Annotated in this window: 59 protein-coding genes and 2 pseudogenes (2 of these 61 running past the window's edge); 40 read left to right on the plus strand and 21 right to left on the minus strand. The window is 62.3% G+C overall.

All coding sequences use genetic code 11. The annotated features are described in order from the left end of the window. The 3 genes from FHT70_RS09750 to cysK form a co-directional block, all read left to right on the plus strand. Positions 1-296, plus strand: the 3' portion of a protein-coding gene (locus FHT70_RS09750) for a DMT family transporter (protein ID WP_183700591.1). It extends 604 nt beyond the left edge of the window; only the last 296 of its 900 coding nucleotides appear in the window; the start codon falls outside the window, past its left edge; its stop codon occupies positions 294-296. Positions 297-410: 114 nt separating this feature from the next. Continuing rightward, positions 411-1,028 carry a LysE family translocator gene (locus tag FHT70_RS09755; RefSeq protein WP_085776678.1) on the plus strand — a complete coding sequence of 206 codons (618 nt, stop codon included), beginning with the start codon at positions 411-413 and terminating at the stop codon, positions 1,026-1,028. 137 nt (positions 1,029-1,165) lie between these two features. Further along, positions 1,166-2,128 (plus strand): cysteine synthase A, encoded by a 963-nt coding sequence (cysK, locus tag FHT70_RS09760; RefSeq protein WP_183700593.1) that lies wholly within the window; start codon positions 1,166-1,168, stop codon positions 2,126-2,128. A gap of 78 nt (positions 2,129-2,206) precedes the next feature. Here the strand turns inward: cysK and FHT70_RS09765 are convergent, their stop codons facing one another. The 6 genes from FHT70_RS09765 to rsmI form a co-directional block, all read right to left on the minus strand. Continuing rightward, entirely contained in the window at positions 2,207-2,707 is a 501-nt protein-coding gene (locus FHT70_RS09765; RefSeq protein ID WP_246721803.1) for a hypothetical protein, read from the minus strand. A gap of 390 nt (positions 2,708-3,097) precedes the next feature. Next, positions 3,098-4,630, minus strand: a complete 1,533-nt coding sequence (locus FHT70_RS09770) for a YifB family Mg chelatase-like AAA ATPase (protein WP_183700596.1) — start codon at positions 4,628-4,630, stop codon at positions 3,098-3,100. 152 nt (positions 4,631-4,782) lie between these two features. Further along, positions 4,783-5,730 carry a glutathione synthase gene (gene gshB, locus FHT70_RS09775; RefSeq protein WP_183700598.1) on the minus strand — a complete coding sequence of 316 codons (948 nt, stop codon included), beginning with the start codon at positions 5,728-5,730 and terminating at the stop codon, positions 4,783-4,785. An 87-nt stretch (positions 5,731-5,817) separates the two neighbouring features. Then, on the minus strand, positions 5,818-6,321 hold the full coding sequence (locus FHT70_RS09780) for a cupin domain-containing protein (protein WP_311043956.1): 504 nt from the start codon (positions 6,319-6,321) through the stop codon (positions 5,818-5,820). A 119-nt stretch (positions 6,322-6,440) separates the two neighbouring features. Next, entirely contained in the window at positions 6,441-6,809 is a 369-nt protein-coding gene (locus FHT70_RS09785; protein WP_097599490.1) for a YraN family protein, read from the minus strand. Continuing rightward, positions 6,799-7,716, minus strand: coding sequence for a 16S rRNA (cytidine(1402)-2'-O)-methyltransferase (rsmI, locus tag FHT70_RS09790; RefSeq protein ID WP_183700600.1), 918 nt, complete (start codon positions 7,714-7,716; stop codon positions 6,799-6,801). Before rsmI ends, FHT70_RS09785 begins: the two co-directional genes overlap by 11 nt. A 259-nt stretch (positions 7,717-7,975) precedes the next feature. Between rsmI and dnaN the strand changes: the two genes are divergently transcribed. The 7 genes from dnaN to FHT70_RS09825 all read left to right on the plus strand — a co-directional run bounded on the left by dnaN (position 7,976) and on the right by FHT70_RS09825 (position 13,445). Continuing rightward, positions 7,976-9,094, plus strand: a complete 1,119-nt coding sequence (gene dnaN / locus FHT70_RS09795; RefSeq protein ID WP_183700602.1) for a DNA polymerase III subunit beta — start codon at positions 7,976-7,978, stop codon at positions 9,092-9,094. A 56-nt stretch (positions 9,095-9,150) separates the two neighbouring features. Then, complete coding sequence (locus FHT70_RS09800; RefSeq protein WP_183700604.1) at positions 9,151-10,056, plus strand: DUF72 domain-containing protein; 906 nt, start codon at positions 9,151-9,153, stop codon at positions 10,054-10,056. A gap of 95 nt (positions 10,057-10,151) precedes the next feature. Next, on the plus strand, positions 10,152-10,751 hold the full coding sequence (gene pmtA / locus FHT70_RS09805; protein ID WP_183700606.1) for a phospholipid N-methyltransferase PmtA: 600 nt from the start codon (positions 10,152-10,154) through the stop codon (positions 10,749-10,751). A gap of 1 nt (position 10,752) precedes the next feature. After that, complete coding sequence (locus FHT70_RS09810) at positions 10,753-11,334, plus strand: histidine phosphatase family protein (protein ID WP_183700608.1); 582 nt, start codon at positions 10,753-10,755, stop codon at positions 11,332-11,334. Between the two features lie 6 nt (positions 11,335-11,340). Continuing rightward, the gene (gene pyrF / locus FHT70_RS09815) at positions 11,341-12,048 is read left to right on the plus strand and encodes an orotidine-5'-phosphate decarboxylase (protein WP_183700610.1); all 708 of its coding nucleotides are present in this window, start codon (positions 11,341-11,343) and stop codon (positions 12,046-12,048) included. Between the two features lie 25 nt (positions 12,049-12,073). Further along, a complete protein-coding gene (locus FHT70_RS09820; protein ID WP_183700612.1) occupies positions 12,074-12,361 on the plus strand; it encodes a DUF1330 domain-containing protein in 288 nt (95 codons plus the stop codon). Positions 12,362-12,464: 103 nt separating this feature from the next. Next, a complete protein-coding gene (locus tag FHT70_RS09825) occupies positions 12,465-13,445 on the plus strand; it encodes a complex I NDUFA9 subunit family protein (protein ID WP_183700614.1) in 981 nt (326 codons plus the stop codon). A gap of 699 nt (positions 13,446-14,144) precedes the next feature. Here FHT70_RS09825 and FHT70_RS09830 read toward each other — a convergent pair. Continuing rightward, positions 14,145-14,942: an undecaprenyl-diphosphate phosphatase gene (locus tag FHT70_RS09830; RefSeq protein WP_183700616.1), complete on the minus strand. Its 798-nt coding sequence runs from the start codon at positions 14,940-14,942 to the stop codon at positions 14,145-14,147. A gap of 229 nt (positions 14,943-15,171) precedes the next feature. Between FHT70_RS09830 and FHT70_RS09835 the strand changes: the two genes are divergently transcribed. The 9 genes from FHT70_RS09835 to FHT70_RS09875 all read left to right on the plus strand — a co-directional run bounded on the left by FHT70_RS09835 (position 15,172) and on the right by FHT70_RS09875 (position 25,371). Continuing rightward, on the plus strand, positions 15,172-15,864 hold the full coding sequence (locus FHT70_RS09835) for a glutathione S-transferase family protein (RefSeq protein ID WP_097599499.1): 693 nt from the start codon (positions 15,172-15,174) through the stop codon (positions 15,862-15,864). A gap of 12 nt (positions 15,865-15,876) precedes the next feature. After that, positions 15,877-17,034, plus strand: a complete 1,158-nt coding sequence (queG, locus tag FHT70_RS09840) for a tRNA epoxyqueuosine(34) reductase QueG (protein WP_097599500.1) — start codon at positions 15,877-15,879, stop codon at positions 17,032-17,034. Beyond that, positions 17,034-17,903 (plus strand): SDR family oxidoreductase, encoded by an 870-nt coding sequence (locus tag FHT70_RS09845; RefSeq protein ID WP_183700618.1) that lies wholly within the window; start codon positions 17,034-17,036, stop codon positions 17,901-17,903. The genes queG and FHT70_RS09845 overlap by 1 nt, the downstream gene beginning before the upstream one ends. A 409-nt stretch (positions 17,904-18,312) precedes the next feature. After that, positions 18,313-18,675 carry a septal ring lytic transglycosylase RlpA family protein gene (locus tag FHT70_RS09850; RefSeq protein WP_085776661.1) on the plus strand — a complete coding sequence of 121 codons (363 nt, stop codon included), beginning with the start codon at positions 18,313-18,315 and terminating at the stop codon, positions 18,673-18,675. Between the two features lie 144 nt (positions 18,676-18,819). Continuing rightward, a complete protein-coding gene (locus FHT70_RS09855) occupies positions 18,820-20,109 on the plus strand; it encodes an RsmB/NOP family class I SAM-dependent RNA methyltransferase (RefSeq protein WP_183700620.1) in 1,290 nt (429 codons plus the stop codon). 195 nt (positions 20,110-20,304) lie between these two features. Then, positions 20,305-21,582, plus strand: coding sequence for an imelysin family protein (locus tag FHT70_RS09860; RefSeq protein WP_183700622.1), 1,278 nt, complete (start codon positions 20,305-20,307; stop codon positions 21,580-21,582). A 48-nt stretch (positions 21,583-21,630) separates the two neighbouring features. Continuing rightward, a complete protein-coding gene (locus FHT70_RS09865; RefSeq protein WP_183700624.1) occupies positions 21,631-23,169 on the plus strand; it encodes a di-heme oxidoredictase family protein in 1,539 nt (512 codons plus the stop codon). Next, entirely contained in the window at positions 23,169-24,269 is a 1,101-nt protein-coding gene (locus FHT70_RS09870; protein ID WP_183700626.1) for an imelysin family protein, read from the plus strand. Before FHT70_RS09865 ends, FHT70_RS09870 begins: the two co-directional genes overlap by 1 nt. A gap of 4 nt (positions 24,270-24,273) precedes the next feature. Further along, complete coding sequence (locus FHT70_RS09875; protein ID WP_183700628.1) at positions 24,274-25,371, plus strand: DUF1513 domain-containing protein; 1,098 nt, start codon at positions 24,274-24,276, stop codon at positions 25,369-25,371. Here FHT70_RS09875 and FHT70_RS09880 read toward each other — a convergent pair. Continuing rightward, positions 25,353-26,429 carry a DUF2252 family protein gene (locus FHT70_RS09880; RefSeq protein ID WP_183700630.1) on the minus strand — a complete coding sequence of 359 codons (1,077 nt, stop codon included), beginning with the start codon at positions 26,427-26,429 and terminating at the stop codon, positions 25,353-25,355. The two genes, FHT70_RS09875 and FHT70_RS09880, sit on opposite strands and share 19 nt — an antisense overlap. 242 nt (positions 26,430-26,671) lie before the next feature. Between FHT70_RS09880 and FHT70_RS09885 the strand changes: the two genes are divergently transcribed. From FHT70_RS09885 to guaA, 3 genes are all read left to right on the plus strand, one after another. Further along, a complete protein-coding gene (locus FHT70_RS09885) occupies positions 26,672-27,121 on the plus strand; it encodes a PaaI family thioesterase (protein WP_085776653.1) in 450 nt (149 codons plus the stop codon). Then, the gene (locus FHT70_RS09890) at positions 27,118-27,756 is read left to right on the plus strand and encodes a 5'-methylthioadenosine/S-adenosylhomocysteine nucleosidase (RefSeq protein WP_097599507.1); all 639 of its coding nucleotides are present in this window, start codon (positions 27,118-27,120) and stop codon (positions 27,754-27,756) included. Before FHT70_RS09885 ends, FHT70_RS09890 begins: the two co-directional genes overlap by 4 nt. Before the next feature lie 115 nt (positions 27,757-27,871). Further along, positions 27,872-29,434 carry a glutamine-hydrolyzing GMP synthase gene (guaA, locus tag FHT70_RS09895; protein WP_085776651.1) on the plus strand — a complete coding sequence of 521 codons (1,563 nt, stop codon included), beginning with the start codon at positions 27,872-27,874 and terminating at the stop codon, positions 29,432-29,434. Between the two features lie 25 nt (positions 29,435-29,459). Here guaA and FHT70_RS30255 read toward each other — a convergent pair. Beyond that, positions 29,460-29,619: pseudogene (locus tag FHT70_RS30255) on the minus strand (AraC family transcriptional regulator); the annotation flags it as partial. 222 nt (positions 29,620-29,841) lie between these two features. On the opposite strand from FHT70_RS30255, the gene FHT70_RS09900 reads away from it, so the two are divergent. Further along, on the plus strand, positions 29,842-30,372 hold the full coding sequence (locus FHT70_RS09900) for a dihydrofolate reductase family protein (RefSeq protein WP_183700632.1): 531 nt from the start codon (positions 29,842-29,844) through the stop codon (positions 30,370-30,372). A 255-nt stretch (positions 30,373-30,627) separates the two neighbouring features. Here the strand turns inward: FHT70_RS09900 and FHT70_RS09905 are convergent, their stop codons facing one another. The 3 genes from FHT70_RS09905 to FHT70_RS09915 all read right to left on the minus strand — a co-directional run bounded on the left by FHT70_RS09905 (position 30,628) and on the right by FHT70_RS09915 (position 33,107). Then, positions 30,628-31,173: a YbhB/YbcL family Raf kinase inhibitor-like protein gene (locus FHT70_RS09905; protein ID WP_183700634.1), complete on the minus strand. Its 546-nt coding sequence runs from the start codon at positions 31,171-31,173 to the stop codon at positions 30,628-30,630. A gap of 39 nt (positions 31,174-31,212) precedes the next feature. Then, positions 31,213-32,067: a helix-turn-helix domain-containing protein gene (locus FHT70_RS09910; protein WP_183700636.1), complete on the minus strand. Its 855-nt coding sequence runs from the start codon at positions 32,065-32,067 to the stop codon at positions 31,213-31,215. Between the two features lie 143 nt (positions 32,068-32,210). Then, on the minus strand, positions 32,211-33,107 hold the full coding sequence (locus tag FHT70_RS09915) for a LysR family transcriptional regulator (RefSeq protein ID WP_183700638.1): 897 nt from the start codon (positions 33,105-33,107) through the stop codon (positions 32,211-32,213). A 126-nt stretch (positions 33,108-33,233) separates the two neighbouring features. On the opposite strand from FHT70_RS09915, the gene FHT70_RS09920 reads away from it, so the two are divergent. From FHT70_RS09920 to FHT70_RS09930, 3 genes are read left to right on the plus strand one after another with little or no spacing between them, the layout of a single operon-like run. After that, positions 33,234-33,608: an Atu4866 domain-containing protein gene (locus FHT70_RS09920; protein WP_183700640.1), complete on the plus strand. Its 375-nt coding sequence runs from the start codon at positions 33,234-33,236 to the stop codon at positions 33,606-33,608. 49 nt (positions 33,609-33,657) lie between these two features. After that, positions 33,658-34,500 carry an oxidoreductase gene (locus FHT70_RS09925; RefSeq protein WP_183700642.1) on the plus strand — a complete coding sequence of 281 codons (843 nt, stop codon included), beginning with the start codon at positions 33,658-33,660 and terminating at the stop codon, positions 34,498-34,500. 38 nt (positions 34,501-34,538) lie between these two features. After that, complete coding sequence (locus FHT70_RS09930) at positions 34,539-35,273, plus strand: SDR family oxidoreductase (RefSeq protein ID WP_097599515.1); 735 nt, start codon at positions 34,539-34,541, stop codon at positions 35,271-35,273. 16 nt (positions 35,274-35,289) lie between these two features. Here the strand turns inward: FHT70_RS09930 and FHT70_RS09935 are convergent, their stop codons facing one another. Next, entirely contained in the window at positions 35,290-35,853 is a 564-nt protein-coding gene (locus tag FHT70_RS09935) for a methylated-DNA--[protein]-cysteine S-methyltransferase (protein WP_183700643.1), read from the minus strand. Between the two features lie 287 nt (positions 35,854-36,140). Between FHT70_RS09935 and FHT70_RS09940 the strand changes: the two genes are divergently transcribed. The 3 genes from FHT70_RS09940 to ybaK all read left to right on the plus strand — a co-directional run bounded on the left by FHT70_RS09940 (position 36,141) and on the right by ybaK (position 38,121). Next, positions 36,141-37,202 carry a succinylglutamate desuccinylase/aspartoacylase family protein gene (locus FHT70_RS09940; protein ID WP_097599517.1) on the plus strand — a complete coding sequence of 354 codons (1,062 nt, stop codon included), beginning with the start codon at positions 36,141-36,143 and terminating at the stop codon, positions 37,200-37,202. Positions 37,203-37,293: 91 nt separating this feature from the next. Then, positions 37,294-37,644 (plus strand): ArsC family reductase, encoded by a 351-nt coding sequence (locus FHT70_RS09945; RefSeq protein WP_183700645.1) that lies wholly within the window; start codon positions 37,294-37,296, stop codon positions 37,642-37,644. Between the two features lie 3 nt (positions 37,645-37,647). Beyond that, the gene (gene ybaK, locus FHT70_RS09950; protein WP_097599519.1) at positions 37,648-38,121 is read left to right on the plus strand and encodes a Cys-tRNA(Pro) deacylase; all 474 of its coding nucleotides are present in this window, start codon (positions 37,648-37,650) and stop codon (positions 38,119-38,121) included. On the opposite strand, the gene FHT70_RS09955 is transcribed toward ybaK, so the two are convergent. Then, entirely contained in the window at positions 38,122-38,562 is a 441-nt protein-coding gene (locus tag FHT70_RS09955; RefSeq protein WP_176536295.1) for a helix-turn-helix domain-containing protein, read from the minus strand. 85 nt (positions 38,563-38,647) lie between these two features. On the opposite strand from FHT70_RS09955, the gene FHT70_RS09960 reads away from it, so the two are divergent. Further along, positions 38,648-39,331, plus strand: a complete 684-nt coding sequence (locus FHT70_RS09960) for a glutathione S-transferase family protein (RefSeq protein ID WP_097599520.1) — start codon at positions 38,648-38,650, stop codon at positions 39,329-39,331. 233 nt (positions 39,332-39,564) lie between these two features. Then, positions 39,565-40,818, plus strand: coding sequence for an aminopeptidase (locus FHT70_RS09965; protein WP_183700647.1), 1,254 nt, complete (start codon positions 39,565-39,567; stop codon positions 40,816-40,818). Here FHT70_RS09965 and FHT70_RS09970 read toward each other — a convergent pair. Then, positions 40,766-41,677, minus strand: coding sequence for an EamA family transporter (locus FHT70_RS09970; protein ID WP_183700649.1), 912 nt, complete (start codon positions 41,675-41,677; stop codon positions 40,766-40,768). The two genes, FHT70_RS09965 and FHT70_RS09970, sit on opposite strands and share 53 nt — an antisense overlap. A gap of 81 nt (positions 41,678-41,758) precedes the next feature. On the opposite strand from FHT70_RS09970, the gene FHT70_RS09975 reads away from it, so the two are divergent. Continuing rightward, on the plus strand, positions 41,759-42,256 hold the full coding sequence (locus tag FHT70_RS09975; protein WP_097599523.1) for a MarR family transcriptional regulator: 498 nt from the start codon (positions 41,759-41,761) through the stop codon (positions 42,254-42,256). On the opposite strand, the gene FHT70_RS09980 is transcribed toward FHT70_RS09975, so the two are convergent. Together FHT70_RS09980 and xseA are read right to left on the minus strand one after the other, a co-directional pair. Beyond that, positions 42,257-42,847, minus strand: a complete 591-nt coding sequence (locus tag FHT70_RS09980) for an NAD(P)H-dependent oxidoreductase (protein ID WP_097599524.1) — start codon at positions 42,845-42,847, stop codon at positions 42,257-42,259. It abuts the gene before it with no gap. A 2-nt stretch (positions 42,848-42,849) separates the two neighbouring features. Continuing rightward, positions 42,850-44,430, minus strand: a complete 1,581-nt coding sequence (gene xseA, locus FHT70_RS09985) for an exodeoxyribonuclease VII large subunit (protein ID WP_183700651.1) — start codon at positions 44,428-44,430, stop codon at positions 42,850-42,852. A gap of 339 nt (positions 44,431-44,769) precedes the next feature. Between xseA and FHT70_RS09990 the strand changes: the two genes are divergently transcribed. Next, a complete protein-coding gene (locus tag FHT70_RS09990; protein WP_020920162.1) occupies positions 44,770-45,012 on the plus strand; it encodes a hypothetical protein in 243 nt (80 codons plus the stop codon). A 28-nt stretch (positions 45,013-45,040) separates the two neighbouring features. Here FHT70_RS09990 and FHT70_RS09995 read toward each other — a convergent pair whose 3' ends face one another. After that, positions 45,041-46,888 (minus strand): hypothetical protein, encoded by a 1,848-nt coding sequence (locus tag FHT70_RS09995; protein ID WP_183700781.1) that lies wholly within the window; start codon positions 46,886-46,888, stop codon positions 45,041-45,043. A 162-nt stretch (positions 46,889-47,050) separates the two neighbouring features. Between FHT70_RS09995 and FHT70_RS10000 the strand changes: the two genes are divergently transcribed. Both FHT70_RS10000 and FHT70_RS10005 read left to right on the plus strand, forming a co-directional pair. Beyond that, positions 47,051-48,058 (plus strand): glycosyltransferase, encoded by a 1,008-nt coding sequence (locus tag FHT70_RS10000; RefSeq protein ID WP_183700653.1) that lies wholly within the window; start codon positions 47,051-47,053, stop codon positions 48,056-48,058. Further along, positions 48,055-48,432, plus strand: a complete 378-nt coding sequence (locus FHT70_RS10005; protein ID WP_097599529.1) for a GtrA family protein — start codon at positions 48,055-48,057, stop codon at positions 48,430-48,432. Before FHT70_RS10000 ends, FHT70_RS10005 begins: the two co-directional genes overlap by 4 nt. Positions 48,433-48,441: 9 nt before the next feature. Here the strand turns inward: FHT70_RS10005 and FHT70_RS10010 are convergent, their stop codons facing one another. Beyond that, entirely contained in the window at positions 48,442-49,428 is a 987-nt protein-coding gene (locus tag FHT70_RS10010; RefSeq protein WP_183700656.1) for a Gfo/Idh/MocA family oxidoreductase, read from the minus strand. Between the two features lie 236 nt (positions 49,429-49,664). Here FHT70_RS10010 and FHT70_RS10015 point away from each other — a divergent pair, with 236 nt between their 5' ends. Further along, positions 49,665-50,612, plus strand: coding sequence for an aldo/keto reductase (locus tag FHT70_RS10015; RefSeq protein ID WP_183700658.1), 948 nt, complete (start codon positions 49,665-49,667; stop codon positions 50,610-50,612). Between the two features lie 13 nt (positions 50,613-50,625). Then, positions 50,626-51,072 carry a GNAT family N-acetyltransferase gene (locus FHT70_RS10020; protein WP_183700660.1) on the plus strand — a complete coding sequence of 149 codons (447 nt, stop codon included), beginning with the start codon at positions 50,626-50,628 and terminating at the stop codon, positions 51,070-51,072. Here FHT70_RS10020 and FHT70_RS10025 read toward each other — a convergent pair. Next, positions 51,059-51,678 (minus strand): annotated as a pseudogene (locus FHT70_RS10025) (hypothetical protein). The gene FHT70_RS10020 and the pseudogene FHT70_RS10025 sit on opposite strands and share 14 nt — an antisense overlap. Positions 51,679-51,827: 149 nt before the next feature. Here FHT70_RS10025 and FHT70_RS10030 point away from each other — a divergent pair. Further along, positions 51,828-52,325 carry a ferritin-like domain-containing protein gene (locus FHT70_RS10030; RefSeq protein ID WP_183700663.1) on the plus strand — a complete coding sequence of 166 codons (498 nt, stop codon included), beginning with the start codon at positions 51,828-51,830 and terminating at the stop codon, positions 52,323-52,325. A 27-nt stretch (positions 52,326-52,352) separates the two neighbouring features. On the opposite strand, the gene FHT70_RS10035 is transcribed toward FHT70_RS10030, so the two are convergent. Continuing rightward, positions 52,353-53,261, minus strand: a complete 909-nt coding sequence (locus tag FHT70_RS10035; protein ID WP_183700665.1) for a LysR family transcriptional regulator — start codon at positions 53,259-53,261, stop codon at positions 52,353-52,355. A 129-nt stretch (positions 53,262-53,390) separates the two neighbouring features. Between FHT70_RS10035 and FHT70_RS10040 the strand changes: the two genes are divergently transcribed. Further along, entirely contained in the window at positions 53,391-54,386 is a 996-nt protein-coding gene (locus FHT70_RS10040; protein ID WP_183700667.1) for an aldo/keto reductase, read from the plus strand. A 91-nt stretch (positions 54,387-54,477) separates the two neighbouring features. Next, positions 54,478-54,722, plus strand: the 5' portion of a protein-coding gene (locus tag FHT70_RS10045; RefSeq protein WP_011423650.1) for a nuclear transport factor 2 family protein. Its footprint extends 115 nt past the window's final position; only the first 245 of its 360 coding nucleotides appear in the window; it begins with the start codon at positions 54,478-54,480; the stop codon falls past the right edge of the window.

A 54,722-nucleotide genomic window follows, 5' to 3' on the forward strand; every position in this document is an offset into this window, starting at 1 on the left:
TTTCGCAACTGCCCGGCGATGCCGGCGGCTGGGCGATCCTGGTGACGATCGGCGTCGTCCATACCGGGCTGATGTATGTGCTGCTCTACGGTGCGATCCAGCGGCTGCCGACGCATCTGACCGGGGCGCTCTCCTTCCTCTATCCGATCGCCGCGATCCTCGTCGACCGGCTGGCCTTCGGCCATGCGCTGCAGCCGATGCAGATCGCGGGCGCCGCAATCATCCTGCTGGCCGCCGCCGGCATGAATCTCGGCTGGAGCCCAAGATGGCTGCGGCCGAGGGCGCTTCAGGGCTGAGGTATCGGCAGGCACGCGGCGGCAGGCATTCCTTCTGGTGATGCATCCATCAGCGCCGGCGGATTGATGGCACGGCCTGCCTGACATAAAACACCGGAAAGAGGGAGCCGCCACATGAGCCTTGCCGCCTTGCTTGCCTATGCCGGAGCGTTGTTTATCGCCGCAGCCATTCCCGGACCCGGCATAACCGCCATCGTCGCCCGTGCGCTCGGCTCGAATTTCCGCGAGACCTTCTTCATGGGTCTCGGCCTGGTGCTCGGCGATATGACCTATCTCACCGCGGTCATTCTGGGCCTGGCTTTCGTGGCGCAGACTTTCACGGAAGTCTTCCTCATCATCAAGATCGCCGGCGCCCTTTATCTCGGCTACATCGCCTGGAAACTGTGGACGGCAGGGCTGCTGCCGCAGGATATCGCCGCAAAAAAATCCGGCAATGTCGGCCTGTCCTTCCTCTCGGGCCTGCTGGTGACGCTGGGCAACCCGAAGACGATGCTATTTTATGTCGCGCTGGCGCCGACGCTGATCGATATCGGCAATATCACCCTGCGCGACTATGCGCTTCTGCTCGCCGTCACCTTCGTGGTGCTGATCACCGTGCTGGTGCCCTATATGCTGCTTGCCGCTCGCGCCCGCACCATGCTGAAACAGCCGCGCGCCCTGCAGGCGTTGAACCGGGTTGCAGCCGGGATTCTCGCGGGCACGGCAGCCTTCATCGCCACGCGGGCTGCGTGAAATAAACATCCGTCAAGGAACGGTTTTTAAAGCTTATTTTCTCTCCGCCACCCCAGCCCGGGACGAACGGGCTCTGGTCTCATTCCGTCTTTGACCCTATTCTCCTCCTCGATTTCGAAGTCCAAAGGGAGAGCACCATGTCGCACAAACCCGGCCGCGGCCGCATTTATTCCTCGATCACCGAGACCATCGGCGACACGCCGCTGGTGCGCTTCGACAAACTGGCGCGGGAAAAGGGCGTGGCGGCAAACCTGATCGGCAAGCTCGAATTCTTCAATCCGATCGCTTCCGTCAAGGACCGCATCGGTGTGGCAATGATCGAAAGCCTGGAATCGCAGGGCAAGATCACATCCGGCAAGACGGTGCTGATCGAGCCGACCTCGGGCAACACAGGCATCGCACTCGCCTTTGCCGCCGCCGCCAAGGGGTATCGGCTGATCCTCACCATGCCGGAAACCATGTCGGTCGAACGGCGCAAGATGCTGGCGCTGCTCGGCGCCGAGCTGGTGCTGACCGAAGGTTCGAAGGGCATGAAGGGCGCCATCGCCAAGGCGGAGGAGCTGGCAGCGTCGCTTCCCGACGCCATCATTCCGCAGCAGTTCGAAAACCCGGCCAACCCCGAGATCCACCGCAAGACGACGGCCGAGGAAATCTGGAACGATACCGAGGGCAAGGTCGACATCGTCGTCTCGGGCATCGGCACCGGCGGCACGATCACCGGCGTCGGCCAGGTGCTGAAGAGCCACAAACCCGAGATCCAGATCATCGCCGTCGAACCCGCCGATTCGCCGGTGCTCTCAGGCGGCAATCCCGGCCCGCACAAGATCCAGGGCATCGGCGCCGGCTTCGCGCCGAAGATCCTCGATACCGGCATCTATGACGAGGTCGTCACCGTGACCAACGACGAGGCCTTCGAACAGGCCCGCCTCATTGCCCGGCTCGAAGGCGTGCCCGTCGGCATCTCCTCAGGCGCGGCTCTGACCGCCGCGATCAAGGTCGGCAGCCGGCCGGAGAATGCGGGGAAGAATATCGTCATCATCATTCCGTCTTTTGCGGAGCGGTATTTGTCGACGGCGCTGTTTGAGGGGTTGGGGAGCTAAAGTTGGTTGTGGCGGGCGTTTTCTCCCGCAATTTGTCTTGCAGAATATCGGGGCGCTTCGGCGTCCCTTTTTGTGCCGTTACCTGCATCCCAATTGAAGCGGGACGAGTGTTCTGTGGTGGTCCGTAACGATGGTCGATGTCCGGCCTGAGCTAGTTGAGTGCAGATGTTTGCCCACCTTCGCCATCACCTCCTTCAGCGTCGCGGTCAAACGATTCCACTCGGTGTGCTCGCTCGCCCGCTCCCGTGCATAGCGCGAGATGAGGTACTCACGCTTTGCTGTCATTGCCTCCAGATGCAGAGCAGTCCTTTTTCTCAGTTGAAGTTTAGCAACGAACATCGGCTCAGCGAGGTTGTGCATCCGTCCTCGTATTTCTTCTGGAGCAACGCCTTCATGGCGCAGGAAGGCGTTTAAATAGAGTTCAATAGCATGAATGGCGCACATTCGAGCTGGTGCGATCGATAGTGCAACCTGCTTCTGGCCCTCGCTGAATAGGAGGATCGAAGCGCGAGAGTAGGCATTCGCCAAGTCAAAAACTTCCCTGGGTTTGGCGTTTGAGCCTGGATATTCGTTCCCCATGAGCATCCCCGGCGGCAGGCCTCCCTATCCGTCACCTCCGATCGACTATATCGAACGGACCGACATCCCTTCGGAAATTTTTCAGCCGAAGCTAATATTGTAAAGAGGGACGAATTGAGGAGAGATTCCTACCCCTAATGGATAATCAATACAGAGGGACGCTTATATCGGCGCCTTAGCCAGTTTCGGTACCGCGTTCGGCAAACCAGCCCCGGCCAAGACCATCGCGCCGACCGCTGCCGGCAGCGCGCCGCTATAGCCGGACGGCCATATAATTCATAATCCGCAGCGCTCAGTGGCGATTTTGCTGCGTGGCAGCCATCAGCGCAACGCGATCGGCGAATTGGTGGGCAGTCTGACGACTCATACTCCGCGCGTCCGTCCTTCTTCTCACGCCGCCGCCGTTAATCTTTCCCCGGCGATCCGATAAGAGATCGCTTCGGCGAGATGCAAACGGCCCACTGTCGGTTTGTCGTCGAGATCGGCAAGCGTGCGGGCGACCTTGAGGACGCGGTGGTAGCCGCGGGCGGAGAATTTCATCTTGTCGGCGGCGTCGCGCAGGAGCTGCAGGCCGGCGGAATCGGGTTCGGCGAGTTTTTCGATCATCGCGGTGGAGCAGCGGGCGTTGGTGCCGATATCCCCAGCGCCGGCGCGCTCGAAGCGCTCCTGCTGGATTTCGCGGGCGCGGGCGACGCGGCGGGCGACGTCGGCGCTTGCTTCGGCCGCCATCGGCCGGATCAGATCGGCGGCGGAGACGGCCGGCACGTCGATGCGGATATCGATGCGGTCCATCAGCGGCCCGGAGATGCGCGCCTGGTAATCGCTCATGCAGCGCGGGCCGCGGGCGCAGGTGTGGCCCGGCTCGCCGGCCATGCCGCAGCGGCAGGGGTTCATCGCCGCGATCAGCTGGAATTTCGCCGGATAGGAGACGCGGTGATTGGCGCGGGCGATGACGCATTCGCCGCCTTCGAGCGGCTGGCGCAGCGCATCGAGCGCCTGCGGCGTGAACTCGGGAAACTCGTCGAGGAAGAGCACGCCGTGATGGGCAAGCGAGGCCTCGCCCGGCCGAGCACGCAATCCGCCGCCGACGAGCGCGGCCATGGTGGCGGAATGATGCGGGGTGCGGAAGGGCCGGCGGTCGGACAGCTTGCCGCCGGTCAGCTGGCCGGCGATCGAATGGACCATCGACACTTCAAGCAGTTCGGCGGGCGAAAGCGGCGGCAGGATCGAGGGCAGGCGCGACGCCAGCATCGATTTGCCGGAGCCTGGAGGCCCGACCATCAGGAGATTGTGGCCGCCGGCAGCCGCCACCTCGAGCGCGCGTTTGGCGCTTTCCTGGCCCTTGATCTCGGCAAGGTCGGGCAAGTTGGCGGCATTGGCGCGGATCGACGGTTCCGGCCTAGACAGTACCTGCGTGCCGCGGAAATGATTGGCAAGGGCAATCAGGCTGCGCGGGGCGAGAATATCGACCTCGGAGCCGGCCCAGGCGGCTTCCGCGCCGCTTTCGGCCGGGCAGATCAGCCCCTTGCCGAGCGCATTGGCGCCGATCGCGGCCGGCAGCGCGCCGGCGATCGCGGCGATCGTTCCGTCGAGGTTGAGTTCGCCGACGACGACATAATCGGTCAGCGCGTCGCCAGGAATGGCGCCGAGCGCCGCCATCAGCGCGAGTGCGATCGGCAGATCGAAGTGTGAGCCTTCCTTCGGCAGATCGGCGGGCGCCAGATTGACGGTCACCCGTTTGCCCGGCAGCGCCAGGCCGGAGGCGTGAAGGGCAGCCTGCACACGCTCGCGGCTTTCGGCCACCGCCTTGTCAGGCAGACCGACGATCTGCATGCCGACCTTGCCGGGCGCAATCATGACCTGAACCTCGACCGGAACGCCTTCGATGCCCTGGAATGCTACCGTACTGACACGCGCGACCATATGCCCACCCTTGTCCCGCAAACTCTTAGACCGCCCCTGTGGCCGTGAAAGCCAGCGGTTGCAATCTGGCACGGAAACAGGACTAAAACAAGAACAATAAAAGAACGCAGGCAGATAATCAGTGGCAGGCGCGGTTGTACCCAATCGCAGCCTCAGCCGCGCTTGCGCTCGATCGCGTCCCAGAGCAGGCTTGCTATGTCGGCGCCGCCGAACTTCCTGACCTCGCGGATGCCTGTCGGCGAGGTGACGTTGATCTCGGTCATGTAATCTCCGATCACGTCAATTCCGACGAGCAGGAAGCCGCGTTCCCTCAGCGCGGGGCCGATGCGGGCGCAGATTTCCTTCTCGCGCGGCGTCAATTCGGTCGCCTCGGCGCGGCCGCCGACATGCATGTTGGAGCGGCTGTCATGTTCGGCCGGCACGCGGTTGATCGCACCGGCGAACTCACCATCGACGAGGATGATACGCTTGTCGCCCTTGCGCACGTCGGGCAGATATTGCTGGGCGATGAAGGGCTCGCGGAAGAGCTGGCCGAACATTTCCAAGAGCGATGAGAGATTGCGGTCGTCGCGGGTCGAATGGAAAACGCCGGCGCCGCCATTGCCATAGAGCGGCTTCAGGATGATGTCGCCCATCTCGTCGCGGAAGCGGCGGATTTCGGCCGGATCCTTGGTGATCAGCGTCTTCGGCATCAGATCGGCGAATTCGGTGACGAAGATCTTCTCCGGCGAATTGCGCACCCAGGCCGGATCGTTGACGACGAGCGTCTTCGGGTGGATGCGCTCGAGCAGATGCGTCGAGGTGATATAGGCCATGTCGAAGGGTGGATCCTGGCGCAGCAGCACCACATCCATGGTCGAAAGATCGACGCGCTCAGGCGCGCCAAGCTCGAAGTGATCGCCCTTGACGTCGCGCAGCACCATGGGCTCGACGCTCGCAAAGAGCTTGCCGTCGCGAAAGCTCAGGCGCTCGGGGGTGTAATGGAAGAGCCTGTAGCCGCGCGCCTGCGCTTCCAGGCTCATAGCGAAGGTGGAATCACCTGCGATATTGATGCCGGCGACATGATCCATCTGGACCGCTACATTGGTGATCTTGGCCATTTCCGTCCCTCGCTGAATGCCGGACAGATGTAGGTCGGCCCGGCATTAAACGCAACGGTCATCAAGGGCTTCGGGCGTTCGCAACTTTCAGGCGGCGATGCCCTGGCTGCCGCCGTTGCGCAGCATGTTGCGCAGACGGTAGGCGATCGCCAGAGGCTTGGGGAAAGGCTTGCGCAGGAAGGCGACCTTGCGAACATAGTTGTCGACCCGCCAGCTCGCCCAGGTTCCACCTGCGAAAAAGGCGACGTCGCCGGTGCGCAAGGTCCGTTCCGTGCCGTCCTCGGCGGTGATATGGACCTCGCCTTCGAGGATCATCACGGTCTCGTCCCAGCCGAAATACCAGCGGAATTCGCCCGCCGTGCAGTCCCAGATTGCTGTCAGCGATGCCTCGTCATGGCCGCGCGAATGTTCGGCGGTGCGCGCCTGCGGATTGCCGCTGATGATCCAGTCGGGATTGATTGGCGTCGATTTCAGCGGCAGGTGGTCGCTCGCATGGGCGACGAAGGATTTCCCGGCCGGCTTCAGCGCAATATACGGCACCGAGCGCGCCGCCATGGCGACCGCGCTTGCGAGCATCATCTTCAAGGCCACGCAACAACCCCCAAATCTCAACCCCTATTGCGACGGTGGGTAGCAGAAAGTCGTAAGGAGCTCGTTCAACGGGGGACTAAAATTTTAACAATCCGGTAACTCGACCGGGCTGAAAGCGCTCAGAAGGCGTCGGGAAAGTGCCGTGGCAGCCGGCCGGGCATGACCGCGACGATATCGTAGCGCTGGGAAAGGCGGGCCTGATCCGCCTGGCGGGCGAGCCACAGATCGCTTGCCGCCCGGATGCGCTTCTGAGCGGCGACAGAGACGGCGTCGATCGCCGCAGCCTCGCCATGGCGGGCCTTGACCTCGACGAAGACGGCGAGATCGCCCTTGCGGGCGACGATATCGATCTCGCCGAGCCTGGTGCGGTGGCGCAGCGCCAGGATACGGTATCCCTTCAGCATCAGGAAGGCGGCGGCGACATATTCCGACATGCGGCCGCGGCGTAGCGCCTTCCGTTTGATGGCGGTAAGCTCCTTATCTCCCATTGCCGCCCTTCATCTCCAGCAGGCGCTGGTAGAGCGCCTTGCGCGGCAGGCCGGTGAGACGGGCGGCCTCGGTCGCAGCCTTTGCCGTCGGCATCGACATCGAGAGGTCGGCAAGCACGGCTTCGACATCGGCCTCGGATGTTTCGGCTGGCTGCGGCGGACCCACGACGAGGACGATCTCGCCCCTGACGTTTTCCACCTGCTGGTAATGGGCGGCGAGTTCGGCAAGCGTGCCGCGGCGGAATTCTTCATAGGTCTTGGTCAATTCACGGCAGACGCAAGCCGGCCGGGCCGGGCCGAGCACATCGGCGGCGGCAAGAAGCGAGGCAGCGATGCGATGGGGCGATTCAAAAAAGATCAGCGTCGCCGGAGCTGCGGCAAATTCACCGAGACGATCGCGGCGGGCCTTGTCCTTGGCCGGCAGAAAGCCGGCAAAGAGAAACGCGTCGTTCGGCAGGCCGGAACCAACAAGGGCGGCGAGCGGCGCCGAGGCGCCTGGAATGGGAATGACGCGGTAACCGGCGGCAATTGCCTGCCGGGCCAGCCGGTAGCCGGGATCGGAGACGAGCGGCGTGCCGGCATCGGAGACGAGCGCCACCGAGCGCCCGGCTTCGAGCGCCTGGATGAGCCGCGGGCCGGCTTCGTCGGCATTGTGCTCATGGTACGCGAAGGGGCGGTTCTGGATGCCGTAGCGGTCGAGCAGAACGCGGGTGACGCGCGTGTCCTCGCAGGCCAGCACGTCGGCGCCGGCCAGCGTTTCCAATGCGCGCAGCGTGATGTCGCCAAGATTACCGATCGGAGTGGCGACCAGATAGAGCGCCGGCTCCAGCGGCCGCGCCGGCACCGCCATGTTGTGCAGGCGGAAGCTTCGCCTCGTGGCGTCCTCGCCTGTGGTTTGCTCGTTCATGCCCTTTGCCTTCGTGCCGCCGGCGCCTTGCCGGTTCATCGGCCTTTATGGGCGAGCGCTGCGGCTTCGGCAAGGGTTGGGATTTCTGTGAGCATTGCTCCGGAAAACCTGAAATGCGAGGGCTCGGCCGTCCATGCCTCTTGCCATCCAATGCTGAAGTCTGCCATTTTGCCCGTCCACTCCCCCGACCTAAATCGGGAAAGCATTCTTCGGGCCTTCGATGCGCCCGGGCAGTCACGGTCGAAAGCGGTAGCATCCCATGCGTATTACTATTGAGCGGTCAAACCTTCTGAAATCGCTGAACCACGTCCACCGTGTGGTCGAACGTCGCAACACGATCCCGATCCTGTCCAACGTACTGCTCAAGGCCGATGGCCAGAACCTCGACATGAAGGCGACCGACCTCGACCTGGAAATCACCGAGGCGACGCCGGCAAGCGTCGAGCAGGCCGGCGCTACCACCGTTCCCGCCCATCTTCTTTACGATATCGTGCGCAAGCTTCCAGATGGCGCCGAAGTGCTGCTGGCGACCAGCACCGACGGCGGCTCGATGACCGTCCAGTCCGGCCGCTCGAAGTTCTCGCTGCAGTGCCTTCCGGAATCCGATTTCCCGGATCTGACCGCCGGCACCTTCACGCATTCCTTCAAGCTCAAGGCGACCGATCTGAAGATGCTGATCGACCGCACCCAGTTCGCGATCTCGACGGAAGAAACGCGTTATTATCTGAACGGCATCTTCTTCCACACGATCGAGAGCAATGGTGAGCTGAAGCTCAGGGCGGTCGCGACCGACGGCCACCGGCTGGCCCGCGCCGATGTCGACGCGCCGTCGGGCTCAGAGGGCATGCCCGGCATCATCATTCCACGCAAGACCGTCGGGGAACTGCAGAAGCTGGTCGACAATCCGGAAGCGATCGTCACCGTCGAGGTTTCCGACGCCAAGATCCGCATGACGATCGGCTCGATCGTCCTGACCTCGAAACTGATCGACGGCACATTCCCGGATTACCAGCGCGTCATCCCCACCGGCAACGACAAGGAAATGCGTGTCGATTGCACGACCTTCGCCCAGGCAGTCGACCGCGTCTCGACGATCTCCTCCGAGCGCGGCCGCGCCGTGAAGCTCGCGCTGTCCGACGGGCAATTGATGCTGACCGTCAACAATCCGGATTCCGGCAGCGCCACCGAAGAAGTCGCCGTCGGCTACGACACGGATGCGATGGAAATCGGCTTCAATGCCAAATACCTGCTCGACATCACCGCGCAGCTTTCCGGCGAGGAAGCGATCTTCCTGCTGGCCGATGCCGGCTCACCGACGCTGATCCGCGACACCGCCGGTGACGACGCGCTCTACGTCTTGATGCCGATGCGCGTCTGACGGGAACGAAGGCGGCCGCTTTCGGTTCTCCTCCTGTCAAACAGGAGGATTCCAGAATGAAGAAGACGGGGGCGGTGCGCATCGGCATATCAGGCTGGACCTATGCGCCCTGGCGCGGCCAATTCTATCCGGAAGGACTGCAGCAGAAGCAAGAGCTTTCCTATGCCGCCCGTCACTTCCGTTCGATCGAGATCAACGGCACCTTCTATGGGCTGCAGAGGCCCGAAAGCTTCGGCCGCTGGCGGGACGAAACGCCTGATGATTTCGTCTTTGCGGTCAAGGGGCCGCGCTTCCTCACCCATGTGCGGCGACTGAAGGAGATCGAGGCGCCGCTTGCCAATTTCTTCGCCTCGGGTCTGCTCAGGCTTGGCCCCAAGCTCGGGCCGATCCTCTGGCAATTCCCGGCCAACATGGCCTTCGATCCCGATCGTTTCGAAAATTTCCTGTCGCTGCTGCCGCATGATCATGATGCGGCGATAACGCTTGCCAGGCGGCATGACGAGCGCCTCAAACAGGCATGGCTCAAAAGCGACGGACACCAGCCGATCCGCCATGCGTTCGAAATCCGTAACGACAGCTTCCGCTCAGCCGAGTTCATCGAAATGCTCCGGCGACACAAGGCCGCGCTGGTCTGCGCCGATACGGTGAAATGGCCGCTGCTGATGGATATCACCGCCGACTTCATCTATTGCCGCCTGCATGGATCCGAACAGCTCTATGTCAGCGGCTATGAAGACGAAGCGCTTGATCTATGGGCCGAGCGCATCCGCGCCTGGGCAACGGGCGGAGAACCAGAGAATGCGACGCGGATCCTTGCGCGGCTGCCGGCGAGAGCCAAGGGCCGCGACGTCTATCTTTATTTCGACAACACCGATAAGAAACTTCGCGCCCCTGTTGACGCCGGCCATTTGAGCGAAAGACTTGCCGACCTCATGCCTCGTTCCCAGCGAAAGGCCGCATGAGCTGTTGATGTCGATGTTCTCGTTGCGAAAATCCTTGTCCCGGGAGCGACAAGCAGCATATTAAGACAGTCGATCAACGTGCGGATGGGTGGAGAATGCGCTTACGGGTCAAGGTGAAGGAACACCTCGGGAAGAGATTTGATGAGGAAATCCGTTTCTTCCGGGGCATGATGCAGGGGCCGAAGACGGTGGGCTCGATCGTGCCGACCTCTTCGATTACCGCCAAGCGCATGGCCAGCGTCATCGATATGCATTCGGGGCTGCCAGTGCTGGAACTCGGCCCGGGCACTGGTGCCATCACCAAGGCCATCCTCGGCCGGGGCGTGAAACCGGAAAATCTGGTGGCAATCGAATATTCGACGGACTTCCACCAGCATCTGCTGCGGACCTATCCCGGCGTGCATTTCATCAACGGCGATGCCTTCGATCTCAAGACCACGCTTGGCGCATTCGGCGAGCAGACGTTCGATTGCGTCATCTCCTGCATTCCGCTCTTGAATTTCCCGATGGCGATGCGCGTCTCTCTGCTGGAAAGCCTGCTCGACCGCCTGCCGGCCGGCCGGCCTGTGGTGCAAATCTCCTATGGCGCGATTTCGCCGATCGCCGCCAATCCCGATCGTTATCACATTCAGCACTTCGACTTCGTCATGCGCAACATCCCTCCGGCGCAGCTCTGGATCTACCGCCGCGGCTGAGATGTTCGGACTTTATATCACCCACCCGCAAGTCAAGATCGATGCGAACGTTCCCGTGCCGAAATGGGGCCTTTCCGATGTCGGGGCTGCGCGCGCCCGCAGAGCTGCCGAGAGCGGCTGGGCCAAACGGCTGACCCGCATCGTCTCCAGCGATGAGACGAAGGCGATCGAGACGGCCGAAATTCTGACGGCCGCCTCCGGTATCAGCATCGAGATCGTACATGACATGCACGAGAACGACCGGTCGGCGACCGGCTTCCTGCCGCCGCCGCAATTCGAAGAGGCGGCCAACTGGTTCTTTGCCCATCCGGAAAAAAGCTTCCAAGGCTGGGAGCGCGCCGTTGACGCGCAGGCCCGCATCGTGGCGGCGGTCAAGGCCGTTCTCGCCACGCATGATCCGGCCGCACCGATCGCCTTCGTCGGTCATGGCGGCGTAGGCACGCTGCTCAAATGCCATCTGGCGGGGCGGCCGATTGCCCGCGACCGCGACCAGCCGGCCGGCGGCGGCAATCTCTATGCTTTCGGCCTTGCGGATCTCGGCCTAACATGCGACTGGACGCCCATCGAAGACTGGCGGGGGTGACTTCACATGGATGCACGCGAGCGGTTGATCGTCGGCCTGGATGTTCCAACGATCGGCGAGGCGGAAAGACTGGTTTCCACGCTCGGCGACGACATTCTCTTCTATAAGATCGGCTATCAGCTGGTCTTTGCTGGCGGCCTCGAATTCGCCCGCGACCTTGCCGCGAGCGGCAAGAAGATCTTTCTCGACATGAAGCTGCTCGACATCGACAACACGGTCGCGTCGGGCGTCGAGAATATCGCCAAGATGGGCATGTCGATGCTGACGCTGCATGCCTATCCGAAGGCGATGAGGGCGGCGGTGGAGGCCGCTGCCGGCTCCGGCCTCTGCCTGCTCGGCGTCACCGTGCTGACCTCGATGGATTCCGAGGACCTTGCCGAGGCCGGCTATAGCCAGGACCCGCACAGCCTGGTACTCAGCCGCGCCGGACAGGCCCGCGCCGCCGGCATGGGCGGCATCGTCTGCTCGGCGGCGGAGGCGGCCGAGGTGCGGGAGGTCGTCGGTCCCGGCATGGCGATCGTCACCCCCGGCATTCGCCCGACCGGCAGTGACAAGGGCGACCAGAAGCGGGTGATGACACCGTTCGATGCGCTGAAAGCGGGATCAACCCATCTCGTCGTCGGCCGCCCGATCGTCAAGGCACCCGACCCGAGAGAGGCCGCGCGCGCCGTTCTCAACGAGATGGTGAGCGCGCTCTGGCCGGCAAACCGCTGAATTCAAAAGAACAAGGGAGAAGATCATGGCCAAGGCATACTGGATCGCCCGCGTCGACGTTCGTGACGCCGATCGCTACAAGGATTACGTGGCGGCGGCCAAACCGGCCTTCGAAAAATACGGCGCGAATTTCCTGGCGCGCGGCGGCGCCATCACCGAGCTCGAAGGCAAGGCGCGCGCCCGCAACGTCGTGATCGAATTCCCTTCGATGCAGCATGCGGTGGATTGCTACAATTCGCCGGAGTACCAGATCGCCGCCAAGATCCGCCAGGAAGTGGCGGATGCGGAAATGGTCGTCGTCGAAGGCGTCTAAGCTGCGCGCACCGCCAAAAACTGACGGCGCGATAGGCCTTCCCGTCGCCTCGGGATTGGGCTAATACGGTGCCGACAATCCCAAGCCTTTCGAGGAAACTGCCATGACCCTTGCCAATCTGCCGCCGCTCGTCACCGTGTTCGGAGGGTCCGGTTTCGTGGGCAGGCACGTGGTGCGGGCGCTCGCCAAGCGCGGCTATCGCATCCGCGTCGCCGTGCGCCGGCCCGATCTCGCCGGCTTCCTGCAGCCGCTCGGCAATGTCGGCCAGATTTCCTTCGTGCAGGCGAACCTGCGCTACCGCAACTCGATCGACCGTGCCGTCGAGGGCGCCAGCCACGTCGTCAACTGCGTCGGTATTCTGCATGAGACCGGCCGCAACACTTTCGACGCGGTGCAGGAATTCGGCGGCCGCGCGGTTGCCGAAGCGGCGCGCAATGCCGGCGCGACCCTCACCCATATTTCGGCCATTGGCGCCAATGCCAACTCCGATTCGGATTACGGCCGCACCAAAGGCCGCGCGGAAGCGGCCATCCTCTCCATCAAGCCGGATGCGGTGATCTTCCGTCCGTCGATCGTCTTCGGGCCGGAGGACAGCTTTTTCAACAAGTTTGCCGACATGGCTCGCATGTCGCCCGTCCTGCCGCTGGTCGGCGGCGGCAAGACGAAATTCCAGCCTGTTTATGTCGAGGACGTCGCCGAGGCGGTCGCCCGCGCCGTCGATGGCAAGGTTGCGGGCGGCACGATCTATGAGCTCGGCGGGCCCGAGGTGCTGAGCTTCCGCGAATGTCTCGACATGATGCTGAAGGTGACGTGCCGCAAGAATCCGCTGGTGTCCCTGCCCTTCGGCCTGGCTTCGCTGATCGGCAGCATCGCCTCGCTGATCCCCTTCGTGAAGCCGCCGATCACGCCCGACCAGGTGCGCCTGCTCAAGCGCGACAACGTCGTTTCCCCAGAAGCCGAGGCGGAAGGCCGCACGCTGAAGGGACTCGGCATCACACCCACAATGCCGGCATCGGTGCTCGGCTCCTATCTCGTGCAGTATCGTCCGCACGGCCAGTATACTGGCTCCGGCAAGGCCGCCTGACCATCTTTGCCGAGAAACGATAGCGCCGTCCGCCGGTCCCGCGGGCGGCGTTTGCTTTGCCGCAGCATGGCGTTCTTTGCGCGTCCTGAACGGCGTGTGGCTCTGCCATGCCGGCGCAAGCTCGGCATATTTTCCTGCCGGCCATATCGAGCAGCGTTGCATAAAAGGCGCAGCGGAAATTTTGTGGAATTAACTTCAAATTTAGCAGGAACGTTTATTGCTATTTGTCATTCCACTGACTACCAAACCCCGCGCCTTCCAACGGACTCAACGTCTGCGAAGGCGTGCGGCAATCACTGTGAAAGGCATTTCTCGATGGGCAAGTCAATCGCGCTCCTTTTTGCGTGTGCGGCGCTGATTATCATGGCAGGTTCCTTCGTTGCGCCCGGTTCGGTCGCGGCGGTCAAGGGCGACTGCTCGCCGGCTTACGGCGTCGATCCTTGCTCGACGGCTTCGATCAGCCATTGACGAAAAGGCCGGTGCTTTGCGCCGGCATCCAAAAGACAAGCAATCGGGAACGCCGAACAAGGCGTTCCGCAATGACGGCTCGATATTGCCTGCTTCAAAGCGGCGACGAGCGTCCTTCCTCTCAAGATGTTCTGAAAACTCGACGCTTGCCGGCGAGCGGGTATCGTGCGCCAAATTCCGACAGGGCAATGCATTCGCGCCGGGAGTTGCGCGAATGCAGTTGCAGGTTGCTCAGGCGATCAAGCCGGTCGCGGCCATGCCGAGCAGCAAGACACCGAGAATGATGCGGTAGATGGCAAACAGCGTGAAGCGGTTGCTCCTTATATAGGCGAGCAGCCATTTGACGGCGATGAAAGCGATGATCGTGGAGACCACGAAGGCGATGGCGAGCGCCGTCCAGTCTTCACCTGCCGCGCCGCCGTCCTTGAAGGTCTTCAGCAGTTCATAGCCGCTTGCGGCATACATTGTGGGAATGCCGACGAGAAAGGCAAATTCGGTCGCCGCGGCGCGATTGCCGGTGCCGGCCAGCAAGGCGACGAAAATGGTGGCGCCGGAGCGTGACGTGCCCGGAAAGACGCCGGCAACGATCTGGGCGATGCCGACCAGGATGGCGACAAGCCAGGTGATTTTTTTATGCGGCGGCCGGCGCGCGGCGGCCCATTCGGCAAAGATCATCCAGATGCCGCCGATGATGAGCGCCCAGGCGATCGGCGTCGCGGTCTCGGGCAGTTCGAAGCCGAGCTTCTTGACGACGAGGCCGAGAATTGCGGTGATGAGAAATGCGACGATCAGCTTGGCGGCATAGTCCCGATTCTCAGGCTCGCGCCAGCCGAGCACCAGATCCAGCAGGCGGCGCCAGTAGATAATGGTGACGGCGAGGATGGCGCCCGCCTGAATGACGATATTGAACATGTCCGAGCGGTGTCCGAGCCATTGCTCGGCAATGATCAGGTGGCCGGTGCTCGAGATCGGCAGAAATTCGGTGATCCCCTCTATGACACCGAGAATTGCGGCACTGATATAATCCATACATTGTCTCCGGTTTAAAGTTCGGTCGGCCTGATCGCTTGGGTCGATCAGGCTGCCGTTTCCATTCGTTCGTTAGACCGTGTTTTGCCATCGTCAGATGGGGTAAAATCCGATTCGCTTGTATTGGCGGGGCCAAGCTCCTATAGCTTCAACCAATGAGTCACGACTAAGGCGCTATAAACGAGCTGCCACACAGTCCTGTAACAGCAATCACAAAGCCCGAGTATCGATGCCCACGCTTTATCATCATCCCATGTCATCCGCATCCCGCTTCGTCCGGCTGATCCTGGCGGAATACGGCTATCAGGCGGATCTGATCGAGGAGCAGACATGGGAGAAGCGCCGGGATTTCCTGGCGCTCAATCCGGCCGGCACGCTGCCGGTCTATGTCGACGACAGCATGCGGGCGCTCTGCGGCGCCACCGTCATTTCCGAATATCTGGACGAGACGCACGGGGTGTTGAAACGCGACCGGCGACTGCTCGCCGAAGACCCTTTCCAGCGGGCGGAAATCCGCCGGCTGACCGAATGGTTCATGCAGAAGATGGAGAACGACGTGACGAAGCCGCTCGCACGTGAGCGTGTCTACAAGTTGCAGATGACCGCCGATCAGGGCGGCGGAGCGCCGGATTCGAAGATTTTGCGCACGGCCCGCGCGAATATCCGCCAGCATATGCGTTATCTCACCTGGCTTGCCGGCTCGCGCCAATGGCTGGCGGGAGAGCGGATGAGCTATGCCGATCTTGCCGCCGCCGCCTCCATCTCGATCCTCGATTATCTCGGCGAGATCGAGTGGGCCGAAGCCCCCGTCGTCAAGGAGTGGTATCAGCGGCTGAAATCGCGTCCCTCCTTCCGGCCGATGCTCACCGAGCGCGTGCGCGGCCTGACCCCCGTTTCACACTATGCCGATCTGGATTTCTGACGAGGGCTCTTCATGCCCGAAGCTTATAGAGACGACAAAGAGCGGCGGCGCCGCGACAATTTGACCGACTTCGTTCGGGCGGAATCGGTCGCGAAGGGCTTCGATCTCTGCCGCATCACGCGCCCTGACGCGATCCCCGAAGCCAAACGGCGTCTCGGTGAGTTCATCGATGCCGGCCGGCACGGGACGATGGAGTGGATGGCGGAGACGCGCGAGCGGCGCGGCGATCCGCTGACCCTCTGGAGCGAGGTGCGATCCGTCGTCGTCTTCGGCCTTAACTACGCCCCGGAAGAAGATCCGCGCGGCATCCTCGACAAGCCCGACAAAGCGGCGATCTCCGTCTATGCCCGCAACCGCGATTATCACGACCTCATCAAGGGCCGGTTGAAGGAGATCGCCACCCGCTTTGCGGCGCGGGCCGGCGCCGATGTGAAGGTGTTTGTCGATACCGCGCCGGTCATGGAAAAGCCGTTGGCGGCGGCGGCCGGTATCGGCTGGCAGGGGAAACACACCAATCTCGTCAGCCGCACGCATGGTTCGTGGCTGTTCCTCGGCACGATGTTCACCACCGCCGATCTTGCCGTCGACGCGCCGGAAATCGATCATTGCGGCTCCTGCCGCGCCTGTCTCGACATCTGTCCGACCGCCGCCTTTCCGGCGCCTTACCAGATCGACGCGCGGCGCTGCATCTCCTATCTCACCATCGAACACAAGGGGCCGATCGACCCCGACCTGCGGGTGCTGATCGGCAACCGCATCTATGGCTGCGACGACTGTCTCGCCGCCTGCCCCTGGAACAAGTTCGCAAGCTCCGCCTCCGAAATGAAGCTGCAGGCGCGCGAAGAGCTGAAGGAGCCGTCGATCGCCTTTCTGCTGACGCTCGACGACGCCGCCTTCCGCTCCTTTTTCAGCGGCTCGCCGGTCAAGCGGATCGGCCGCGACCGTTTCATCCGCAACGTGCTGATCGCTGCCGGCAATTCCCGCGAGAGGGCGCTCATCCCGCAATGCCGCCTGCTCGCCGACGACGCCTCGCCGGTGGTGCGGGGGATGACAGTCTGGGCGCTTTCAAGGCTGATGAAGGCTGACGAATTCTCGGCCTTTGCCGCAAAAAGGGCTGATGAGAGCGACGATAATGTCCTGAACGAATGGCGCCTGGCAGGAGTGGGCTGATGCATGTGATGATCTTCGGCTGCGGTTTTTCCGGTACGGCGATCGCCAAGGCCTTCGCCGGCGACGGCATGCGCGTGTCCGGAACGACCCGTTCGGCAGAGAAGATGGAAGCGCTGCGCCGCGCCGGCATCGAGGCATTCCTGTTCGATGGCGAAACCTTGGAAGAGCAGCTCGTCCGGGCTTTGGCCGATGTCACCCATCTCGTGCAGTCGATCGCGCCCGGAAAGGCTGACCCGCTGCTGCGGCTGCTCGATAAGGACGGCGCGAGCCTGCTGCCGAGGCTTGAATGGATCGGCTATCTCTCCACCGTCGGCGTCTATGGCGATCACAAGGGCGCATGGGTCGACGAGGAAACACCTTGCGTGCCCGTCTCCGGACGGTCGAAGGAGCGGCTCGAGGCGGAAGAGGGCTGGCTGGCAATGGGCGCGAGGCGCGGCGTGCCGGCGGCCGTGCTGCGGCTTTCCGGGATTTACGGGCCGGGCCGCAATGCCTTCTGCAACCTAGAAAAAGGCACGGCGCGGCGGCTGATCAAGAAGGACCAGGTCTTCAACCGCATCCGCGTCGAGGATATCGGCGCGGCGGCGCGCTTCCTGTCGGAGCGCGGGCTCGGCGGCATCTATAATGTCACCGACGACCAGCCTGGGCCGCCGCAGGATGTGATCGTCGAGGCGGCACGGCTGATGGGCGTCGAGCCGCCTCCGGAACAGGCTTTCGAAACCGCCGAACTGACGCCGATGGCGCGTTCTTTCTACGGCGAGAACAAGCGGATTTCCAATGCGAAACTGAAGGCGGCCGGTTTCCGATTTTCCTTCCCGAACTATCCGATGTCGCTTGCTCAATTGTGGCAGGACGGGCGCTGGCGCGGGTAAGTCCGGGCCGCTTGAGGTGACCGGGGTTATCACCCAAATTGAGTAGGAAATTCCTACTTTGCACAGTTGGCAGAACAATTCTCGCCGCATATCATGGTTAACAGCCTTTGAATTTGCGCAAATGTGGCGGGAAATATGGCGAAGTCAGAAAAAATATTCCGTGATTTTTGTGAGGGCCGCGAAGTTTAGGGCTTCCCCGGAAAAATCATTTGAATTTTGGCTGATTTCATTGCGTTTTTTTCTTATATCGCCATGCGCGGCAAATTCTCATTTTTTATCAACGGCCTGGCAAATATTACAGACTGTAATATTCCGTGATCGCATGCGGCACTTTTTTGCCATTTTTCGGCGGATTTAAGCCCCGCCGCCTGCCAGGGCGTCGAGTTCAATAGTTGAGGGATACTCCGTTTTGAAGAAAATCAGCCGTTCTATTATCGCTGCCGCAACTATTGCAGCCTGCTCTTCCATGCTTCCGGCGGAAGGTTTTGCTGCAAATGGCTGTGGCGGTGCTTCGTGGTACGCTCTTCACTCCAAAACTGCTTCCGGAGAACGTATGAACCCCGCCGTCTTGACTGCCGCGCATCGTTCGCTCGCATTCGGCACCAAGGTCAAGGTCACCAACCGCAACAATGGCCGCACCGTCGTCGTCCGCATCAATGATCGCGGCCCGTTCATCCGCGGCCGTGTGCTCGATCTGTCGCGCGCCGCCGCACAGAATATCGGCATGGTGAGCTCCGGCACGGCGAAGGTCTGCTACCAAGTGATCAGCTAAGTCCGGAGCTTGCAACCGGCTGCACTGTCAGCGGCGCTTGCTCTTGCCGCCAATCGCGGTTACCACGCGATCGAAACCTGTAAACAATCCGCCCGACCTCTGGGTGCGGATCGTTCGCACGGTACGGCAACAGGAGATATGTGAATGCGTCTGGGCGGCCGCCTCGAAGGGGCGATTTCTGTGCTCGCGGACATCGATGCCCGCAAGCGACCCGTCGCCGACGCACTCAAGGACTGGGGCCTTGCCCATCGCTTCGCCGGTTCCGGCGATCGTGCCGCGATCGGCAACATCGTCTACGACGCCTTGCGCATGCGGCTTTCGCATGCCTGGCTGATGGATGACGACAGCGCTGCGGCCATTGCCCACGCCGTCATGTTCCGTCAATGGGGTTTCACGCCCGAAAGCCTTGCCGCCGAGCTGGCCGACGACAAATTCGCGCCGGCGCCACTTTCACCCGAAGCCCTTGCCGCCTTTAGCAGCCGCTTGCTCGAAGACGCGCCGCCGCATATCCGCGGCGATATTCCCGAATGGGTTCAATCCTCCTTCGAACAGTCTTTCGGCACGGGCTGGCTCGCCGAAGCACAGGCGCTCGCCGCCCGCCCGACGCTCGATCTGCGCGCCAACATTTTAAAGGCTTCGCGCGACAAGGCGGTCAAGGCGCTCGAAAGAGCCGGCGCGCATGCGGCGAAGATCGCCCGTTACGGCATCCGGATTGCCGCAGGCGAAGGCGCCTCGCGTCTTCCCAACGTGACAGCCGAGCTTTCGTTCCAGAAAGGCTGGTTCGAAGTCCAGGACGAGGGTTCGCAGATCGTCGCCGATCTGGTGCTGGCGCGCGATGGCGAACAGATCCTCGATTATTGCGCCGGCGGCGGCGGCAAGACGCTCGCCATGGCCGCCGCCATGCAAAACAAGGGCCAGGTTCACGCCTATGACGCCGATCGCAAACGGCTGGCGCCGATCATCGAGCGGCTGAAGCGGGCGGGCACGCGCAATGTCCAGGTGCATGACGACGCCAGAGGGCTTTCGGGCCTTGCCGGGCGCTGCGACAAGGTGCTGGTCGACGCGCCCTGCACCGGCACCGGCACATGGCGCCGCCGCCCCGATACGAAATGGCGGCTGACGGCGAAGAACCTCGACGAACGCACCGCCCAGCAGCAGGACGCGCTGGCGCAGGCAAGCGGCTTCGTCAAACCGGGCGGTGAGCTGATCTATGTCACCTGCTCGGTGCTGCCTCAGGAAAACGAGGAGCAGGTGCGCCGCTTTACGGCCAGGAATGCTGATTTTGAGATCGTCGGCGCCCTGCCCGCCTGGGACGCTCTCTTCGGCAAAGACGCGCCGCGTCCGCACTCCTCCGATGGTCTGACGGTGACGCTGACACCGGCTTCCATGGATACGGACGGCTTCTTCTTCTGCCGCATGCAGCGCAAGGGCTGAGACCCCCGCGAGAGCCGCAGATTGGGACCGCCATTTCGGGAAAGTGACGGTGGTGTTTTCAGGCCGATGCAGCTGAAAGAGTGGCTGTTCCGGCTCGCCCCCAGTTAAAATCATTCCAAACTAGAGCGTTTGACACCAGTTTACTTTTGCGCGAAGAGACGGAGCCCGACGGAATATCCGTCACAGGAGAGGATTATGAAGCTCAACAGCAAATTCCGCGCAGCCGTGCTGGCGATTGCTCCCGCCGCTCTGCTCGCCCTTCCCGCGCAGGCCGAGACCGACGCTAGCGCCGTGGTGAAACATTATGCCGAAGTGGCCCATGCCAAATACGAGGACTCGCTGACGACGGCCAAGGCGCTCGACGCCGCCATCGACGCCTTCCTGAAGGCGCCGACCGATGAGACGCTGAAGGCCGCCAGGGATGCCTGGGTCAAGGCGCGCGTGCCCTACCAGCAGACCGAAGTCTTTCGTTTCGGCAATCCGATCGTCGACGACTGGGAAGGCAAGGTCAATGCGTGGCCTCTCGACGAAGGCCTGATCGATTATGTCGATGCCGCCTACGGGACCGAGAGCGACGAAAACTCGCTCTATGTGGCCAATGTCATCGCCAACAAGACGATCAAGATCGACGGCAAGGATGTCGACGCCTCGAAGCTGACGCCGGAATTCCTCTCCGGCACGCTCGCCGAGGCCGGCGGCATCGAAGCCAATGTGGCGACCGGTTACCACGCCATCGAATTCCTTCTGTGGGGCCAGGATCTGAACGGCACCGGTCCGGGCGCCGGCAACCGCCCGGCCACTGATTACGACCTCAAGAACTGCACGCACGGCAATTGCGACCGCCGCGCCGAATATCTGAAGTCCGCCTCCACCCTGCTTGTTTCCGACCTGCAGGAAATGACCGACAACTGGAAGCCGGACGGGGTGGCGACGAAGAACGTCGATGCCGATCCGAAGGCCGGTCTTGTCGCCATCCTGACCGGCATGGGCTCGCTCTCCTATGGCGAACTTGCCGGCGAGCGCATGAAACTCGGCCTGTTGCTGCACGACCCGGAAGAAGAGCATGATTGCTTCTCCGACAATACCTACAATTCGCATCTCAACGACGCGATCGGCATCGCCGCCGCCTATACCGGCAACTATACCCGCGTCGACGGCACCAAGCTCAGTGGCCCGTCGCTGCACGACCTCGTCGCCGCCAAGGACAAGGCGCTCGATGCCGAGCTGGAAGGCAAGCTCAACAAGACGCTCGATGCGATGAATGCCATGGCCAAGCGCGGCGAGACGGTCGAGAAGTACGACCAGATGATCGCCGAGGGCAACAAGGAAGGCAATGCCGTCGTCCAGGCCGCCATCGACGGGCTGATCGACCAGACGAAGTCGATTCAGCGCGTTATTGCCGCACTCGATCTCGGCACGGTTCAGCTTGAAGGTTCCGACAGCTTGGATAATCCTAACGCCGTCTTCAAATAAGCAAAAAGGCGGGCCGCCTCGACAGCCGGAGCGGCCCGGACTCTTGAAATGTCGCATGCCCCGGCCCGCCGATTGATCGCCAGCGCAGCGCTCTGCGCCATGTTTGCCGGATTTTCCGCAGCCATCGCCGGCGGTTTCGACCTGCCAACCAAACGCACCGACCTCTCCGAGACCGATCTCAAACGCGTCGCCGACATCACGCGGCCGACGGCGGATTTTTCCAAGGCCGAGCAATATGAAGCGATGCAGGCGGGGGCCGCGACCTCGATCGATCCCGTCACTGAAGACAGCTTCTCGCATATTTCCGCCAACATCCCCTTCGAGGAAGAGCAGAATTTCAAGCTCGGCAATGCGCTCTTTCGCAAGCTCTGGGTTTCCGCTCCTTCCTCGACGCAGGCCTCTGATGGCCTCGGGCCGCTCTTCAACGCCCGCTCCTGCATGAGCTGCCATGTCAATGACGGCCGGGGCAGACCGCCGGAGGGGGCCACAAGCGCCACCTCGATGTTCCTGCGTCTGGCACGCGCGGCGACCACGCCGGAGGAAGAAAAGGCGATCGCCAATGCCGACGTCGTGAACTTTCCCGATCCGGTCTATGGCCATCAACTGCAGGACCTTGCCGTCCCCGGCATTGCCGCAGAAGGCCGGATGGCGATCACTTATGATGTGGAGACGGTGACGCTCGGCGACGGTGAAAAAGTATCGCTTCGCCGGCCGCATTATACGGCGACGAACCTCGCTTATGGGCCGCTCGACACGGCGACGACCATTTCGGCGCGCGTGGCGCCGGCGATGATCGGCCTTGGGCTGATCGAAGCCATTCCGGAAGCGGACATTCTTGCCCATGCCGATCCTGATGATGCAGACGGCGACGGCATTTCGGGCAAGGCGGCGATCGTGCGCGACCATCGCAGCGGCAAGATCGCACTCGGTCGTTTCGGCTGGAAGGCGCAAAACGCCACCGTGCGCGATCAGAGCGCCGATGCCTTCGCCAACGATATCGGCATCTCGACGCCCGACCAGCCGGATGCACATGGCGATTGCACCAAGCCGGAAGAAAAATGCCTTGAGATGCCGACAGGGGTGCAGAAACGGCTGGGTGCAGAAGAAGCCCCAGGCCCCGTTCTCGACCTCGTGACCTTCTATTCCGAAAATCTCGCCGTGCCGGCGCGGCGCAAGGCGAGCTTTCCCGAGACACTGCGGGGCAAGCGGATTTTTTACGAAACCGGCTGCATTTCCTGCCATGTGCCGAAATTCGTCACCCGCCTGGATGCAGCCGAAAAGGCGCAATCCTTCCAGCTGATCTGGCCCTATTCCGACTTTCTCCTGCACGACATGGGCGAGGGTCTGGCCGACGGGCAACAGGTCGGGCTTGCAAGCGGACGTGAATGGCGCACGCCGCCGCTATGGGGTATAGGACTGACCCGGACTATCAGCGGACACAGCTTTTTCCTGCATGACGGCCGTGCGCGAAACGTCACCGAGGCGATTCTCTGGCATGGCGGCGAAGCTGAAAAGGCCCGCAACGCTTTCTCCTTCCTGTCGAAAGACGACCGGGCGGCCCTGATTACATTCCTGGAGTCACTTTGATGCGCCTTTGGCACCCCCTGCTCTGCCTCACTCTGATCGGCCTCGCCACATCGGCGGCCGCTGAGACCGCCGCTCCTCCGGCAGGGCTGAATGAGGATGCCGTTCCCGCCGTCATGCAGCGCACCGTCGATGAGGTGATCCGCCCCGGCTATCGCAATATGCAGCAATCGGCCGCCCGGCTGACGACGGCGATGAAGGATCTCTGTGACGACGGAACGCAACAGGCGCTCGACAAGGCGAAATCCGCCTTCGACGACACAATCCGCTACTGGTCGATCATCGAGATCGTCCAGACAGGGCCCGTCATCCAGGACAATCTCTTCGAGCACATCCTGTTCTATCCCGACCGCAAGGGTGTCGGCCTGAAGCAGGTGCAAGCGCTGATCGCCAAGGCCGATCCTAAGGACGCGACCGTCGATGCCATCGCCGGCAAGAGTGTGGCGCTGCAGGGCCTGACGGCGCTGGAATATGTGCTCTATGGCAACGGCTCCGACGATCTCGTCAAGCAGAAGGGCGGCTTCCGCTGCCTTTACGGTGCCGCGGTCGCCGGCAATATCCAACGTGAGGCAGGCGAAGTCGTCGCGGCGTGGGAAAAACCCGATGGCGTGCAGGCGAGCTGGAAACATCCGGGCCCGCAGAGCAATGATTTCATGGACAACAAGGAAGCCGTGACTGCGCTGCTCGGCATTCTCGTCCACGGCGCAGAGAATGTCCGCGACCAGCGGCTGGAGCAGTTCTACAAGGGCAAGGACACCACGCCGCGCCCGCGCATGGCCATCTACTGGCGTTCGAAGAACACCTGGAAATCGATGGCCGCCAATCTGGAAGGCCTGCGCACGCTCTGGCAGAAGGCCGGCATGGCCGAGCTTCTGCCGACGGACAAGCGGTCGGTCGCCGCCTCGATCGACGCGGATTTCAAATCGCTGCTCGACAGCGTGCCGAAGCTCAATCCCGACATTGACGTCGCCGTGAGCGATGCCGAGAAGGCCAAACTCGAAGCGTTGCTCGCCGATAGCCGCCAGCTCATTACCAGAATCAGCGACGAATATGGCTCGGCCATCGGCCTTTCGGCCGGCTTTTCCTTTTCGGACGGAGACTGAAGCGATGATACGAAGCACCACGATCGATCGACGCAGCTTCGTCAAGGCGGCAGGGATCGGCTTCCTTGCGGCCTTGACGCCAAGATCGCTGATGGCGTTGGAGCGCTCGGACGCCGTTTATGCCTCGGGCATTCGCGCAGCCGACGGCTCCTTTGCCATCGCGACGGTGACGGAGCGCGGCGAGATAGTCGATCAGGTGGCGCTTCCCGCCCGAGCTCACGGCATGGCCTTCAGCGCCGCCACCGGCAAGACCGTCGCCTTTGCGCGCCGGCCCGGCACCTATGCGATGATCTTCGATCCACGGAATAAGGGGCAGCCGATCGTCGTCAGCTCCCGGGAAGACCGGCATTTCTACGGCCACGGCGTGTTCTCGCCCGATGGCCGCATTCTCTACGCCAGCGAGAACGATTTCGACGGCAATCGCGGCATGATCGGCATCTACGATGCGACCGACCGCTTCACCCGCATCGGCGAATTCGAGACCTATGGCATCGGCCCGCACGACATGACCGTGTCCGATGACGGACGCCTTCTCATTGTCGCCAATGGCGGCATCGAGACCCATCCCGACTTCGGCCGCACCAAGCTCAATCTCCGGGCGATGCAGCCGTCGCTGGTCCTGATCGATGCGGCGACGGGCGCGTTGATCGAAAAACATGTGCTGCCGGCCGAATGGTCGCAGCTGTCGACCCGCCACGTCGACCTCGACGGCGAGGGCCGCATCTGGTTCGCCTGCCAGTACGAGGGCCACCGCAAGGACCTGCCGCCGCTCGTCGGCCATTTCGCCAAGGGCGAGGATATTTCCTTCGTCGAGCTGCCGGAAGAGACGACGCGCAGGCTTGCCAATTACGTCGGGGCGATCGCCGTCAACCGCAGCGAAGGCCTCGTCGGCATCACCTCCCCGAAAGGTGGCGCCTCGGTGACGATCGACGCGAGGACGGGGAAGGTGCTGGCCGAGACGGCAGTTGCGGATGCCGCGGGCATCGCGCCGGCAAATGAGGGCTTTGCCGTCTCCTCATATGATGGCGACTTCCTGTCGACCCGCAGCGACGTCGCCTGGGATCAGCACATCGTTCGGATCTCTCAGCCGACGCGCGCATAGGCCTTCTGCTCGGCACTGATCACCGACGCCGCAGCCCTTGCCGCTTGATGCAGCCATTCGCTCCCGCGCACCCGTAGGTCCTCCAGGATCGCCGCGGCCGCTGCCGGATCGTCGGAATGACAGTTGGCGATCTCGAAGCCCATCAGCTCGAGCATCGTCGGCGCAAGCAGGATTTCCGGGTGCTTGTCGATCTCGATCTTGCGGCTGTTCGGCGAGAGCCGGCGCACGAGGATACGCCCGGAGACTTGATAGTGGGGATCGGCCGAGCGCATCCGCCCTCCGGCAATCTTGCCTGCATTGATCGTCCCATGCTGCAGCCCGTGGCAAAGCGACCAGGCCGAGGGCACCAGCGCCTTCGCCTCGCGCAGAACCGGCCCGCCTTGCCATTCGCTATAGGCGACAAAACGCGGCCGACCGAGACTGCCGGTGCCGGCGCGATGCGGCTTGGCCACGAAGCGACCTGTGCCGGATGGCAATGCCCCGGTAAGCGCCTCGATATAGGCGGGAGGCACCGGTTTCTTGCCGGGACGCAGGGTCTCGTATTTCTCCCAAAATTCCTGGCGGTCGGCATTCGGCAGCACCAATGCCTTGCGAAGCCATTTATAATCGCGTTCGAGGATGACGGGCACCGGATTTTCAAGGCCCCGGCGATAGCCGGTGAGGATCAGTTCGCCGATCCTGCGGACGGACGGACCATTGTCGCCACGCGCCAAGATGGCGCTTGCCGCCAGACGAACGAGGTCGAGCGCATAAGGCATGAGCGCCGCGTCGTCGAAATCATTGACGCCCCAGACGAGCCGGCCCTCGACATCGCGCCAGGTGCCGAAATTTTCCAGATGCGTGTCGCCGATCGCCAGCACTTCAGGTGCGCCTGCAAGTTCCTGGCAGATGCCGAGGATGGTTTCGCACCAGCGCCAATAGGTGGCGCGCAGGAAGACGAACGCATTGCTGCGCATCTTCTTATGTTTCTCCCTGAGATCCTTCTTGACGAGATCGTCGCCGAGTTCGCCGCTCAGCCAGTTCTCGAAATTCCGGACAGATTGCGATATCGTCATCATGCCGCTGATGCATCCATCCTTTCGAGTGTGGATGCGAGAATACGCGCTCCGCGCGAAGCTGCAATCGCCATTGCACGAGGCTGGCGGCGCTGAAGAAGCGGGTTCATGCAACGACGCATGGCGAAAGGTTGCCCCGGCGACACGGTTTGCGGTTTCCGGCGTCGGCCGGGCGGATTTTGGCAAGGTCCAGCTTGTCGAATCCGGCCCGCCATGCCACTTTCCCGGCTTCGAGAGGGGTAGCCATGAGCGAGACTGACAGGGGCGATTTCCGCGCGCGAATCCGCCGCAATTTTGCGCGCCAGGCGGCGATGCAGACGATCGGCGCGGAGCTGACGCGCGTCGAGCACGGCGTCGTCGAGATCGAGCTTCCCTTCGACGTCAAACTGACACAGCAGCACGGCATCCTGCATGCGGGCATCATTTCGGCGGCGCTGGATTCGGCCTGCGGCTTTGCCGCCTACAGCGTCATCGACCCTGAAGCCTCGATCCTGACAATCGAGTTCAAGGTCAATCTCATGTCGCCGGGGCGTGGCGAGCGCTTCCTGTTTCGCGGCGAAATCACCAAACCCGGCTCCACCATTATCGTCGCCGACGGGCGAGGCTACGCGATCAGCGACGGGCCGGCGAAACTCATCGCCTCCATGACCGGAACGATGATGGTCATCCGCGGGAGAGAAGGAATTACAGGATGAAGTTCGAGCTGAAGTCGGTCGCAGGAAAATCCATGCTTTTCGTCATGGCGGCGGAGGCCGAATACGGCTCATTCCTGCGTTCGCGTATTGAACCCCTGATGACCGGCGTTGGCCCGGTCGAGGCAGCGGTCGCGCTGACCAAGACCCTGGCACGGCTGGATGCGGCCGACGACCTGCCGGATCTCGTGGTATCGCTCGGGTCGGCCGGTTCGGCGAAACTGGAGCAGACCGAAGTCTATCAGGTGAGCTCGGTCTCCTATCGCGACATGGACGCCTCGCCGCTCGGTTTCGAAAAGGGTAGGACGCCGTTTCTCGACCTGCCCGCTGCGCTCGAACTGCCGCTGCGCATCCCCGGAATTCCCGAAGCCAGCCTTTCCACCGGCGGCAACGTCATCTCGGGCGCCGCCTATGGCGACATCGACGCCGACATGGTGGACATGGAGACCTATGCGGTGCTGCGCGCCTGCCAGGGCTACAAGCTGCCGCTGATCGGCCTGCGCGGCATCTCCGACGGCGCGGTCGAACTGCAGCATATCTCCGGCTGGACAGAATATCTGCACATCGTCGACCGCAAGCTTTCCTACGGCGTCGACAGTCTGTTCACGGCGCTGGAGGACGGGGTTTTCTGGTTCTAAGGCCTCGAACACGCCGCGCGCCTTTCACAGGCGCGGGGACAATCGGAACAATAAAAACCCGAAGCCCGCGATTTCCCGGATTGCCAGGCGAAGCGCTTTTCTTTAAAGCCTCGCCATGACCCAGACAGCACATCCCGACTCCGTTCTCATCGTCGATTTCGGCAGCCAGGTGACCCAGCTCATCGCACGGCGCGTGCGCGAGGCCGGCGTCTATTGCGAGATCGTCCCCTTTCAATCCGCCGAAGAAGGCTTCAAGCGCCTGCAGCCGAAGGCCGTGATCCTCTCCGGCAGCCCGGCTTCCACCGTGGACGAGGGATCGCCGCGAGCGCCCCAGATCATCTTCGATAGCGGCCTGCCGGTGTTCGGCATCTGCTACGGTCAGCAGACGATGTGCATGCAGCTCGGCGGCAAGGTCGAAAGCGGCCATCACCGTGAATTCGGCCGCGCCTTTCTGGATGTCGACAAGGATTGCCAGCTGTTCGAAGGCCTCTGGTCCTCCGGCTCGCGCCATCAGGTCTGGATGAGCCATGGCGACCGCGTCACGGCACTGCCGGATGGTTTCGAGGTGGTCGCCACCTCTTCCAACGCGCCCTTCGCCTTCATAGCCGACGAGAAGCGCAAATATTACGGCGTGCAGTTCCACCCCGAGGTCGTGCATACGCCCGACGGCGCCAAGCTGATCGGCAACTTCATTCACAATGTCGCCGGCATCAAGGGCGACTGGTCGATGTCGGCCTATCGCCAAAAAGCGGTCGACGAGATCCGCAAGCAGGTCGGTGACAAGCGCGTCATCTGCGCGCTTTCAGGTGGCGTCGACAGCTCCGTCGCGGCACTCCTGATCCACGAGGCCGTCGGCGACCAGCTGACCTGCATCCTCGTCGACCACGGGCTGATGCGCAAGGACGAGGCGGCCAATGTCGTCGCCATGTTCCGCGAGCACTACAATCTGCATCTGCTGCACGTCGATGCCTCAGACCGTTTCATCGGCGAGCTCGAGGGCGTCAGCGACCCCGAAACCAAGCGCAAGATCATTGGCCGGCTCTTCATCGAAACCTTCGAGGAAGAGGCGAAGAAACTCGGCGGCGCCGATTTCCTCGGCCAGGGCACGCTCTATCCCGACGTGATCGAGAGCGTTTCCTTCACCGGCGGCCCGTCGGTGACGATCAAGTCGCACCACAATGTCGGCGGCCTGCCGGAGCGCATGAACATGCAGCTCGTCGAGCCGCTGCGCGAACTGTTCAAGGACGAGGTGCGCGCGCTCGGCCGCGAGCTCGGCCTGCCCGACAGCTTCATCGGCCGCCATCCCTTCCCCGGCCCTGGCCTCGCGATCCGCTGCCCCGGCGGCATCACGCGCGAGAAGCTCGAGATCCTGCGCGAGGCCGATGCGATCTATCTCGACGAAATCCGCAAGGCCGGCCTCTACGACGCGATCTGGCAGGCCTTCGCCGTGCTGCTTCCCGTCCAGACTGTCGGTGTGATGGGCGACGGGCGCACTTATGAATTCGTCTGTGCGCTGCGCGCCGTCACCTCGGTCGACGGCATGACGGCGGATTTCTACCACTACGACATGGAATTCCTTGGCCGCGCCGCCACCCGCATCATCAACGAGGTGCGCGGCATCAACCGGGTGGTCTACGACGTCACGTCGAAGCCGCCCGGCACGATCGAGTGGGAGTGAGGGCAGAAGCCGCCCTCCGAGGTAGCTATTTGAGCGGCAGAAGCACCTCCGCCAGCGCCTCATGCTGCGGCACTTCAAGAAGCCAAGCCGCTGGCGAATATGGGGAAGTCGCGCGTCGCCGCGCAGCGTCCGCCAGGGATCTCGCCGGCCTTAATCGCTTCTCCATTTGCCTGATCGATCGGTCGACCAACACAAGGTCGCCAAAGGCGAGACGAAGTGGGGCTGAGACTGCTGGTGCATCGCTGATGTAAGCGGATCGATGCCCAATGAAGCGCCTGCCCCGATCAGTTCGGACGCGTTCGAGTTCAGCCAGAAACCAATTGCAATGTAAAATCAGTTGGCCTAACCTACTCCCGTCGCTACGCAGCCGAATTCACGCACATACTCCGTTCAAGAAGGAAGTTGGCATGGCTAAGCTCGTCTTCGGGATGAACCAGTCGCTGGACGGTTACGTCGACCACACGGCCTTCGGGCCAAGTCCCACCCTCTTCCGCCACTTCGTCGAGCAGGCGCAGAGGCAGGCGGGCAGCGTCTACGGCCGCCAGATGTACGAGGTCATGCGTTATTGGGATGACGATCATCCCGAATGGGATGCCGAGCAACGAGCCTTCGCAGCGGCGTGGCGGAAGCAGCCGAAATGGGTGGTCTCGCGCTCGTTGACGTCAGTCGGCTCCAACGCCAGGCTTGTTGGGAATGATCTCGAGGGCGTGATGCGCGCGCTAAAGGCCGAGCGTGACGGGGAGATCGAAGTTGCCGGGCCAGACTTGGCGCAAAGCCTTACCGGACTCGGGCTGATCGATGAATATCACATTTACCTGCATCCCGTCGTGCTTGGCCGCGGCAAACCCTATTTCGCCGGGGCCCGGCCGCCGCTTCGTCTTGTGAGCCATGATCTGATCGACGAGAATGTGATCAAGCTGACCTATGTTCCTGCCTAGTCCAAGGAGCCGCAAGTAAACTTGTCCGATCGTGGGCGGCGCGCACCTCTCGCGCCTGCAGTTATGAGCGCGGCCACCTCCAACCTCCTCATGCTGAGGTGCGAAGCCCATAGGCGTAGCCTCGAAGCACGCCGCAACATTGCTTCTTGAATCCCTCTGATGCCGCCTGCGCTTGCCTCAGCGCACAGACCGGCCGAGGTTTAGTCACCACGGCCGGTCTTTGGTATGCAAGGATGGTGCGGCTCCAGAGCCGCCTCAGCGGCCGTAAGTGACCTCGATCGAGGCCTTGTCGAGCGTGTTGGCCCTGACATAGAAGCCGACCATGGCGCCCGGCGCCGTCTCGGGAAGCGGGAGCTTGTCCACCTTGAGCGCGTAGACGGTGAACTGGTAGCGGTGCGGCTTATCGCCGGCCGGAGGGCATGCGCCGCCATATCCGGAGGTGCCGAAATCTGTGTGGCCTTCCACGGCGCCTGCGGGAAGCTTCTTGTCACCGCTCGCGCCAGCGGCAATCTCCGAAGTCTTTGCCGGGATGTTGAACACCGACCAATGCCACCAGCCGGAACCCGTGGGCGCATCCGGATCGTACGCCATGACGGCGAAGCTCTTGGTTCCCTCGGGTGCGCCCGACCAGGCCAGTTCCGGCGAGATGTTCTTGCCCGAGCAGCCGAAGCCGTTGAAGACCTGCGCATCGGCCATGGCCTTGCCGGCGGCTAAATCCTTCGAGGTGAGCTTCATTTCGGCATGGGCGGCCGTGGCGCCGAAGACGGTGGCGGCCATAAGTGCTGCTGTGATCAATCGCATTGCTATTCTCCTGTGGTTGACGATGCCGGGAAACTATCGTCACCGCGCCAGCGCATCTGCCCCGCTCTGCTCAATTTCTGCCCCGATCCGCTCAAATTGTTCGGGTCCGCTGCGTACATGGCGTGGGCTGACGCCAAACCGCTCCTTGAAGCGCGCGGAAAATTGCGAAGGCGAATCGTAACCGACCTCCAGCGCAACCTGCGCCATCGGCAATGTCGTGGTCTGAATGAGCGCCAGAGCACGGTTCATCCGGGTATCGCTCAAGATCTCGCTGAAGGCTGTATTCTCGGCGGAGAGCCTGCGCCGCAGCGTCGCCTCGCTCATGTTGAACAAGCCCGCAGCATGCGCCAGCGTCCAGGCGCCGGCCGGATCAGCTTCGATCATCTGCCTCAGCCGGTCCTCAAGCCGGGGGCTTTCGCATCGGCCGAGCACCGCCCCGCAGAGCGCGAACCAGGTGACGAGTTCCATCAGACGGGCCTTGGCGATGGCGCCCGGAAGCCGCGCCAGATTGCCCGGCTGACTGCAATATTCGAACAATGCAGCAGCTTCCTCCGGCAGTCTCGAGGTGCTGGCCGGAAGAGGCCGTGATGGCACGGCGACTGATCCCATCCTATCATAAGCGTCCTCGAAAAGCTGTCGCGGAATTGGAAGCGCCAGGGTCTGATATTTCTGCGGCGCTTTGGGAATGTTCTCCATCGTCAACGGCCGGTAGTCGGGCAACAGACCGTAATCGCCCGCCTCGAGGCGCAAAGGCTTGTCATCCGACATGACGATCTTCGTTCCAGACTGGACCTGGATCAGCAGCGGGCTGGTAGTGACGAGGCGATGGAAGCAGGCTCGACCACCCTGGCGGATCACTGCCCTGGTCGGAATGGGAAAGACGTCGTCGAGCATATGTTCTCCGCCAGCGGGATGGTCAGAACGGCGACCGGAGCAGCCAGCACGACGTCGCCCGCTTCGCCATCCAACTGAAGGCTCGAAATACCAAAACCACATGCTCGCAGCAACCATGCCGGCGGCACGGCACTCGAGTAGGTCTAACGATCGGCCGACCGGCGCACATAGTCGACCAGCGCGCGCAGTTTCACTGGCTGCCTCTGGCGCCTGGGATAGTAGAGATAGAAACCAGGAAAGGGCGGGCAGAAATCCTCCAGCAGCGGGATGAGCTCGCCGCGATCGACATAGGGCGCGAAGGTTTCCACCATGCCGAAGGTGATCCCGGCCCCGGCGCAGGCCATGCGGATCATCATTCCCATGTCATTGGTCGTGACCACGGGATCGACGGCGACGTCGAAGTCGCGGTCGTTCTCCGTGAACTCCCAGCGATAGGGCGCGGTATCCGGGCGCGGCCGCCATCCGATGCAGGCGTGGTTCTGCAGGTCGCGGGGATGGCGAGGCGAACCGTGACGCTCGAGATAGCTTGGCGATGCGGCGGCGCATTGTCTCTGTTGAGACGAGACCGGTACCGCGATCATGTCCTGCTCGATCACCTCGCCCAGTCTCACACCAGCATCGAAGCCGGCTTCGACGATGTCGAATTCGTCATCGGTGATGGTGATATCGAGCTTGATGCCGGGGCAGGTCTGCATGAAGCCGGCGAGCAAAGTCCCGGATAGGAAGCGCTCGGCGATGGAGGAAACAGTGACCCGCAGCAGGCCGCTCGGGCGCGCTTGCATGTCGCGCACCGTCTGCATCGCATCGCTGACCTGGCGCATCGAGGGACGAACCGCCTCAAGGAAGACTTCGCCGGCCTCGGTCAGGCTGACGCTGCGCGTCGTGCGCTGAACCAGGGGCGCACCAAGCCGGTCCTCAAGGCGTTGCAAGGCCTGGCTGACGGCGGAGCGGGTCACGCCGAGGCGCTCGCCGGCGAGCCGGAAATTCCGCGCCTCCGCTATGGCGAGAAAGACTGAAATGCCTTCGAGATCATCGGCCATTGGTTAGCTATGCTAACCAAGCCATTCGGCATTGGCAACTTAATCGCGCGGCTCGCCAAGATTATGTTCTGTCGAGGGCAAGGCATGAGCTAGCCGCGAGTGCTGCCCGCGTCGAAAGGAAGAGCGATGCCAAAGTTTTACAGCAGCCCAGTTCTGCATCTCTTCACCGCAATCATTCTAACCGGCACGGCGCTCCCCACGTGGCCCGCCGACGCCTCGAACGAGCGAAAATCCAAGTTCCAACAGCCAAGCGAGAACACCATGCAGCAGCATCCCTATGTCGGAATGTGGGTCACCGACGACGGCCGCGTCCGACACGAACTCCGGCCCGACAATCGTTACGACGAGGCCCGCGGACGCCGGGAGAGCGCCTATCGCGGACGCTACGAAGTCACCGGAACACATATCGAGTATTGGGACGATACCGGCTTCACCGCCGATGGCGATTTCGTCGACGACAACACGCTCCATCATGGCGGCATGGTGCTTCGCCGCAAATGACCCCCGCACACCGAAAAGGCCGCATAGGACGGCCGGAAAGGATGACGACATGTCTTCCACCACACCCATCTGGTTCATTACCGGCGCATCATCCGGCCTCGGCCGGGCACTCGCCGAAGCGGTTCTGGCGCGCGGCTGGCGCGCTGCCATTACGGCGCGCAAACCCGATACACTCGGCGACCTCACGGCAGCACATGGCGAGCGGGCGTTGGCCCTCGCCCTCGACGTAACCGACGGCCGCTCTATCGCTGCTGCGGTCCGTGAAGCCGAGGCGCAGTTCGGCGCCATCGATGTCCTCGTCAACAATGCCGGCTATGGCTATCTCTCGGCAATCGAAGAGGGCGAGGATGCCGAGATCCGCGCCCAATTCGAGACCAATGTCTTCGGCTTGATCGCCGTGACCAAACAAGTTCTGCCTGGCATGCGCTCACGCCGGCGGGGGCATATCTTCAACGTCTCCTCGCTCGGCGGGCTCGTCGCCTTCGCTGCAACCGGCTACTACCATGCCACCAAGTTTGCGGTCGAAGCCCTGTCGGAGTCGCTGGCCCATGAGGTCGGTCCGCTTGGCATCCGTGTGACCATCCTGGAGCCCGGCGGCTTCCGCACCGATTGGGCCGGCCGCTCGATGGTCGAATCCAGCACGATCCTCGAAGACTATGCCGAAACCGCGGGCAAGCGGCGCCAGGCCACCCGCTCGGTTTCCGGCAAGCAGCCGGGCGATCCCGCACGCGCGGCAAGCGCAATCATATCGGCCTTCGAGGCGGGCGAGCCGCCGCTGCGGCTGCTGCTCGGGGCAGCTTCCCTGAAGATCGCCCGCGAACGGCTGGACACGCTGCGCGCCAATTTCGATGCCTGGGCTGACACGACGCTCAGCGCCGATTTCCCCAGCTGATCGCCACAACTACCCTCAACCTGCACATGGAGTGTGAAATGTCTGACATCGAAGGAAAGGTCATCGCCATCACCGGAGCCAGCAGCGGCATTGGAGAGGCCACGGCAAAGGTGCTGGCCGCGGCGGGCGCCCGGATCGTGATCGGCGCGCGCCGCAGCGACCGACTGGAGGCGCTCGCCGGCGAAATCGAAGCTGGAGGTGGAACGGTGCGTCTGCGCAAGCTCGACGTCACCGACCGTGCCCAGGTGGAAGCCTTTGCCGGCTTCGCCAAGTCCGAATTCGGCCGCCTCGACGTCATCGTCAACAATGCCGGCATCATGCCGCTCTCGCCGCTCGACGCACTCAAGGTCGACGAGTGGGACCGAATGGTCGACGTCAATATTAAGGGCGTTCTCTACGGCATAGCGGCCGCTCTTCCGATCATGAAGGCACAGGGATCGGGGCAGATCATCAACCTGTCCTCGATCGGCGGCCACAGCGTCTCGCCGACTGCCGCCGTCTATTGCGCGACGAAATACGCGGTGCGGGCAATCTCGGATGGATTGCGTCAGGAGACAGATCGTATCCGCGTCACCGTCGTCTCTCCCGGAACCACGACATCGGAACTCGCCGACACGATCACCGATCCCACTGCGCGGGATGCGATGAAGGCTTTCAGGGCGGTAACCATCAGCCCCGAAGCCGTCGGCAATGCGATCCTCTACGCCATCAGCCAGCCCGATGACGTCGATGTTAGCGAGATCGTCATCCGGCCGACTGCCAGCCCGCATTGAACTGCCGGCATTTCGCCTAAAAACCCAGCGATTGCTGGGCGGGCGGCGGCGGGGCGAGGCTGACGCCTTCAAGCTCCAGCATGCGGGCCTTCGATGTTGAGCCGCCGGGCGCGGAGAAGCCGCCGATCTTGCCGCCGGCGGCCAGCACCCGATGGCAGGGAATGATCAGGGCGACTGGGTTTTTCGCCATCGCCTGACCAACATCGCCGGCCGCTTCCGGCCCGACGCCAAGCTCCTTCGCCAGCGCGCCATAGGTGGTCGTGCGGCCCCAGCCGACACGCCGTGCCGCCGCATAAATATCCCGGAAGAAGTCGTTCTGGCCGGCAAGATCGAGTTGGACGCAGGAGAAATCGGTTTCCTCCCCTTGGAAATAGCGTTTCACCGCTGCGACGGTCTCGAGCACCTGAGGCGTCGGCGCGCCGGGCGCACCATCGGGCAGTCGGCGCAGAAGCAGCCGCTCGGTAGCCTCCGCGGTTTTCGTCGGCAGCTGGAAACGGACGATGCCGGCGTCGCCCCAGGCGATGCCGCAGAAGCCGCCCGCGGTTTCGAAGATGAGATAGTGGTGCCTTGTCTCAGCCATGACATAGCCTCCGCGTTTTCGATGTCCCAAAGGATCGTATGGAGCTGCCGCTGTTTCAACCCGTTTCTTGCCTAGATCGTTCTTTTTTTGTTCCTATAGGCTTGGAAGCCGATTAAGCAGGCACTTTTGATGTTTCGTGCATCATCTCGACGGCGAGGCAAGATCAATCATAGCGGCAACCTGCTTTTCTTCGGGCCTCGGTGAGGCAAGGGTGGCGGTGAGGCTTGCGCTCGCCGGTTTTCAGCGCATAAAGCTGGTCGGGCTGGTGAATGCGGAGCAAGGACAGCATGGACGTTTCGGAGATCATCATCCCAGGCGATACGCCGGGAACGGCGTGGCGGCTGCCGGTGCTGCGTTTTGCTGGCCGTGATCCGAAGGCGCCGAAGGCCTACATTCAGGCGGCGCTTCACGCCGGTGAGTTGCCGGGAACGGCGCTCCTGCATTTCCTCTCGGAGCGGCTGCGTCGGGCGGAAAGCGAAGGCGCGGTCGCAGGCGACATCACCATCGTACCGCAGGCCAACCCCATTGGCGCGGCGCAATCGCATTTCGGCGAATTGCAGGGTCGCTTCGATCTCGGTTCCCGCACCAATTTCAACCGGGATTTTCCGCTGATAAGCGTCACCGATCGGGCAATACTGACGGAAGATTTCACTGATTATCCGGCTACCGACCAGCTGAAGCGGCGGCTTCTGCACATGGCGCTCGGGGCCGACCTCGTCCTCGATCTGCACTGCGACGACGAATCACTGCAATATGCCTATATCGATGAGGCCTTCTGGCCGGAGGCGGCCGACCTTGCCGCCGCGCTCGACATGGAGGCCGTGCTGCTTTCGGATGGCGAAAGCTCGGCCTTCGAGGAGGCCGTCGGTTTTGCATGGAAATATGCGGTTCCCGGCGAACGACAATCCCGACTGCCGGGCAAGCTTTCGGTCACCGTCGAGCTGCGCGGCAAGCGCGACGTCGATCCGCTGCTGGCGAAGCGGGATGCGGACGGGCTCTGGCGTTTTCTCGCCGCACGGGGGATCGTGAGCGACAACAGAATGGCGCCGGCCATGTTTGTCGGTCCCGCCGTGCCGCTCGACAATGTGGAGATCATCCGCGCTCCCGAAGGCGGCGCCGTGCTCTTCCATCGCACGATCGGTGACAGGATTGCAGAGGGCGAACTTCTGGCGACGATCGTCACCCGGCCGGGTCAGCCTGACGGCAGCATCGACCTGCATGCGCCGCAGGATGGGCTGGTCCTGACCCGAACCTCGGATCGGCTGGTGCGCCGGCGCGGCGACCTGATGAAGATCGTCTGCGCCAGGCCGAGCAAGGCCACACGCAAGGCCGGCACGCTGGAGAGTTGAGCAGGCGCTGCCCGGGACAAATGCCCGGGCGGCATTTGCGCCGGCTGTCGCGCATGCTATCCCGTTGCCATCACAGGGAGATCGATCGGGCATGGCCGTCACCATCTATGGCATCAAGAATTGCGACACGATGAAGAAAGCCCGTAGTTGGCTGGAAGAACATGGCGTCGATTATGAGTTTCACGATTACAAGGCACTCGGCATCGACCGCGCCCATCTCGAAGTCTGGATCGATGAAGCCGGCCTCGATACGGTGCTCAACCGCGCCGGCACCACCTTTCGAAAACTGCCCGATGCCGAGCGCGAGAACCTGAGCCGGGAGAAGGCGATCGCGCTGATGCTCGACCAGCCGTCGATGATCAAGCGGCCGGTGCTGGAGACGGAAGGCAAGCTCTTGATCGGCTTCAGGCCGGAGAATTATTCGGATCTGTTCGGGCGCTGAGCAATGTCCAAGACCACGCGCGCGACACAGGTTCTCTCCCAGGCGGGTGTCGCCTTTACCATCCACAGCTATGATTATGATCCGGGCGCGGAGCGTGTTGGGCTGCAGGCGGCAGAAGCCTTAGGCGAGGCGCCGCAGCGCGTGCTGAAAACGCTGATGGCGGAGGTGGACGGCAAGCCCGTCTGCGTTGTCGTGCCGTCGGATCGCGAAGTCAGCATGAAGAAACTCGCCAGCGCCTTTCGCGGTAAATCCGCCAATATGATGAAGCCTGCCGATGCCGAACGGCTGACGGGCTACCATGTCGGCGGCATCAGCCCCTTCGGCCAGAGGAAGACCGTGCCGATGGCAATCGAGGAGATCGCTCTCGCAGAGCCGCTCGTCTATATCAATGGCGGACAGCGGGGGCTGCAGGTGCGGCTTGATCCGAAGGATGCACTGAAGGTGGTAAAAGCCGTCGGCGCGCCATTGGTCGCCTGATCAGAGGAAACGAGCGAGCAGACCGGAAATCGCCTTCGCCTCGTCTTCGGCAAGCTTGCTGCCGACATGGCTCTCGATCGCTGCGGCATAGACAGTCCACATCCGGGTGCGAAGCGTTCGGCCGGCATCGGTGATCAGAACCCAGCGCCCGCGGCCATCCTCGGCGAAGACCTCACGCCGGACCAAGCCCTCTCTTTCCAGCCGGTCGATCAGCCGGGAAAGATTATACTGGGCCAGCAATGTCCGCTCCTCTATCTCGTAGGGCCGCAGCTTGCCGTCGTTCGCGCGCGCCAGTTCCCACAGCACGTCATACCAGGCAAGCGGCGGCATGCCGGCCGCTTTCAGATCGGCTTCGATCGCGGCGAGCAGCCGTTCGCGAGCGCGCATAATGCTGGTCCAGGCAGAGGTGGCGGTTTCGCTCGGCTTCGGCATCTTTTCCATGATAGATGCAGATACATTTATCTTGCGCAAAGCCGCAAGCACTACTATATGCAAATGCATCTATCAAAACTGCGAGGAGACGTTCATGAGCAGGCTTACCCTCATCAGCCACCATCTCTGCCCCTATGTGCAACGCGCCGCCATCGCGCTTCACGAAAAGGGTGTTCCCTTCGAGCGCGTCAACATCGACCTTGCCAACAAGCCGGACTGGTTCCTGCAGATCTCGCCGCTCGGAAAGGTGCCGCTGCTGAGGATCGAGGAAGAGGATGGCAGCGAGGCCGTCCTCTTCGAAAGCAGCGTCATCTGCGAATATCTGGAGGAGACGCAGGCGGGACCTGCCCTGCATCCTGCCGATCCGCTTGCCCGCGCCCGCCATCGCGGCTGGATGGAGTTCGGCTCGTCCGTGCTTTCCGATCTCTGGGGCTATGAAACGGCCACGGAGGTGGAACAGCTGGAGGCCAAGCGCAAGGCGCTGATCGCCAAGTTTACGACGCTCGAAGGAGCGCTCGGGGATGGACCTTATTTTTCCGGCAGCAGCTTCAGCCTCGTCGATGCCGTCTTCGCGCCGATCTTTCGGTATTTCGATGTTTTCGACAGGCTGGGGGATAGCGGCATCTTCGAGGGGCTCGAGCGGGTGACGCGCTGGCGGAGCGCGCTCGGCGAACGGCGGAGCGTGAAAGACGCCGTCGGCGAGGATTATCCGCAGCGGCTGTTGGAATTCCTGGAAAAGCACAAGTCGATCCTGCTCAGGCTGCCCGTCGCGGCCTGAGGCGTGATGCTGAAGCGGGTCGGGCATGGCGCCGGCCGGTTTCAAATCGGCGGCGGCGCGCTTCATTTTCGCCGCAAACGGGTCTAAGTCTTTCAGCCTCTTGGAGCGGTTCAGCTTTTCACGGAAGAGCAGAACCGCTCTAATCTCTTGAACTTACGCAATTCCAGACGGAAAACCGCTTCGCACTTTTCCTGGAATTGCTTTAGCGTCGATGACAGAAGGCAGGTTGCACCATGACTTTCATGCCCCAGAGCCAGAACACCGTTGATCCCGTCAAGCTGGAGAAACTCGCGGAAGTCGCGGTCAAGGTCGGGCTGCAACTGCAGAAGGGCCAGGATCTGGTGATCACCGCGCCTGTTGTGGCGCTCCCGCTCGTTCGCCTCATCACCAAACACGCGTATCAGGCCGGCGCCGGTCTGGTGAGCGCCTTCTACTCCGACGAGGAAACGACGCTGGCGCGTTATCAGTACGGCAGCGACGAGAGCTTCGACCGCGCCTCCGACTGGCTCTACGAGGGCATGGCCAAGGCCTATGCCAACGGGGCGGCCCGTCTGGCGGTCGCCGGCGACAATCCAATGCTGCTTTCCGAGCAGGATGCCGGCAAGGTCGGCCGCGCCAATCGCGCCACATCAACCTCCTATAAGCCGGCCTTGGAAAAGATCTCGAATTTCGACATCAACTGGAACATCGTCTCCTATCCCAACCCCTCCTGGGCCAAGGTGGTCTTCCCCGACGACCCGGAACCGATCGCAATCGCCAAGCTCGCCAAGGCGATCTTTGCCGCCTCGCGCGTCGATGTCAGCGACCCCGTCGCCGCCTGGGCGGAGCACAATGCCAATCTCGCCAAGCGCTCAGCCTGGCTGAACGGCGAGCGTTTTGCCTCGCTGCATTTCAAGGGGCCGGGCACCGATCTGACGGTCGGTCTTGCCGACGGACATGAGTGGCATGGCGGCGCCTCCACCGCCAAGAACGGCATTACCTGCAATCCGAATATTCCGACTGAAGAGGTGTTCACGACGCCGCATGCTTTGCGGGTCGAAGGCCATGTCTCGAGCACCAAACCGCTGTCGCACCAGGGCACGCTGATCGACAATATCCAGGTGCGCTTCGAGGGTGGGCGGATCGTCGAAGCCAAGGCGTCACGCGGCGAAGAAGTGTTGAATAAGGTGCTTGATACCGACGAGGGCGCGCGCCGGCTCGGCGAAGTGGCGCTCGTGCCGCATTCCTCGCCGATCTCGGCGAGCGGCATTCTGTTCTACAACACGCTGTTCGACGAAAACGCCTCCTGCCACATCGCGCTTGGCCAGTGCTATTCCAAGTGCTTCCTCGATGGCGCTTCACTGAGCCAGGAGCAGATCAAGGCGCAGGGCGGCAATTCCAGCCTGATCCACATCGACTGGATGATCGGCTCCGACAAGGTCGATATCGACGGCATCACACCGGACGGTGGGCGGGTTCCGGTGATGCGGCAGGGCGAGTGGGCCTGAGCGGCATCACCGTGCGCTGGCTGAGCCAGACGCTGGCAAGGACCATGGCGAAGCCGGCAAGCTGCGCCGGCGTCAGGCTCTCGCCGAGCGCCAGCCAGCCGAGAAGAGTGGCAACGACGGGGCTCAGGAAGCCGAGCGACGCCGCAGCCGAGGGCTCGATGCGAGACAGACCGCGAAACCACAGCAGATAGGTAAAGGCCGCTCCGATCAGGCCAAGCCAGGCGATTCCGAGAATATTGGCGGCCGTCGGCACCGGTAGCGCCGGCTCAAGCAGCAAGGCGACGGGCACGAGCAGGATACCGCCCGCGGTCAATTGCCATGACGTAAAGGTAAGGCTGGAAACAGGCGGCTGCCAGTGACGGGTCAGCACGGTGCCGAAGGCCATGGAGACGGCGCCGGCAAGGCCAGCCGCAACGCCCAGAGGATCGAGCGCCGCATTCGGCGTCAGCACCAGCAGCGCGACGCCTGCCATACCGATCAGGCCGGCGACGACGGCAAGGAAGCGGATCGGCTTGCCGAGGAAGAGGCGCGACAGGGCGATGACAATCAGCGGCTGAACGGCGCCGACCGTGGCCGCGACGCCGCCCGGCAGGCGATAGGCCGAAACAAAGAGCATTGCCCAGAAGAACGAGAAGTTCAGCGCCCCGAGAATGAAGGCGCGGCCCCACCAGACCCCCGTCGGCAGCTTCCGGACAATGAGCAGGAGAAGCAGGCCGGCCGGCAAAGCACGCAGCATGGCGATAGACAGCGGATAACCCTGCGGCAGGAAGGACGTCGTGACGAAATAGGTGCTGCCCCAGATGGCGGGGGCGATAGCGGTCGTCAACACGCCGACGATATGGCGGGAATTTGTCTTCATATCAAGAATCTCTATATCAAGATAAATTCAGCATAGTCCATTTTATCTTGACGTCAAGATATCCACTGCTATCGATGTGACATGAATGAAGAGAAGCAAGATCACGTCGACCGAATCCTGGCGCAATGGAGGCGCGAGCGGCCCGACCTCGACGTCGAACCGATGGGCATCCTCGGGCGCCTGAAGCGCCTCGGCACCCATCTCGGCCGCGAGGTCGAAGCCGTGCTCATGAAGCACGGGCTTTCAACGCCGGCCTTTGACGTCCTAGCCACACTTCGCCGTTCAGGCGCGCCGCACCGGCTTTCGCCGGGCGAGCTTCTGGAGATGACGATGGTGAGCTCCGGCACGATGACGAACCGGATTGACCAGTTGGAGAAAGCTGGATTCGTCGAGCGCATCGTCAATCCGCAGGACAGGCGCAGCGTGCTGATTGCGCTGACCGACAAGGGACTTGCGACCGTCGAAGAGGCGGTCGGCGCCCATGTCGCCAATCAGCAGCGGCTGACGCGCAATCTGACACCCGAGGAAAGGGCCACGTTCGACCGGCTGCTCAAGAAGTTCCTGTCGGACTTTGAATAGTCAGACTGCGGCGAGCAACTTACGGACGCGCTCCAAATGCGCCTTGCGCCTGGCATCAGTCGCACGGTCCATGTCGTGCAGGCTCAGCATGCGGAAGACGAGCTTCTTCGCGCAGAATGCGGCAATGCCGCGCTTCAGCAGGCGGCGGACGGGATCGCCCATATAAAGATGCACCAGCCACCAGGGCGATCCCGTCGTGGTCAACGCATAGAGCAGCCGGATATTGGTAAGCTCGGGCACGATGCGCCCGCCGGCGGCATCGTGCGTGAAGGCCACGCCGGGCGCGAAGATGCGATCGAAGAACCCTTTCAGCACGGCTGGAAAATTGAACCACCATTGCGGAAAGACGAGGACGAGACCATCAGCCGCCTTCAGGCGGCCAACGATGCCGGCAACGGCCGAAGTGTCGTAGGGCATATCGAAGTAACCGCGGCGCTCGGCTTCGGAAAGGCGCGGATCAAAATCCTCAGCGTAGAGATCGATGAGATCGACAACATGCCCGGACGCTTGCAGTGCCTCGCGGGCCGTGCGCGCCACCGAGGCAGCGAAACTTTCCGGCAGCGGATGGGCAAGCACCAGCAGGATCCGCATCGTCAGAACAAGCTTCCCTGCTTCGGCGCATCCGCTGGTCTTGCACCCCGCTTCTTCGCCCCGGTGGGCGGTACGCCGCCTTCTGTGGTCATGGCGCCGACCCGGCCGTCGGCAAATTCGATGGCGATGCCCATGCCGGCAGAAAGTGCCGCCGCCTGCGAGACCGGCCTGTTGTCCTCATCGCGAATGACGGCGTAGCCGCGCTTCAGCACATTCTTGTAGGAGAGCGACTGCAGCACGCGGTCCTGCGCGGAAAGTTCGGCGCGGGCGCGCGTCAGCTGATGGCGGATCGCCGTATCGGCATGGCGCGAAAGGTTGCCGAGCCGCTCACGACTGCGGTCTGTCTGGGTCTTCAGCCGCCCCGGCAGCGAAGTGAGAATGGCCTCGGCGCGGTCAATGCGGGATTTCGAGCGATCTAGCAGACGCTCGATTGTGCGCTCGGCCCGCGCCATGCGCTCGCTCAGAAGCTGGCGTCGCTCGGCGATGCGATTGGAGAGCACATCGGGGCGCAGATGCGAGGCCATACGCTCGAAGCCGCGACGCTTGTTGATGGTGTTGAGTTCCAGCCCGCGACCAAGACCGACGGCCGCTTCATCGAAACGGCGGCGCGGCAAGGCGAGAAGCTGATCGAGCGAGGGCAATGCCCGCATCAGACTACGGACGGACTGGCGGCGCTGATCCATCTGCCGGTTCATGCAGCCCTGCAGCCGGGCGGCAAGCGCCGCAGCCTGCGCATCGAGCTCCGCCTTGACGGGCACGGCCATTTCCGCCGCCCCGGTCGGCGTCGGAGCGCGAACATCGGCGGCATAGTCGATCAGCGTCCAGTCGGTCTCGTGGCCGACGGCCGAGATCAGCGGTATGCGGCTTTCTGCAGCGGCGCGCACGACGATCTCGTCGTTGAAACTCCAGAGATCTTCCAGGCTGCCGCCGCCGCGCGCGACGATCAGCACATCCGGGCGGGGGATGGCGCCCGCGGGCCCCAGCGCGTTGAAGCCGCGGATGGCGTTCGCCACCTCCTCGCCGGATCCCTCCCCCTGGACCTTCACCGGCCAGACGAGGACATGCACGGGAAACCGATCGGAGATGCGGTGAAGGATATCGCGGATGACGGCGCCGGTCGGCGAAGTGACAACGCCGATCACATGCGGCATGAAGGGAAGCCGCTTCTTGCGGGCCGCATCGAACAAGCCCTCGGCACCGAGCCTGCGCTTGCGCTCCTCGATCAGCGCCATCAGCGCGCCGGCGCCTGCCGGCTCCAGCGTCTCGATGACGATCTGATATTTCGAGGAGCCCGGAAAAGTGGTGACCTTGCCGGTGGCGATCACCTCCATGCCTTCCTCGGGGCGGAACTTCAGCCGCGAGAACGTGCCCTTCCAGATCACGGCGTCGATGCGGGCGCGATCGTCCTTCAGTGCGAAATAAGCGTGGCCGGAGGAGTGCGGACCGCGATAACCGGATATTTCCCCGCGCACGCGAACCTGATCGAAGGCGGTTTCGACGGTGCGCTTGATCGAGCCGGAAAGCTCCGAAACCGAATATTCGGCAAGGTTGGTCGGCGAATCGCTGTCGAAGAGGTTGCTCATCCCTCCTTTCTATTTCCATTGGCGGGAAACAGGAAGGTCCGCGACCGCCGGAGAGACCCGTTTTCCCGACGGCTGAACGGTTAGCGTGGCAGAGTCGACGCCGTTCTATCAAGGCTCATACTATGGGCATTGCGTGCATGCGGTCGTTGCAGGAGAAAAAATGACAAGAAAAACGGGAAAATCCGTTTCGCCGGGGAACGCATAGATAAAAAGCGCGTTTTACCCGAAAGGGATTGCTAACCACCGCAATACAAAGGATTTTCAGCCGAGAGAGCCGGTAAATCTTTGTTAGTTGGCGCTTCCTATTCTTCCCCTCGTTCTCTCTGGGAAGGTGCTGACATGATTATTCTCACAGCAGCAGCATTGGGCATCAGCGCCGGGTTAATGCGCTCGGCCGCCGGGATCGCGTTGGTGGCCGCGTTGATCGGAATGAGCTTCACCCTGGCGGCGATAACCTCGCCGGGGCCAGTGTCACTTCTGGCGCTTGTTTATGCCATTCTCGGCTATAATGGCGGTCTTATCCTCTTTGTGCTCGGGCTTTATGCCAGCGACCGTCTGCGGGCCGTCCGCACGTCTCACTGACGTCAGCGCAACATAAAGGCTGCCGGCGTCAATTCGCCGTCGGCCGGTAGCGGAAGAACTGGACGCCCGTATCCGGCACTTTTGCAAGTGGTTCCAGATAGGGCGGAATATTCCCCTTGCCGAGTTCGGCATAGAGCCCATCCGGCTTCAGTTTGGCAAGTTCGCGCGTCTGCAGGTCCTTCGGGCAGAAAGCAAGCGCCGTCACACCGGCTCCCTTCAAAAAGGCTTCCGCCTCCTGCGGCTTTGCCAGGCCGATATGCAATTGCGTCAGCATGCCGCCCTGATCTCGGTGATAGGGGGCGGCGAGAACCCGATTTTGCGTGAATCGGAGGATCGGCACACCCATTTCCGATGGCGCGGAGACCAGGCCGGGCGGTAGTTCGCCAAGCGGTGCCAGCGCCTCTTTCGATGTGCAGGAAAACGCTTTTGCCGGCTCCGCCGCCTTGTTCTGCGCATCGTTCTCCATCTGCATTGAAACAAGCCCGCCGCCGACGGCCCAGACCGCCGGAACGCTTGCGAGAACACTCGTCACATAGACAAGGGCGGCAGCAACATTTTCGCTGTCGCTGTTGGAGATGCGCCTGACATCGATAATCAGCAGGGCGAGCGGCAGGATCGAAAGCAGGTTCGAGAAGGAAGAGCCGCGCACCTGGACCAGCGCGATCGCCCAGCTCGTGGCAAGCAGGAAGAGCAGGATAAGGTGGATCTGCACGCGATCGCGCTGAATGAGGCGAAAGATGCAGACGGCAATGCCGAGCAGACCTGCCGCATAGAAGGCTCCGACCAAGGTGGGATCGGTGCGCGCCAGCGCCAGGAGCGACTGGGCTTCCGAAATATGGCGCAGCCAGAGTTCGACCAGCATCGGATCGAGACTGCCCAACGGATCGCTCAGGCATTGCGGTGCGATGACGATCGCCGCACCAAAAACGCCGGCGCCGACAAAGGCGAGCGCGATAAAGCGCAAGGGTCGACGCAAGCGGCTCGCAAAAATGGCCGAAAACAACAGGAGGCCGCTGCCGATCGCCGCCAGGCTGTAGTAGCCGAGCGAGAGATTGTCGCAGGTAACCATCGAATAGAGCCGGGGCGGAACCGTTGCGAAGAAAAGAATGTTGATCGCAATCGTCAGCGACAGCCCGAAGGCCCGGGCCGCAGCGCAAAAATTCTCGCCTTCCCATGCCCAGAGCAGCGCGACCGTGAGGCAGACGGCAGCGACGAAAGGAGTGGTCTCGGCGCCGATGGCGATGGCGACAGCCGCCGCAACGCCGGCGACCGCGTAGCTCCAACCGCGACGCGCGGGATCCATGAGCATCGCCACCATCGTCGCGACCAGCGCCAGCTGCGCATTGTGATGATCGATGGCGCCAGGGGCGAAGCGGTTTCCAATGTAGATCGCCGGAGCAGTGAGACCGAGGGCGATATGCATACCCGCAATGCCGCCGATCCGCCGGCCGGCAACGCCCATGGCGAGCATGGCAGGAAAGATGAGCGATACGGGCCAGACGGCCAGCGCCAGCGCCTCGGCGGTTTCACGCGGCGCAAACAGGTCGAAGAACCAGATCAGCGAAGCGATCGGCAGATCGATCAAACGCGACCAGTGCATCAACGTACCGCCGGCAAGGCCGAGACGATATTGCATCAGATCGAACCAGCCCTGACCGGCAAGAAAATCGCGAACCTCGACGAGACGCATGCCATCGTCATTGTCGGGACCGACATAATCCGTGGCGCCGGAGAGCTTGGTAACAAGGATGACGGCGGCGAGGATGACACTATAGGCGATGACGGCGGGCCAGAGACGCGTCAGCAGCGCCCCGAGCCGGCTCCTGCGGGCGGCGGTCACGGTCGACGCATTGGCAATCGGCTGCACGGCATTCATCGTGGTTAGCAACTCGTTTCCAGATCGCCGAACCTTAGCGGGCGCCGATCAAGAAAGTGTAAAGCGGTTTGCGCAGGCAGCCGATTTTGCCTTGGTCATAGGGTCTTATTAACGCTGCATGATTTAAGCTGTTGGCGGCTTTTCAGTGTAGCGAGTAGAGTCATGGCCCGAACGCGTTCCCATCACCCGGACATTGCCGTCCTGCTTCCCTGCTATAATGAAGCTGCGACGATCGGCTCCGTGGTGCAGGGCTTCCGGGCGACGCTGCCGGATGCCGCAATCCACGTCTACGACAATAATTCCACCGACGGCACCGCGCTGCAGGCGATGCTGGCCGGAGCGCATGTCGTGCGCGAGCGGCGGCAAGGCAAGGGACATGTCGTGCGCCGCATGTTCGCCGACATCGAGGCCGACATCTACATCATCGCCGACGGCGACGGAACCTATCCACCCGGCGATGCCGAGGAGCTGGTGCGGACGCTTCTGACCGAACGCGCCGACATGGTTGTGGGAACCCGGCGCGGCGTGCATGCCGATGCCGGCCGTCAGGGCCATGCGCTTGGCAACCGGCTTTTCAACCTGCTCTACCGGACGATCTTCGGCCCCGACTTCACCGATATTTTTTCGGGCTACCGCGCTTTCTCGCGCCGCTTCGTCAAGAGCTTCCCGGCAGTATCCGGCGGCTTCGAGATCGAAACCGAGATGTCGGTGCATGCCTCCCGGCTGAAACTTCCGGTCAGCGAGCTGGAGCTCGATTATGGCCGCCGCCCGGAAGGTTCGCACTCCAAGCTTTCGACGTTCCGCGACGGCGGAAAAATCCTCTGGATGTTCGCGATGCTGATGAAGGAAACGCGACCCTTCGCCTTCTTCAGCGCGATCAGCGCCGCCTTCATGCTGACGAGCCTCGGCTTCATGACGCCGGTGCTGGCGGAATATTTCGACACGGGCCTCGTCAGCCGCATGCCGACCTGGGTGCTGTCGATGGCGCTGATGATGATCTCCTTCATGCTTTTTACCGCCGGCGTCATCCTGGATTCCGTGGCCCGGGCCCGGGCCGAGCAGCTGCGCATCCATTATATGAGCCTGGAGACCGCCAGCGCGGCCAAGGCGCCGCTCGCCGACGCAAAAACGGCATCGCGTGAACGTCCCGGAAAGGCGGATGCGGCATGAGAAAGCTCGTCCGCTTCGCGATCGGCGGCGGCATCGGCTTCCTTGTCGATGCCGGCATGCTGGCGGCGCTGCTCCATCTGACGCCGCTCGGCCCATTTCTGGCGCGGCTCGTCGCCATCGGGGTGGCAATGGCGACCACCTGGGCCTTCAATCGCAGCTTCACCTTCGATCGTTCCGGGCGGTCGCTTGCTGCCGAGGGTTTCCGCTACGGCTCGGTCGGCGTGACGGCGGCGCTTGTCAATTACGGGCTTTACTCTGCGCTGCTGCTTTCGCTGCCCACGCTCCAGCCGCTGGCCGCCATGGTGATCGCCAGCGTCGCCTCGATGGTCTTCAGCTTCTTCGGCTATTCGCGCTTCGTCTTCCGCCCGGAATGAGCGGAATGATCAGACTGGCTCCCAGCCGTCCTTCTCGCTGGCGCGGTAGATCGCATCGATCACCTTCTGGTTCAGCTTCGAGTTTTCGAGCGTGACGATCTCTTCCTTGCCGTTCTTTACCGCCCGAGCGAAGGCCTCGACCTCGCGCCTGTATTGGCGGCTGTCCTGATAGCGGAAGATGCGCGATTCATTGTGGCTGCGATCGGCCAGTTCGATCTCTTCCGGTCCCCAGCGATTGGCGTTGAAGGGCGACTTGACCTCGATGTAACCTTCGGTGCCATGGAAGACCATGACCTGGCGGTTGGCCATCTGCGTCGAGACGTAGAAGCTCAACTCGAAATCGCCGAAATCGGCCTTGACGCTCGAATAGATGTCCGTGCCGAAATCCGGATCGCGCTCGGTGATCGCTTGGACTGAGAGCGGCTCCTTGCCGGTGGAAAAACGGGTGCTCATGACGGGATAGACGCCGATATCGGGAAGGCCGCCGCCGCCGAGTTCCGGAACGTTGCGCATATTGGCGGGGTCGCGGTTGAAATAGGTGAAAGCGCCCTGCACATGCCGGAGCGAACCGATCGCACCCTCGCCGATCAGTGAACGCACCTTCTGCCAGACTGGGGAATAGGTGACCATATAGGCTTCGGTGACCACCACGCGATTGCGGTCGCGGGCAGCGATGACGGCGTCGATATCATCGGCCTTCAGCGCCAAGGGCTTTTCGCAGAGCACATGCTTGCCGGCATCGGCTGATTTGATCGACCATTCGATATGCTGCGACGTCGGCAGCGGGATATAGACGGCGTCGATGACGTCGGAGGCGAGCATCTCCTCGTAGGAGCCGAAGGCATGCGGCACGGAAAAGCGGTCCGCCATCTCGCTCGCGCGCGCGAAATCGCGGCTTGCGATTGCGGTGACGACGCAGTTTTCCGCGTCCTGAATTGCTGGAACGACGTTGTCGCGGCCGATCTTCGCCGTTGATATGATACCGAAACGCAACATGATCCAATCTCCCAAAGCTGATTTTCCGCGAACCATATGCAGGCCTCTGCTGCGGCGCAATGGCACAAGCTGAAATCACGGAAACTTGGCTTCCCTCCCGCCCGGATCGCGCTAGGTTAGGCGAAACAACAAGCATGATGACTCCGAAAATCGTTCGCACTTTTCGGCATCATGCTCCGGGCCGGCGCCCTGCCGTATCCGCGGTTTCAATCAAATTATTCATTTTGGAGAGCGTCATGAACATGCGCCGGCTTGGGAAAACAGGTCTTTCGGTGTCGCCGATCGTCTTCGGCGGCAATGTCTTCGGCTGGACGGCCGACGAGAAAACATCTTTCGCCATTCTCGACGCCTTCTTCGACGCGGGGCTCAACACCATCGACACGGCGGATGTCTATTCCGCGTGGCTTCCCGGCAACAAGGGCGGCGATTCCGAGGAGATCATCGGGCGGTGGCTGAAGCAGGCGCGAATTTCCCGCGACAAGGCCGTGATCATTACCAAAGTCGGCTCGGACATGGGACAGGGAAAGACACTCAAGGAGGCATACATCCTGAAGGCGGTGGAGGATTCGCTGCGCCGGCTGCAGACGGACTATATCGATCTCTATCTCGCGCACTGGCCGGATGCCGATACGCCGCACGAGGAAACGCTCGGCGCCTTCGCCAAGCTGAAGCAGCAGGGCAAGGTCCGCGCCATCGGCTGCTCGAACTATGATGCGAATCTGCTGCAGGCGTCGTTCGACGCAGCCGAGAAGGCCGGCCTGCCGCGATACGACGTGCTGCAGCCGGAATATAATCTTTACGAGCGCGCGAGCTTCGAGGGGCCACTGGCCGAACTCTGCATCAAGCAAGACATCGGCGTCATCACCTATTTCAGCCTCGCGGCCGGCTTCCTCACCGGCAAATACCGCACTAAGGCCGATACGGAAGGCCGCGCTCGGGAAGGTCGGGTTTCGCAATATCTCGATGCCAAGGGCCTGCGCATCCTCGCCGCGCTTGATCAGGTTTCGGCCGAGACCGGCGCCAAACCCGCGGAAATCTCGCTCGCCTGGCTGTTGCGCAAGAAGGGCGTGACGGCACCGATCGCGAGCGCAACCAGTCTATCGCAGCTTGAAAGCCTGGTGAAATCAGCGACACTTGCACTTTCTGAAGAAGCAATGGCGCTGCTCGACGAAGCCGGTGCCTGAAACAGGAAAGCCCATGACCGTAACGATACGCGATGCCAGCCCCGAGGACGAAGCCCGTTGGCGTGAACTCTGGGCGGCCTATCTGGCTTTTTACGAAGTGACGGTCGATGCCGACATCACCGATCACACGTGGCGCCGGGTCTTCGATCCCGCTTCGGCGATCGCGATGCGCGTCGCCGAAGTCGATGGCCGGGTGATGGGATTTGCGCTCTATCTCACCCATGAAGGCACGTGGATCCGCGGTAGAGACTGCTACCTCGAAGACCTGTTCGTCGACTCCGACGCACGGGGAAAAGGCGTCGGGCGGGCGCTGATGGACGATCTCGTCGCGCTCGGCAAGGCCAAGGGCTGGTCGCGGCTTTACTGGCATACGAGCGAAGGAAACAGGGCCGCTCGAGCGCTCTACGACAGCTATGTCGAAACCGACGGTCATATCCGCTACCGTATCAGTTTCTTCTGAGTGCTGGAAATCCCTCATACCATCCGGAATGGTCGCCTTCCCAGTTCGCCATGCCCTGCTTGGTGAGGATGCCGCGCGGCCTGATATAACTCTGGATCACCCGCTTCGGCCGTTCGTGCCACTGGATGTTGAAGGCCCAGAGCTTGGGGAAAAAACAAAGCGAGGCATAAGGGAGGTGATCGTGGATCCACCAGGCAAGTCGCTGCCAATCTCTTTCGTCGCGGTAATGATCAATCATCCACGGCACGACGATGCAGGCGGTCGCGCCCATGCAGCCATCGAAATCGAGCATGTCCCAGATATGATCCGCTGATGTGGCGGCATTGGTCGAACAGTTGAGATTGTTCTCGTTGCCGAACTTGTTCACCTCAGGCGAACGATAGCCGGAGCGGATGTGCAGGCGCCCGAACGTCGCTTCGAGCGGCTCCAGCAGTTCCTCGCAAAGTCTTCTGCCGGCCTCGATCGCAAGGTCGGGATTCTCAGGAATATTGGGAATGCGGTAGAAATCGGCGATTTCGGAATGGAGGAAATCGCGAAGAAGAAGTTTTGCGACAGCCGTACGCGGCCGAGATCCTCCAGACCTTTCATCGAACCCGGCTTTCGCATGAGCTTTTCTTCCTCCACATCGGCGGCAGGATGATTGCCCGGCGCGGTTTTCCAGTCCACCGGAAAATCGGTCGGGAACAAATTGCGCGATCTTTGCTTCTTAGTGTGTCGCCGCGTTCGCGGCCTTTCCCAAAACAAGGATCGAGAAAATGGCCAAGGAAAAGACGTTGGAAGATCTGTTCTACGACACGCTCAAGGACATCTATTTTGCCGAGCGGCAGATATTGCGCGCCCTGCCGAAGATGGCGCGCGCCGCCCAGTCCTCCGAACTGAAGGCCGGTTTCCAGAAGCATCTCGAGGAAACCGAAGCCCAGGTCGAGCGCCTGCAGCAGGTTTTTGAAAAGATCGGCAAGCGCGCCCAGGGCAAGACCTGCGAGGCGATCCAGGGCATTATCGCCGAGGGCGAAGAGATCATGGAAGAATTCAAGGGCACACCGGCGCTGGATGCCGGGCTGATCTCCGCCGCCCAGGCGGTCGAGCACTACGAAATCGCCCGTTACGGCACGCTGAAGACCTGGGCCGCAACGATCGGCCTGAAGGATGTCGTCGCCCTGCTCGACCAGACGCTGCAGGAGGAAACGGCCACCGACAAGAACCTTACCAAGCTCGCCACGACGGCGGCAAACCAGAAGGCAAAAGCCGCCTGAGGAAACGAGGCAAACGAGCGGCGGCCCTCACCGGCCGCCCGCATCCCTCTCCACATACCTGAAGAAATCGATAAAGGCGCGCAGCGCCGGCCGCATCTGCCGCCGGCTCGGATAATAGACAAACGGCCCGGGATAGGGCGCACACCAATCCTCCAGCACCCGCACCAGCCTGCCGGCCGACAGTTCAGTATGCACCCGCATATCGAAGAGATAGGCAAGACCGGCGCCGTTCAGCGCCGCAAGAAGGGCCAGCCGGTCCTCGCTGACGACAAGCGGCCCGTCGACCGCGACGATCAGTTCCTGCCCGTCCTTTTCGAATTCCCAACGATAGATGGAGCCGTTGGTGAAGCGTCGCTTGATGCAGCGATGATGGACGAGATCACGCGGGTGCTGCGGCTTCGGATAGCGTTCGAAATATTCGGGCGAGGCCGCAATCACTGTCGTCAGATTGGGCGAGATTCTGACGGCGATCATATCGGCCTCCAGGCTCTCCTCCAGCCGGATGCCCGCGTCGAAACCCTCCTTGACGATATCGGTGAAGCCGTCCTCATTGGCGATCTCCAGCGTGATATCGGGATAGAGATTGAGGAAATCGCCAAGGCGCGGGGCGAGCAGAATATCGGAGGCGAAGCGCGGCGCCGTGATGCGCAGGTTTCCGGCCGGTTTGCCGCGCGTATCGTTGACCGCCTCCAATGCGATACCGATTTCCTCGAGCGCCGGACGCAACCTTTCGAGAAGCAGCCGACCTTCCTCCGTCGGCGCGACACTGCGGGTCGTGCGCGCCAGGAGCCTGACGCCGAGACTTTCCTCCAGGCTAGATATGGCGTGGCTGACCGCCGACGGCGCGACGAGCAGTTCCTTGGCCGCGGCTCGGAAGCTGCGATGTTCCGAGACGGCGGCGAGAACGGCGAGTTGAGAGAGTTGCCTTCTGTTCATTGATCTAAATTATAGAACAGGTTGTTAGAAACTGCATGCATTTTTTGATTGATACGGCGCCGATATATTCTGGCCGTACCGCAATGATCTCCCAACCGGTTCGACGTCAGCTCAGAAAAGGAGCGCATCATGAAAACCAGAAAACTCGGAAACGATCTCACGGTCTCTGCCGTCGGCCTCGGCTGCATGGGCATGAGCTTTGCCTATGGCGCCAGCGACGAAGCGGAATCGGTCAAGACGCTGCACCGCGCCGTCGATCTCAGCGTCACCTTCTTCGACACGGCCGAAGTCTATGGTCCCTTCACCAACGAGGTTCTTCTCGGAAGAGCGCTGAAGCCCTTCCGCGACCGCGTGGTGATCGCCACCAAATTCGGCTTCAAGATCGATACCAGCCAGGCCGGCGCTGCCGCCATCGCCGGTGTCGACAGCCGTCCTGAACATGTGCGTGCGGTTGCCGAAGCCTCACTGAAGCGTTTGGACATCGAGACCATCGATCTCTTCTACCAGCACCGGGTCGACCCCAACGTGCCGATCGAGGAGACCGTCGGCGCCATGGCCGAGCTTGTGAAGGAAGGGAAAGTCCGTGCCCTCGGCCTCTCGGAAGCCGGCAGCGCCACGATCCGCCGCGCGCATGCGGTCCATCCGATCGCTGCGCTTCAGAGCGAATATTCGCTGTGGACGCGCGATCCCGAAGAGGATGTGCTTGCCACCTGCCGCGAACTCGGCATCGGCTTCGTGCCCTACAGCCCGCTCGGGCGCGGTTTCCTGACAGGAGCGATCCGCAAGGCCGACGACCTTGCCTACGACGATTTCCGCCGGCAGGTACCGCGTTTCCAAGCGGAGAATTTCGACGCCAATGCCGCGCTTGTCGCAACGCTCGAAAAGCTTGCCGCCGCAAAAGGCGTGACCGCGGCGCAGCTGGCACTGGCCTGGGTGCTGAACCAGGGCGACGACATCGTGCCGATCCCCGGCGCGCGCAAGCTTCACCACCTCGAACAAAACGTCGCCGCTGCCGATATCACGCTCAGCGCGGAGGAGCTCGATCAACTCGGCGAGGCGATCCCAGCGGCACAGGTGGCGGGCAAGCGCTATTCGGATGCCTCGCTTGCCATGACGAACATTTGAGAACGGACAAGCCCGGCCGGTCGCACAGGTCGGGCTTGCCTTCGCGGCCGGCGAAACTATCTAACGCCATCTTGGAGAACGGGATGGAAACATGTCGGACAGACAGGCAGTCGAGCAGACGGTTCACCTCTATGTCGAAGGCATGGCCTTCGCCAATGCGGCAGCCTTGAAGAAGGCCTTTCACCCGAAAAGCTCGATCATCGGCTATTACCAGAATGCCGTCGAATGGCTGACGCGGGACGAATTCATCGCCGCAATCCTGGCCGAGGAGCCGGCCCCTCCCGGCACGCAGCCTTTCATGGACATTCAGAACGTCGATGTCGAGGGTGACGCGGC

Source organism: Rhizobium sp. BK049, from assembly GCF_014193135.1.
Taxonomy (GTDB): domain Bacteria; phylum Pseudomonadota; class Alphaproteobacteria; order Rhizobiales; family Rhizobiaceae; genus Rhizobium.

Bases quoted from the DNA above. Each gene is read 5' to 3' on its own strand.
- FHT70_RS09755 (WP_085776678.1), top strand. From the start codon at position 411: ATGAGCCTTGCCGCCTTGCTTGCCTATGCCGGAGCGTTGTTTATCGCC.
- cysK (WP_183700593.1), top strand. From the start codon at position 1,166: ATGTCGCACAAACCCGGCCGCGGCCGCATTTATTCCTCGATCACCGAG.
- FHT70_RS09765 (WP_246721803.1), bottom strand. From the start codon at position 2,707: ATGGGGAACGAATATCCAGGCTCAAACGCCAAACCCAGGGAAGTTTTT.
- FHT70_RS09770 (WP_183700596.1), bottom strand. From the start codon at position 4,630: ATGGTCGCGCGTGTCAGTACGGTAGCATTCCAGGGCATCGAAGGCGTT.
- gshB (WP_183700598.1), bottom strand. From the start codon at position 5,730: ATGGCCAAGATCACCAATGTAGCGGTCCAGATGGATCATGTCGCCGGC.
- FHT70_RS09785 (WP_097599490.1), bottom strand. From the start codon at position 6,809: ATGGGAGATAAGGAGCTTACCGCCATCAAACGGAAGGCGCTACGCCGC.
- rsmI (WP_183700600.1), bottom strand. From the start codon at position 7,716: ATGAACGAGCAAACCACAGGCGAGGACGCCACGAGGCGAAGCTTCCGC.
- dnaN (WP_183700602.1), top strand. From the start codon at position 7,976: ATGCGTATTACTATTGAGCGGTCAAACCTTCTGAAATCGCTGAACCAC.
- FHT70_RS09800 (WP_183700604.1), top strand. From the start codon at position 9,151: ATGAAGAAGACGGGGGCGGTGCGCATCGGCATATCAGGCTGGACCTAT.
- pmtA (WP_183700606.1), top strand. From the start codon at position 10,152: ATGCGCTTACGGGTCAAGGTGAAGGAACACCTCGGGAAGAGATTTGAT.
- FHT70_RS09810 (WP_183700608.1), top strand. From the start codon at position 10,753: ATGTTCGGACTTTATATCACCCACCCGCAAGTCAAGATCGATGCGAAC.
- pyrF (WP_183700610.1), top strand. From the start codon at position 11,341: ATGGATGCACGCGAGCGGTTGATCGTCGGCCTGGATGTTCCAACGATC.
- FHT70_RS09820 (WP_183700612.1), top strand. From the start codon at position 12,074: ATGGCCAAGGCATACTGGATCGCCCGCGTCGACGTTCGTGACGCCGAT.
- FHT70_RS09825 (WP_183700614.1), top strand. From the start codon at position 12,465: ATGACCCTTGCCAATCTGCCGCCGCTCGTCACCGTGTTCGGAGGGTCC.
- FHT70_RS09830 (WP_183700616.1), bottom strand. From the start codon at position 14,942: ATGGATTATATCAGTGCCGCAATTCTCGGTGTCATAGAGGGGATCACC.
- FHT70_RS09835 (WP_097599499.1), top strand. From the start codon at position 15,172: ATGCCCACGCTTTATCATCATCCCATGTCATCCGCATCCCGCTTCGTC.
- queG (WP_097599500.1), top strand. From the start codon at position 15,877: ATGCCCGAAGCTTATAGAGACGACAAAGAGCGGCGGCGCCGCGACAAT.
- FHT70_RS09845 (WP_183700618.1), top strand. From the start codon at position 17,034: ATGCATGTGATGATCTTCGGCTGCGGTTTTTCCGGTACGGCGATCGCC.
- FHT70_RS09855 (WP_183700620.1), top strand. From the start codon at position 18,820: ATGCGTCTGGGCGGCCGCCTCGAAGGGGCGATTTCTGTGCTCGCGGAC.
- FHT70_RS09860 (WP_183700622.1), top strand. From the start codon at position 20,305: ATGAAGCTCAACAGCAAATTCCGCGCAGCCGTGCTGGCGATTGCTCCC.
- FHT70_RS09865 (WP_183700624.1), top strand. From the start codon at position 21,631: ATGTCGCATGCCCCGGCCCGCCGATTGATCGCCAGCGCAGCGCTCTGC.
- FHT70_RS09870 (WP_183700626.1), top strand. From the start codon at position 23,169: ATGCGCCTTTGGCACCCCCTGCTCTGCCTCACTCTGATCGGCCTCGCC.
- FHT70_RS09875 (WP_183700628.1), top strand. From the start codon at position 24,274: ATGATACGAAGCACCACGATCGATCGACGCAGCTTCGTCAAGGCGGCA.
- FHT70_RS09880 (WP_183700630.1), bottom strand. From the start codon at position 26,429: ATGATGACGATATCGCAATCTGTCCGGAATTTCGAGAACTGGCTGAGC.
- FHT70_RS09885 (WP_085776653.1), top strand. From the start codon at position 26,672: ATGAGCGAGACTGACAGGGGCGATTTCCGCGCGCGAATCCGCCGCAAT.
- FHT70_RS09890 (WP_097599507.1), top strand. From the start codon at position 27,118: ATGAAGTTCGAGCTGAAGTCGGTCGCAGGAAAATCCATGCTTTTCGTC.
- guaA (WP_085776651.1), top strand. From the start codon at position 27,872: ATGACCCAGACAGCACATCCCGACTCCGTTCTCATCGTCGATTTCGGC.
- FHT70_RS09900 (WP_183700632.1), top strand. From the start codon at position 29,842: ATGGCTAAGCTCGTCTTCGGGATGAACCAGTCGCTGGACGGTTACGTC.
- FHT70_RS09905 (WP_183700634.1), bottom strand. From the start codon at position 31,173: ATGCGATTGATCACAGCAGCACTTATGGCCGCCACCGTCTTCGGCGCC.
- FHT70_RS09910 (WP_183700636.1), bottom strand. From the start codon at position 32,067: ATGCTCGACGACGTCTTTCCCATTCCGACCAGGGCAGTGATCCGCCAG.
- FHT70_RS09915 (WP_183700638.1), bottom strand. From the start codon at position 33,107: ATGGCCGATGATCTCGAAGGCATTTCAGTCTTTCTCGCCATAGCGGAG.
- FHT70_RS09920 (WP_183700640.1), top strand. From the start codon at position 33,234: ATGCCAAAGTTTTACAGCAGCCCAGTTCTGCATCTCTTCACCGCAATC.
- FHT70_RS09925 (WP_183700642.1), top strand. From the start codon at position 33,658: ATGTCTTCCACCACACCCATCTGGTTCATTACCGGCGCATCATCCGGC.
- FHT70_RS09930 (WP_097599515.1), top strand. From the start codon at position 34,539: ATGTCTGACATCGAAGGAAAGGTCATCGCCATCACCGGAGCCAGCAGC.
- FHT70_RS09935 (WP_183700643.1), bottom strand. From the start codon at position 35,853: ATGGCTGAGACAAGGCACCACTATCTCATCTTCGAAACCGCGGGCGGC.
- FHT70_RS09940 (WP_097599517.1), top strand. From the start codon at position 36,141: ATGGACGTTTCGGAGATCATCATCCCAGGCGATACGCCGGGAACGGCG.
- FHT70_RS09945 (WP_183700645.1), top strand. From the start codon at position 37,294: ATGGCCGTCACCATCTATGGCATCAAGAATTGCGACACGATGAAGAAA.
- ybaK (WP_097599519.1), top strand. From the start codon at position 37,648: ATGTCCAAGACCACGCGCGCGACACAGGTTCTCTCCCAGGCGGGTGTC.
- FHT70_RS09955 (WP_176536295.1), bottom strand. From the start codon at position 38,562: ATGGAAAAGATGCCGAAGCCGAGCGAAACCGCCACCTCTGCCTGGACC.
- FHT70_RS09960 (WP_097599520.1), top strand. From the start codon at position 38,648: ATGAGCAGGCTTACCCTCATCAGCCACCATCTCTGCCCCTATGTGCAA.
- FHT70_RS09965 (WP_183700647.1), top strand. From the start codon at position 39,565: ATGACTTTCATGCCCCAGAGCCAGAACACCGTTGATCCCGTCAAGCTG.
- FHT70_RS09970 (WP_183700649.1), bottom strand. From the start codon at position 41,677: ATGAAGACAAATTCCCGCCATATCGTCGGCGTGTTGACGACCGCTATC.
- FHT70_RS09975 (WP_097599523.1), top strand. From the start codon at position 41,759: ATGAATGAAGAGAAGCAAGATCACGTCGACCGAATCCTGGCGCAATGG.
- FHT70_RS09980 (WP_097599524.1), bottom strand. From the start codon at position 42,847: ATGCGGATCCTGCTGGTGCTTGCCCATCCGCTGCCGGAAAGTTTCGCT.
- xseA (WP_183700651.1), bottom strand. From the start codon at position 44,430: ATGAGCAACCTCTTCGACAGCGATTCGCCGACCAACCTTGCCGAATAT.
- FHT70_RS09990 (WP_020920162.1), top strand. From the start codon at position 44,770: ATGATTATTCTCACAGCAGCAGCATTGGGCATCAGCGCCGGGTTAATG.
- FHT70_RS09995 (WP_183700781.1), bottom strand. From the start codon at position 46,888: ATGAATGCCGTGCAGCCGATTGCCAATGCGTCGACCGTGACCGCCGCC.
- FHT70_RS10000 (WP_183700653.1), top strand. From the start codon at position 47,051: ATGGCCCGAACGCGTTCCCATCACCCGGACATTGCCGTCCTGCTTCCC.
- FHT70_RS10005 (WP_097599529.1), top strand. From the start codon at position 48,055: ATGAGAAAGCTCGTCCGCTTCGCGATCGGCGGCGGCATCGGCTTCCTT.
- FHT70_RS10010 (WP_183700656.1), bottom strand. From the start codon at position 49,428: ATGTTGCGTTTCGGTATCATATCAACGGCGAAGATCGGCCGCGACAAC.
- FHT70_RS10015 (WP_183700658.1), top strand. From the start codon at position 49,665: ATGAACATGCGCCGGCTTGGGAAAACAGGTCTTTCGGTGTCGCCGATC.
- FHT70_RS10020 (WP_183700660.1), top strand. From the start codon at position 50,626: ATGACCGTAACGATACGCGATGCCAGCCCCGAGGACGAAGCCCGTTGG.
- FHT70_RS10030 (WP_183700663.1), top strand. From the start codon at position 51,828: ATGGCCAAGGAAAAGACGTTGGAAGATCTGTTCTACGACACGCTCAAG.
- FHT70_RS10035 (WP_183700665.1), bottom strand. From the start codon at position 53,261: ATGAACAGAAGGCAACTCTCTCAACTCGCCGTTCTCGCCGCCGTCTCG.
- FHT70_RS10040 (WP_183700667.1), top strand. From the start codon at position 53,391: ATGAAAACCAGAAAACTCGGAAACGATCTCACGGTCTCTGCCGTCGGC.